This is a genomic window from Phaeobacter sp. CECT 5382, assembly GCF_001457775.1.
GTDB lineage: Bacteria > Pseudomonadota > Alphaproteobacteria > Rhodobacterales > Rhodobacteraceae > Pseudophaeobacter.
On record NZ_CYSG01000003.1, the window covers coordinates 283,453 to 339,534 of the forward strand.

The 56,082-nt window shown below is 58.7% G+C and carries 56 protein-coding genes, 1 tRNA gene and 1 riboswitch (2 of these 58 cut by a window edge); of the genes, 34 read left to right on the forward strand and 23 right to left on the reverse strand.

The window, feature by feature from the left end; all coding sequences use genetic code 11:
• Positions 1-27: the start of a thiamine ABC transporter substrate binding subunit gene (gene thiB, locus PH5382_RS05055; RefSeq protein ID WP_058333257.1), read on the reverse strand. The gene continues 951 nt to the left of window position 1, outside the view; the window shows 27 of its 978 coding nt (coding positions 1-27); it begins with the start codon at positions 25-27; its stop codon lies beyond the left edge, outside the window.
• A gap of 32 nt (positions 28-59) precedes the next feature.
• Positions 60-155, reverse strand: a riboswitch (TPP riboswitch).
• A 102-nt stretch (positions 156-257) separates the two neighbouring features.
• Here thiB and aroC point away from each other — a divergent pair.
• Genes aroC through PH5382_RS05070 form a run of 3 tightly spaced genes read left to right on the forward strand, consistent with a single transcriptional unit; the run spans position 258 to position 2,988 of the window.
• Entirely contained in the window at positions 258-1,364 is a 1,107-nt protein-coding gene (gene aroC / locus PH5382_RS05060) for a chorismate synthase (RefSeq protein WP_058333258.1), read from the forward strand.
• The gene (locus tag PH5382_RS05065; RefSeq protein WP_058333259.1) at positions 1,361-2,047 is read left to right on the forward strand and encodes an HD domain-containing protein; all 687 of its coding nucleotides are present in this window, start codon (positions 1,361-1,363) and stop codon (positions 2,045-2,047) included. Before aroC ends, PH5382_RS05065 begins: the two co-directional genes overlap by 4 nt.
• Positions 2,044-2,988, forward strand: a complete 945-nt coding sequence (locus PH5382_RS05070; RefSeq protein ID WP_058333260.1) for an AEC family transporter — start codon at positions 2,044-2,046, stop codon at positions 2,986-2,988. The genes PH5382_RS05065 and PH5382_RS05070 overlap by 4 nt, the downstream gene beginning before the upstream one ends.
• An 8-nt stretch (positions 2,989-2,996) precedes the next feature.
• Here PH5382_RS05070 and PH5382_RS05075 read toward each other — a convergent pair whose 3' ends face one another.
• Positions 2,997-4,508: a malonate--CoA ligase gene (locus PH5382_RS05075; protein WP_058333261.1), complete on the reverse strand. Its 1,512-nt coding sequence runs from the start codon at positions 4,506-4,508 to the stop codon at positions 2,997-2,999.
• A gap of 95 nt (positions 4,509-4,603) precedes the next feature.
• Between PH5382_RS05075 and PH5382_RS05080 the strand changes: the two genes are divergently transcribed.
• Positions 4,604-5,545 carry a DMT family transporter gene (locus PH5382_RS05080; RefSeq protein ID WP_058333262.1) on the forward strand — a complete coding sequence of 314 codons (942 nt, stop codon included), beginning with the start codon at positions 4,604-4,606 and terminating at the stop codon, positions 5,543-5,545.
• A gap of 67 nt (positions 5,546-5,612) precedes the next feature.
• Here the strand turns inward: PH5382_RS05080 and PH5382_RS19380 are convergent, their stop codons facing one another.
• Both PH5382_RS19380 and PH5382_RS05090 read right to left on the reverse strand, forming a co-directional pair.
• Positions 5,613-5,873 (reverse strand): hypothetical protein, encoded by a 261-nt coding sequence (locus PH5382_RS19380; RefSeq protein ID WP_197409997.1) that lies wholly within the window; start codon positions 5,871-5,873, stop codon positions 5,613-5,615.
• Between the two features lie 229 nt (positions 5,874-6,102).
• On the reverse strand, positions 6,103-6,540 hold the full coding sequence (locus PH5382_RS05090; RefSeq protein WP_058333264.1) for a MarR family winged helix-turn-helix transcriptional regulator: 438 nt from the start codon (positions 6,538-6,540) through the stop codon (positions 6,103-6,105).
• Positions 6,541-6,661: 121 nt separating this feature from the next.
• On the opposite strand from PH5382_RS05090, the gene PH5382_RS05095 reads away from it, so the two are divergent.
• A complete protein-coding gene (locus PH5382_RS05095; protein WP_058333344.1) occupies positions 6,662-7,090 on the forward strand; it encodes an organic hydroperoxide resistance protein in 429 nt (142 codons plus the stop codon).
• A gap of 76 nt (positions 7,091-7,166) precedes the next feature.
• Here the strand turns inward: PH5382_RS05095 and PH5382_RS05100 are convergent, their stop codons facing one another.
• Positions 7,167-8,033 (reverse strand): branched-chain amino acid aminotransferase, encoded by an 867-nt coding sequence (locus PH5382_RS05100; protein WP_058333265.1) that lies wholly within the window; start codon positions 8,031-8,033, stop codon positions 7,167-7,169.
• A gap of 173 nt (positions 8,034-8,206) precedes the next feature.
• Here PH5382_RS05100 and PH5382_RS05105 point away from each other — a divergent pair, with 173 nt between their 5' ends.
• The 7 genes from PH5382_RS05105 to dxs all read left to right on the forward strand — a co-directional run bounded on the left by PH5382_RS05105 (position 8,207) and on the right by dxs (position 14,237).
• Positions 8,207-8,743: a MarR family winged helix-turn-helix transcriptional regulator gene (locus tag PH5382_RS05105; RefSeq protein ID WP_058333266.1), complete on the forward strand. Its 537-nt coding sequence runs from the start codon at positions 8,207-8,209 to the stop codon at positions 8,741-8,743.
• On the forward strand, positions 8,740-9,441 hold the full coding sequence (locus PH5382_RS05110; protein ID WP_058333267.1) for a response regulator: 702 nt from the start codon (positions 8,740-8,742) through the stop codon (positions 9,439-9,441). Before PH5382_RS05105 ends, PH5382_RS05110 begins: the two co-directional genes overlap by 4 nt.
• Positions 9,442-9,565: 124 nt before the next feature.
• Entirely contained in the window at positions 9,566-10,054 is a 489-nt protein-coding gene (locus PH5382_RS05115; RefSeq protein ID WP_058333268.1) for a hypothetical protein, read from the forward strand.
• Positions 10,055-10,196: 142 nt separating this feature from the next.
• Positions 10,197-11,123 (forward strand): histone deacetylase family protein, encoded by a 927-nt coding sequence (locus tag PH5382_RS05120; RefSeq protein WP_058333269.1) that lies wholly within the window; start codon positions 10,197-10,199, stop codon positions 11,121-11,123.
• Positions 11,120-11,371 (forward strand): exodeoxyribonuclease VII small subunit, encoded by a 252-nt coding sequence (locus tag PH5382_RS05125; protein ID WP_058333270.1) that lies wholly within the window; start codon positions 11,120-11,122, stop codon positions 11,369-11,371. The genes PH5382_RS05120 and PH5382_RS05125 overlap by 4 nt, the downstream gene beginning before the upstream one ends.
• A 6-nt stretch (positions 11,372-11,377) precedes the next feature.
• A complete protein-coding gene (locus PH5382_RS05130; protein WP_058333271.1) occupies positions 11,378-12,241 on the forward strand; it encodes a polyprenyl synthetase family protein in 864 nt (287 codons plus the stop codon).
• A 67-nt stretch (positions 12,242-12,308) separates the two neighbouring features.
• The gene (gene dxs / locus PH5382_RS05135; protein WP_058333272.1) at positions 12,309-14,237 is read left to right on the forward strand and encodes a 1-deoxy-D-xylulose-5-phosphate synthase; all 1,929 of its coding nucleotides are present in this window, start codon (positions 12,309-12,311) and stop codon (positions 14,235-14,237) included.
• 429 nt (positions 14,238-14,666) lie between these two features.
• Here the strand turns inward: dxs and PH5382_RS05145 are convergent, their stop codons facing one another.
• Positions 14,667-15,545: an SDR family oxidoreductase gene (locus PH5382_RS05145; protein ID WP_058333274.1), complete on the reverse strand. Its 879-nt coding sequence runs from the start codon at positions 15,543-15,545 to the stop codon at positions 14,667-14,669.
• A gap of 73 nt (positions 15,546-15,618) precedes the next feature.
• Between PH5382_RS05145 and PH5382_RS05150 the strand changes: the two genes are divergently transcribed.
• Positions 15,619-16,254: a class I SAM-dependent DNA methyltransferase gene (locus PH5382_RS05150; RefSeq protein ID WP_058333275.1), complete on the forward strand. Its 636-nt coding sequence runs from the start codon at positions 15,619-15,621 to the stop codon at positions 16,252-16,254.
• Positions 16,255-16,515: 261 nt separating this feature from the next.
• On the opposite strand, the gene PH5382_RS05155 is transcribed toward PH5382_RS05150, so the two are convergent.
• From PH5382_RS05155 to PH5382_RS05170, 4 genes are read right to left on the reverse strand one after another with little or no spacing between them, the layout of a single operon-like run.
• Entirely contained in the window at positions 16,516-17,316 is an 801-nt protein-coding gene (locus PH5382_RS05155) for a carnitinyl-CoA dehydratase (RefSeq protein WP_058333276.1), read from the reverse strand.
• The gene (locus tag PH5382_RS05160) at positions 17,313-19,349 is read right to left on the reverse strand and encodes an acetate--CoA ligase family protein (RefSeq protein ID WP_058333277.1); all 2,037 of its coding nucleotides are present in this window, start codon (positions 19,347-19,349) and stop codon (positions 17,313-17,315) included. Before PH5382_RS05160 ends, PH5382_RS05155 begins: the two co-directional genes overlap by 4 nt.
• A gap of 6 nt (positions 19,350-19,355) precedes the next feature.
• Complete coding sequence (locus PH5382_RS05165; RefSeq protein ID WP_058333278.1) at positions 19,356-19,664, reverse strand: Rdx family protein; 309 nt, start codon at positions 19,662-19,664, stop codon at positions 19,356-19,358.
• A 4-nt stretch (positions 19,665-19,668) separates the two neighbouring features.
• On the reverse strand, positions 19,669-20,832 hold the full coding sequence (locus PH5382_RS05170; RefSeq protein ID WP_058333279.1) for an acyl-CoA dehydrogenase family protein: 1,164 nt from the start codon (positions 20,830-20,832) through the stop codon (positions 19,669-19,671).
• 78 nt (positions 20,833-20,910) lie between these two features.
• Here PH5382_RS05170 and PH5382_RS05175 point away from each other — a divergent pair, with 78 nt between their 5' ends.
• Positions 20,911-21,867: a GlxA family transcriptional regulator gene (locus PH5382_RS05175; protein ID WP_058333280.1), complete on the forward strand. Its 957-nt coding sequence runs from the start codon at positions 20,911-20,913 to the stop codon at positions 21,865-21,867.
• Between the two features lie 11 nt (positions 21,868-21,878).
• Here PH5382_RS05175 and PH5382_RS19695 read toward each other — a convergent pair whose 3' ends face one another.
• The 3 genes from PH5382_RS19695 to PH5382_RS05185 form a co-directional block, all read right to left on the reverse strand.
• Positions 21,879-22,139: a hypothetical protein gene (locus PH5382_RS19695; RefSeq protein ID WP_156414835.1), complete on the reverse strand. Its 261-nt coding sequence runs from the start codon at positions 22,137-22,139 to the stop codon at positions 21,879-21,881.
• A 115-nt stretch (positions 22,140-22,254) separates the two neighbouring features.
• Entirely contained in the window at positions 22,255-23,274 is a 1,020-nt protein-coding gene (locus tag PH5382_RS05180; RefSeq protein ID WP_082645564.1) for a sterol desaturase family protein, read from the reverse strand.
• Positions 23,275-23,398: 124 nt separating this feature from the next.
• A complete protein-coding gene (locus PH5382_RS05185) occupies positions 23,399-24,154 on the reverse strand; it encodes a class II aldolase and adducin N-terminal domain-containing protein (RefSeq protein WP_058333281.1) in 756 nt (251 codons plus the stop codon).
• Positions 24,155-24,270: 116 nt separating this feature from the next.
• Here PH5382_RS05185 and PH5382_RS05190 point away from each other — a divergent pair, with 116 nt between their 5' ends.
• Positions 24,271-25,179, forward strand: a complete 909-nt coding sequence (locus tag PH5382_RS05190; protein WP_058333282.1) for a LysR substrate-binding domain-containing protein — start codon at positions 24,271-24,273, stop codon at positions 25,177-25,179.
• Here the strand turns inward: PH5382_RS05190 and PH5382_RS05195 are convergent, their stop codons facing one another.
• The gene (locus PH5382_RS05195) at positions 25,180-25,599 is read right to left on the reverse strand and encodes a VOC family protein (protein ID WP_058333283.1); all 420 of its coding nucleotides are present in this window, start codon (positions 25,597-25,599) and stop codon (positions 25,180-25,182) included.
• A gap of 84 nt (positions 25,600-25,683) precedes the next feature.
• Between PH5382_RS05195 and ade the strand changes: the two genes are divergently transcribed.
• The 6 genes from ade (at position 25,684) to msrA (ending at position 31,694) form a co-directional block, all read left to right on the forward strand.
• Complete coding sequence (ade, locus tag PH5382_RS05200; RefSeq protein WP_058333284.1) at positions 25,684-27,498, forward strand: adenine deaminase; 1,815 nt, start codon at positions 25,684-25,686, stop codon at positions 27,496-27,498.
• Positions 27,495-28,997: an AMP nucleosidase gene (locus tag PH5382_RS05205; RefSeq protein ID WP_231751797.1), complete on the forward strand. Its 1,503-nt coding sequence runs from the start codon at positions 27,495-27,497 to the stop codon at positions 28,995-28,997. The genes ade and PH5382_RS05205 overlap by 4 nt, the downstream gene beginning before the upstream one ends.
• 142 nt (positions 28,998-29,139) lie before the next feature.
• On the forward strand, positions 29,140-29,433 hold the full coding sequence (locus PH5382_RS05210) for an HU family DNA-binding protein (RefSeq protein WP_058333285.1): 294 nt from the start codon (positions 29,140-29,142) through the stop codon (positions 29,431-29,433).
• 249 nt (positions 29,434-29,682) lie between these two features.
• Positions 29,683-30,591: a DMT family transporter gene (locus tag PH5382_RS05215; RefSeq protein WP_058333286.1), complete on the forward strand. Its 909-nt coding sequence runs from the start codon at positions 29,683-29,685 to the stop codon at positions 30,589-30,591.
• A gap of 141 nt (positions 30,592-30,732) precedes the next feature.
• Complete coding sequence (gene msrB, locus PH5382_RS05220) at positions 30,733-31,182, forward strand: peptide-methionine (R)-S-oxide reductase MsrB (RefSeq protein WP_058333287.1); 450 nt, start codon at positions 30,733-30,735, stop codon at positions 31,180-31,182.
• On the forward strand, positions 31,179-31,694 hold the full coding sequence (gene msrA, locus PH5382_RS05225; protein WP_058333288.1) for a peptide-methionine (S)-S-oxide reductase MsrA: 516 nt from the start codon (positions 31,179-31,181) through the stop codon (positions 31,692-31,694). Before msrB ends, msrA begins: the two co-directional genes overlap by 4 nt.
• 81 nt (positions 31,695-31,775) lie before the next feature.
• Here the strand turns inward: msrA and PH5382_RS05230 are convergent, their stop codons facing one another.
• The 7 genes from PH5382_RS05230 to PH5382_RS05260 all read right to left on the reverse strand — a co-directional run bounded on the left by PH5382_RS05230 (position 31,776) and on the right by PH5382_RS05260 (position 43,123).
• Positions 31,776-33,782, reverse strand: a complete 2,007-nt coding sequence (locus tag PH5382_RS05230; RefSeq protein WP_058333289.1) for a hydantoinase/oxoprolinase N-terminal domain-containing protein — start codon at positions 33,780-33,782, stop codon at positions 31,776-31,778.
• 68 nt (positions 33,783-33,850) lie between these two features.
• Positions 33,851-34,897, reverse strand: coding sequence for a tRNA epoxyqueuosine(34) reductase QueG (queG, locus tag PH5382_RS05235; protein WP_058333290.1), 1,047 nt, complete (start codon positions 34,895-34,897; stop codon positions 33,851-33,853).
• A 28-nt stretch (positions 34,898-34,925) separates the two neighbouring features.
• Positions 34,926-35,591: an FtsZ-binding protein FzlA gene (locus PH5382_RS05240; protein WP_058333291.1), complete on the reverse strand. Its 666-nt coding sequence runs from the start codon at positions 35,589-35,591 to the stop codon at positions 34,926-34,928.
• A 69-nt stretch (positions 35,592-35,660) separates the two neighbouring features.
• Entirely contained in the window at positions 35,661-36,422 is a 762-nt protein-coding gene (gene mtgA / locus PH5382_RS05245; protein ID WP_058333292.1) for a monofunctional biosynthetic peptidoglycan transglycosylase, read from the reverse strand.
• 221 nt (positions 36,423-36,643) lie between these two features.
• Positions 36,644-41,191 carry a glutamate synthase large subunit gene (gene gltB, locus PH5382_RS05250; protein ID WP_058333293.1) on the reverse strand — a complete coding sequence of 1,516 codons (4,548 nt, stop codon included), beginning with the start codon at positions 41,189-41,191 and terminating at the stop codon, positions 36,644-36,646.
• A complete protein-coding gene (locus PH5382_RS05255; RefSeq protein ID WP_058333347.1) occupies positions 41,188-41,625 on the reverse strand; it encodes a GFA family protein in 438 nt (145 codons plus the stop codon). The genes gltB and PH5382_RS05255 overlap by 4 nt, the downstream gene beginning before the upstream one ends.
• Positions 41,626-41,680: 55 nt before the next feature.
• Positions 41,681-43,123, reverse strand: a complete 1,443-nt coding sequence (locus tag PH5382_RS05260; RefSeq protein WP_058333294.1) for an NAD(P)-dependent oxidoreductase — start codon at positions 43,121-43,123, stop codon at positions 41,681-41,683.
• Positions 43,124-43,398: 275 nt separating this feature from the next.
• Here PH5382_RS05260 and PH5382_RS05265 point away from each other — a divergent pair, with 275 nt between their 5' ends.
• Entirely contained in the window at positions 43,399-44,205 is an 807-nt protein-coding gene (locus PH5382_RS05265; RefSeq protein WP_058333295.1) for an undecaprenyl-diphosphate phosphatase, read from the forward strand.
• A 148-nt stretch (positions 44,206-44,353) separates the two neighbouring features.
• On the opposite strand, the gene PH5382_RS05270 is transcribed toward PH5382_RS05265, so the two are convergent.
• A complete protein-coding gene (locus tag PH5382_RS05270; RefSeq protein WP_058333296.1) occupies positions 44,354-45,346 on the reverse strand; it encodes a complex I NDUFA9 subunit family protein in 993 nt (330 codons plus the stop codon).
• A 236-nt stretch (positions 45,347-45,582) separates the two neighbouring features.
• On the opposite strand from PH5382_RS05270, the gene PH5382_RS05275 reads away from it, so the two are divergent.
• From PH5382_RS05275 to PH5382_RS05315, 9 genes are all read left to right on the forward strand, one after another.
• A complete protein-coding gene (locus PH5382_RS05275; protein ID WP_058333297.1) occupies positions 45,583-46,014 on the forward strand; it encodes a globin domain-containing protein in 432 nt (143 codons plus the stop codon).
• A gap of 155 nt (positions 46,015-46,169) precedes the next feature.
• Positions 46,170-46,256: transfer RNA gene (locus PH5382_RS05280), tRNA-Leu, on the forward strand.
• A gap of 213 nt (positions 46,257-46,469) precedes the next feature.
• The gene (gene rfbF / locus PH5382_RS05285; protein WP_058333298.1) at positions 46,470-47,237 is read left to right on the forward strand and encodes a glucose-1-phosphate cytidylyltransferase; all 768 of its coding nucleotides are present in this window, start codon (positions 46,470-46,472) and stop codon (positions 47,235-47,237) included.
• Entirely contained in the window at positions 47,234-48,313 is a 1,080-nt protein-coding gene (rfbG, locus tag PH5382_RS05290) for a CDP-glucose 4,6-dehydratase (protein ID WP_058333299.1), read from the forward strand. The genes rfbF and rfbG overlap by 4 nt, the downstream gene beginning before the upstream one ends.
• Complete coding sequence (locus PH5382_RS05295; RefSeq protein ID WP_058333300.1) at positions 48,310-48,852, forward strand: dTDP-4-dehydrorhamnose 3,5-epimerase family protein; 543 nt, start codon at positions 48,310-48,312, stop codon at positions 48,850-48,852. Before rfbG ends, PH5382_RS05295 begins: the two co-directional genes overlap by 4 nt.
• Entirely contained in the window at positions 48,849-50,084 is a 1,236-nt protein-coding gene (locus PH5382_RS05300; protein ID WP_058333301.1) for a class I SAM-dependent methyltransferase, read from the forward strand. The genes PH5382_RS05295 and PH5382_RS05300 overlap by 4 nt, the downstream gene beginning before the upstream one ends.
• A complete protein-coding gene (locus tag PH5382_RS05305) occupies positions 50,081-50,929 on the forward strand; it encodes an NAD-dependent epimerase/dehydratase family protein (protein WP_058333302.1) in 849 nt (282 codons plus the stop codon). Before PH5382_RS05300 ends, PH5382_RS05305 begins: the two co-directional genes overlap by 4 nt.
• Positions 50,926-51,993 (forward strand): class I SAM-dependent methyltransferase, encoded by a 1,068-nt coding sequence (locus PH5382_RS05310; RefSeq protein ID WP_058333303.1) that lies wholly within the window; start codon positions 50,926-50,928, stop codon positions 51,991-51,993. Before PH5382_RS05305 ends, PH5382_RS05310 begins: the two co-directional genes overlap by 4 nt.
• Complete coding sequence (locus PH5382_RS05315) at positions 51,986-52,756, forward strand: cephalosporin hydroxylase family protein (RefSeq protein ID WP_058333304.1); 771 nt, start codon at positions 51,986-51,988, stop codon at positions 52,754-52,756. The genes PH5382_RS05310 and PH5382_RS05315 overlap by 8 nt, the downstream gene beginning before the upstream one ends.
• Here the strand turns inward: PH5382_RS05315 and PH5382_RS05320 are convergent, their stop codons facing one another.
• Positions 52,757-53,995 (reverse strand): glycosyltransferase family 2 protein, encoded by a 1,239-nt coding sequence (locus tag PH5382_RS05320; protein ID WP_058333305.1) that lies wholly within the window; start codon positions 53,993-53,995, stop codon positions 52,757-52,759.
• 327 nt (positions 53,996-54,322) lie between these two features.
• Between PH5382_RS05320 and PH5382_RS05325 the strand changes: the two genes are divergently transcribed.
• The 3 genes in view from PH5382_RS05325 to lptC are tightly spaced (at most 14 nt apart) and all read left to right on the forward strand, a layout consistent with a single transcriptional unit that may run on beyond the window.
• Positions 54,323-54,937 carry a ribonuclease D gene (locus PH5382_RS05325; RefSeq protein ID WP_058333306.1) on the forward strand — a complete coding sequence of 205 codons (615 nt, stop codon included), beginning with the start codon at positions 54,323-54,325 and terminating at the stop codon, positions 54,935-54,937.
• Positions 54,934-55,902: a KpsF/GutQ family sugar-phosphate isomerase gene (locus tag PH5382_RS05330; protein ID WP_058333307.1), complete on the forward strand. Its 969-nt coding sequence runs from the start codon at positions 54,934-54,936 to the stop codon at positions 55,900-55,902. Before PH5382_RS05325 ends, PH5382_RS05330 begins: the two co-directional genes overlap by 4 nt.
• Positions 55,903-55,916: 14 nt before the next feature.
• Positions 55,917-56,082 carry the start of an LPS export ABC transporter periplasmic protein LptC gene (gene lptC / locus PH5382_RS05335; protein ID WP_058333308.1) on the forward strand. 431 nt of this gene lie beyond the right edge of the window, so 166 of the gene's 597 nt are visible here — the first part of the coding sequence; its start codon is at positions 55,917-55,919; the stop codon falls past the right edge of the window.

The window sequence follows — 56,082 nt, forward strand, 5'->3', positions numbered from 1 at the left end:
TGCCGCTGCAAAAACAGAATACTTCATGGCATCCTCCTTTGCGGCATCGGGCAAGGGTGGACCACGTCCGTAACCTTCCCTCCGCCGGTTCTAGCCGGTTCAGGTTCTACGGGTTTACTCTCAGCCTGGTTTCCCACGCACCCCGAGGTGAGGCGCAACCTACGTGGCACCCCCTGCAAAGACAAGCGAAACCGCAATAGCTCTTGAGCCATGGCCGCAGCATCGCTAAGCACATCTCGCAAAGGAGATCCCAGCACATGTCGATGAACAGCTTTGGCCATCTTTTCCGTGTCACCACCTGGGGCGAAAGCCACGGACCCGCATTGGGTGCAACTGTGGATGGCTGCCCGCCGAATGTGCCGTTGGATCCCGCAATGCTGCAGCAATGGCTGGATCGCCGTCGCCCCGGCCAGAACAAGAACACCACCCAGCGCAATGAACCGGACGCGGTCAAGATCTTGTCCGGAGTGTTTGACGGCAAATCAACCGGCACGCCGATCCAGCTGATGATCGAAAACACCGACCAGCGCTCAAAGGACTACGGCGATATCGCTCAGACATTTCGCCCCGGTCACGCTGACATCACCTATTTCCAAAAATACGGCAATCGCGACTATCGTGGCGGCGGGCGGTCCTCTGCCCGGGAAACTGCCGCTCGCGTTGCCGCCGGGGGCGTTGCGCGCGAGGCGATCAAGGCGCTGGTGCCGGGGCTGGAGATCACCGGTTACATGACCCAGATGGGTGAAATGGAAATCGACCGCAGCCGTTTTGACTGGGACGCAATCAGCCAGAATGATTTCTGGATCCCCGATGCGGGCGCCGTGCAGGACTGGGAGGATTACCTGCAAGGCCTGCGCAAGGCGCATGATTCCGTCGGCGCCGTGGTTGAGGTTGTCGCGCGCGGTGTGCCCGCAGGCATTGGCGCGCCGGTCTACAGCAAGCTCGACACAGATCTGGCCGCCGCGATGATGTCGATCAACGCAGTCAAGGCAGTCGAGATTGGCGAAGGCATGAATGCCGCTCGCCTCAAGGGGTCGCAAAACGCCGATGAAATCTTCATGGGCAACGATGGCCAGCCAGTCTATTCCTCCAACCATGCCGGCGGCATTCTGGGGGGGATCTCTACCGGGCAAGACGTTGTTGTGCGCTTTGCGGTGAAACCAACCTCCTCGATCCTGACACCGCGCCAGTCGATCCGCAAAGATGGCACCGCCGCCGAAGTCATCACCAAGGGCCGCCATGACCCCTGCGTTGGCATCCGCGCCGTGCCTGTAGCCGAAGCCATGATGGCCTGTGTGATCCTGGATCATCTGCTGCTGCATCGTGGCCAGATTGGTGAAAACCAAGGCACCATCGGCGAATGAGCCTGAAACAGCTCCAGTCGCAACTACGCCGCGTCGCCAAAGAGCAGATGGCGCAGGATCCGGCCCATGACATCGCCCATCTGGACCGGGTCTGGGCCAATGCCCATCGGATCGCGCGCGCTGAAAACAAAAAGGCCCGGGGCCGGGTCGATTTACGGGTGTTGATGGCGGGGGCCTATCTGCATGATCTGGTGAACCTGCCAAAGGATCATCCCGACCGCGCCAAGGCGTCGACCTTCTCGGCAGACAAAGCCGCACCGATTCTGGCTGACCTGGGCTATGCGGCGGACGAGGTCGCAGCTGCCCAGCATGTGATTGCCGCCCATAGTTTTTCCGCCGGGATTACGCCGAAAAGCTTTGAGGCTGAAATCCTGCGCGACGCCGACCGGCTGGATGCCCTAGGGGCCGTGGGCATAGCGCGCACCTTTATGGTGGCCGGGGCGATAAACCGCCCTTTCTGTGACCCGGATGATCCCTTTGCCGCCAACCGCGCGCTGGATGATCAGCTCTGGTCGATCGACCACTGGCATCTGAAGCTGTTGAAACTGCCCGGTGATATGGCGACAGAAAAGGGCCGCAAGATTGCCCGCAAACGCGCCCGCCTGATGCTGAGCTATCTGCAGCAGTTGGCCAAGGAAATGGATACCGAGCTGCCGGACCACTGGGCTGATCTGTTGAAATGATCGCCATCCTTGCCATCACCTTTCCCATCTATGCCGCCATGGCGCTGGGATATCTGGTGGTCTGGAAAGGCTGGTTCAGCAGTGACGACATGCGCAGTTTTGGCCGCTATGTGCTGAATATCGCGCTGCCAGCACTAATTTTCTCCGCCGTGGCTGCACGCAGTCCGGCACAGGTGTTTCAGCCCGGATATGTTGCGGCCTATGCCATTGGCGGTCTGGCCACAGCAGCCCTGGCCTATCTGCTGTTTACCTGGCGTGGCACCGACCCGCAGCGGCGTGCGCTGGGAGTGATGGGGTCGACCTGCCCCAACAATGGCTTCATCGGCTATCCCATTATGCTCTTGGCCTTTCCCGACCTGGCGGGAGTCATTCTGGCGCTGAACCTGCTGGTTGAGAACCTGATCCTGATCCCGCTGTGCCTGTTGCTGGTCGAACTTGCAGGCGGGAATCCCGGCCAGCCAGTCCTGCCCCGACTGGGGCGTATCCTGCGGGATCTGGCCAAGATGCCAATGCTCATCGGTCTGGCGCTGGGGATGCTGGTGTCGATCCTTGGCCTGCCGCTGCCCGGCCCGTTCCTGCGCTTCGTCGATATGCTGGCGGCCTCGGCCGGGGCGGTCTCACTCTTGGTGATCGGTGGCTCACTGGTGGGACTGCCGCTACATGGCAACCGGTCTCTGGCGGCGCAGATCAGTGCCACCAAGCTGCTGCTACATCCTGCACTGGTGGCGCTGGCCGCAGCCGTCCTGTTGGCAACTGGCTTGATTGACCTCAGCCCTGCCTTGCACAGCGCCCTGGTCCTGTCGGCAGCGATGCCGATGTTTGGGATTTATACCGTGCTGGCGCAACGACAGGGTTTGGAGGGCGCGGCCAGTCTGGCCATGTTGATGGCCACCAGCTGCGCCTTTGTCAGCCTCACTGCTTTGCTGTGGCTTTTGACCTGATTACGGCTCTAATCTTGAGAAAATAGCCCTGCATAGGTTTCGCGCAGGGCCTTTTTCTGCACTTTGCCCATGGTATTACGTGCGAGTTCCGGCACCAGTTCGATGTGTTTGGGCTGTTTGAACTTCGCCAGCTGATCCGCAAGGGCCGCGCGAATATCCTCGGCCGAGATCGCAGCATCCGGCTGCGCCACAACCACCGCCACGACGGCCTCGCCAAAATCGGGATGCGGCACGCCGATCACCGCGCTTTCCAACACGCCGGGCAGATCATCAATCAGGCTTTCGACCTCTTTCGGGTAGACGTTGAAGCCGCCGGTGATCACCAAATCCTTTTGCCGCCCCACGATGGTGATATAGCCATCCGCATCCTTGCAGGCGAGATCCCCGGTGATGAACCAGCCATCGGCCTGCAACTCTTCGGCGGTTTTTTCCGGCATCTGCCAATAGCCCTGAAACACATTCGGCCCGCGCACCTCAAGCACGCCAGTTTCATGCGTCGCAACCTCGCGTCCCTGATCGATGATACGTGCCTCGACACCCGGCAGCGGAAAGCCGACAGTACCTGCGCGACGCTCGCCCTCATAGGGGTTGGAGGTGCTCATATTGGTTTCGGTCATACCGTAGCGTTCCAGAATGCGGTGCCCGGTGCGGGCCTGCCATTGTTCATGCGTGTCCACCAGCAAAGGGGCGGAGCCCGAGATGAACAGCCGCATATTGGCAGCGCGGTCCATCGTCAGGCGGGGATCCTGCAACAGGCGGGTGTAAAAGGTCGGAACCCCCATCAACGCCGTGGCCTGTGGCATTGCCTCCAGAATCTGGTCCGCGTTGAATCCGGACAGGAACACCACCCGCGCACCTGCAAACAGGGCAACATTGGTCGCCACAAACAGCCCGTGAGTGTGAAAAATCGGCAGAGCATGGATCAATACATCCGAGCTGGTGAACTGCCAGTAATCCCGGAGGGTTTTGGAATTTGAGGCAAGGTTTGCGTGGCTTAGCATCGCGCCCTTGGACCGACCTGTAGTGCCAGAGGTATAGAGGATCGCCGCCAGATCGTCCGGCCCGCGCGGCACCGGGGTAAACCCACCCCGACCCACAACCGAATCCGTCAGGCTGCCAGCTCCCTTGGCATCCAGTGTCACTACGCGCGCGGCACCCGCGATCTCTGTCATCTCGGACAGGCGGGCGGGATCACAGACCACCACGCGGGGGCTGGCGTCACCAAGGAAATAAGCTACCTCAGGCGTAGTGTAAGCGGTATTGAGCGGCAGAAAAACGCCCCCGGCCATCACAGTACCAAGATAAAGCTGAATCGCCTCGATGGTTTTCTCCACCTGCACAGCCACCCGATCTCCGGGCTGCACTCCCATGGCCACCAGCGCCGCCGCGTTACGCTCAGCACCTGCGAAGAGTTCTCCGAAGGTCACACTGGCACGCGCCGGGAAAGTCGCAAAATTACGGGTCTCATGCCCCTTCGAGGCCGCGTGCAGCTGCGAAATCAGATGGTTGGCATCATACATCAAAGGGCTCCTTTGGCTTTGGCGCAACTTGCGCCAGAGGCAGCTGGGAAATCAACCCATTGATCTTTTTGTCGCAGGGGCGCAGGGTCCGCCGCATGGTCAAATCCTTAACATCGCATCGACCCATGCTGGCGATCACCCTTAAAGTGGTGGCCATCGGCCTGTTCACCGGACTTTCCGCATTGATCAAGGAGGTCTCGGATGTGGTGCCAGCAGGTGAAGCTGTGTTCTTTCGCTCGTTTTTTGCCATTCCCGTGATCGTGGTCTGGTTGGCCAGTCGCGGCGAGCTGCGCCACGGATTGGTGACCAAAAAGCCGATGTTTCATGTCTGGCGCGGCCTAGTTGGCACCTCGGCGATGGCCATGACCTTTATGGGTTTGGCATTGCTGCCTCTGCCCGAGGTCACCGCGATTGGCTACGCGACACCGATCTTCACGCTGATTCTGGCGGCGGTCTTTTTGGGAGAACGCATTCGCTTGGTGCGTATCAGCGCCGTGGCCATTGGCCTGCTGGGGGTACTGATCATGATCTCCCCCCGTCTGGGCGGAGGTGCGGGCCTGACCGAGGGCGCCACGCTGGGCGTGCTTTTGGTCATTGGTGCCACCGTGGCGCGTGGCTTTGTGCAGATCCATATCCGGCGCATGGTTCAATCAGAGCATACTGCCGCCATCGTGTTTTATTTCTCGCTCACGGCCTCCGGACTGGCGCTTCTCACCCTGCCCTTCGGCTGGGTGATGCCGGATGGCAAAACACTGGCCCTGCTGATTGGCGCCGGGGTGGTTGGTGGTGTGGCACAGATTCTTGTGACCTCCTCCTACCGGTTCGCCCCGGCCTCGATGCTGGCGCCCTATGACTATGTTTCGATGCTGTTTGCGATTGTCATCGGCTACATCTGGTTCGCTGAATTGCCCACTCTGGTGATGCTTTCGGGGGCACTGCTGGTGATTTCTGGCAATATCTTGGTGGTCTGGCGCGAAAGCCGTCTGGGGTTGGAACGCGGCAAGGCAAAATCACTCACGGACCCCAAGGGCGGCTGATCCGACAGAGCAAAACCGACAGGTCGGGATAGAGCCCGTCAGTTTGCCCGATCTTGCCTCGGTGGAACTAGGCGGCGACCCTGTCGGGTGCAGGGGCGCAAAGCGAGAACACCACCACAACGGCGGCGCCGTTCACCCAGTAAAAATTCGGCATCCAAACCGGAAAGCCCCGAGATGGTGGTCCGTCAGCACGGTCAGCAGAAAGACTGCTACTCCCGTCATCACCAAATGATACAGCGCAGCCGGGTTGCTCTCGCCAAGGCTCAGCACGAAGGGCCTGGGCAAACGCTTCCTCTTCCACCTTCAGCGCGATGAGGTCGCCGCCCATGCGTGCATTGTCCGCCTCGGAGTCGATCTCTCGCAGAATCGCTTCCAGCCAGGCGCGACGATGAACGAAATAGACCCTGCCACATTCTGAGAGGCAGGCACATGCCCCCAAGGTGGCGCAAAGGACGTGCGAAAAAAGAGCGTTCCCTTGAAAGACAACTGGATCAGTTTGTCACTTGGCAGATCAAGCAGGGGTCCAGAAGCGCGGAAGATCAGAGCTGCCTTGGCAGTCACTTCGCCCGCTGGAGTCGATCCGCCAGTTCCTGAACCCTGTCGCGCAGCTCAATCAGATCTGCAACCTCATCCCCTGAGGCGGCAAGTATGCAACGCGATATCTCGGCTGCCTCACTCTCCAGCGCGCGCCCCTTGTCGGTAAGGGTGACCACTACGCTGCGCTCGTCCTTGGGATTGCGCCTGCGCTGAAGCAGCTCTGCAGTCTCCATACGTTTCAGCAAAGGTGTCAAAGTGTTGGATTCCAGATTCAGATCAGCACCGAGGTCCGACACCTTTTGCCCGTCGCGCTGCCAAAGCGCCACCAACACAAGGTACTGTGGATAGGTCAACCCGTGCTGCGCCAGCAAGGGACGGTACAACCGCCCCATGGCATTGTTTGCGGAATAAAGCGCAAAGCACAGGAGTTCATCAAGGGTAAGGGCACGATCCAGCATAGCTTCTCGATATATCGCGCGCGATTAAGTCGCAAGACCTTGCGCTCAGTCTGTCATTTGACTAATTATATCGCGTGCGATTTATTCGCCAGCGATGTTCATAACTTTTGAGGCCAAACCGATGTCGATTTCTCCTGTCTATACTGCCCGTGGAACCGCAACCGGAGGCCGCAATGGCCGCGCTGTGGTCGAAGAATCCGGTCTTGATCTGGTTCTGGCCACACCACCTGCCATGGGCGGGGATGGCAAGGGCAGCAACCCCGAACAGCTTTTTGCCGCAGGCTATGCAGCTTGCTACATCGGTGCCATGCAGTTCGCGACCACCCAGGATACAAGCCTCGCCAAGGTGCCTGCGGATGTCTCGGTAGAGGCAAGTGTCGGTATTGGCCCGCGCGCTGAAGGCGGGTTTGGTCTGGCTGTGACCCTCACCGTTAAAATGCCCGGGGTAGAAAAAGACGAGGCCGAGCGCATTGCCGAGGCTGGTCACAAGATCTGCCCCTACTCCAATGCCGTGCGTGGCAATGTTGCGGTCACAACCGAAGTGGTCTGAAACCAAGCCCAGAATTGCAAGAGCGCGGAAGAAGCCTTCCGCGCTCTTGCAATTTGAACCATGACAGGTTGAGCGATCAGCTGCGCACCAGCGCCTCATAGGCTTCGGCGATGTCGCGGGTCATCTGGCCCACTTCGAATTTGTAGGGGCCGATTTCACCAACCGGCGTCACTTCGGCGGCAGTACCTGTGAGCCAGCACTGCTCAAACCCGTCCATTTCCTCGGGCAGGATATGGCGTTCATGTACGGTGATGCCCTTGTCCTTGAGCATTCCGATCACGGTCTGGCGAGTGATCCCGTTGAGGAAGCAATCCGGCAACGGCGTGTGCACTTCTCCGTCTTTGACAAAGAAAATATTGGCGCCGGTCGCCTCGGCGACATAGCCGCGATAGTCCATGAACAGAGCGTCCGAACAGCCCTTGGCCTCGGCCTTGTGCTTGGAGATGGTGCAGATCATATAAAGACCCGCCGCCTTGGCGTGGACCGGGATTGTTTCCGGGCTGGGCCGTTTGTATTCGGCGATATCCAGTTTCGCGCCCTGCATCTTGGCATCGCCATAATAGGCGCCCCAACCCCAGACGGCGACGGCCATGCGCACCGGATTTTTGGCAGAAGCCACGCCCATGTCTTCACCGGAACCACGCCAGACCAAAGCCCGCACATAGGCGTCCTGCAGACCCGAGGCCTTCAGAGTTTCTTCCTTGGCAGCTTCGATCTCATCCACCGAATAGGGCATCGGCATATCCAGCGCCTCGGCGGAGGCGATCAAACGCTCGGAGTGGGCCCGGCTTTTAAAGATTTTACCGTTATAGGCGCGCTCGCCCTCGAACACCGAAGAGGCGTAATGCATCGCGTGGGTCAGGACATGCACTTTGGCATCCCGCCATTCGATCATTTCCCCATCCATCCAGATCAAACCGTCACGGTCATCATAGCCAGCCATGCCGCAGCCTCCTCAAAGCAGGTCGATATTTCCATAAGTTGCGCCCTAAATGACCGGAGCGGACATATTATTGCGCCAAAGCTGCGATTCGATACATCTTCGCTCTTGGAATGTCAACATGGCTGACATAAACTGACCCAAAGGGTATTGAGGTAAGCATAGGGGAGAGCGCCATGGCAGAGGGTGGCTCAAACGGGCGGTCAACAGGCCGGTCCAGCCAAGGGTTTGGCGGCGAAAGCCTGCTGTTTCTGACCGATGAACAGCTGCGTCAGGGGATCGAGGCAATGTTCTTTGCCTATCGCGGCTTCACCGCTGATCCCGACCGCATTCTGGCCGAAATGTCCTATGGGCGCGCCCATCACCGCGCCATTCACTTCATCAATCGGGCCCCTGGCACGACGGTGAACAACCTGCTCACCATCCTGGGGGTGACCAAACAGTCGCTCAACCGGGTGCTGCGCACGCTGATCAGCGATGGGCTGGTGGAAAGCCGCGTCGGTGTTTCCGACAAGCGCGAACGACACCTGCATCTGACCGAAAATGGCAAGGCGCTGGAAGCAAAGCTCTCTGATGCCCAGCGCGCCCGCATGCGTGCCGCCTACAAGGATGCCGGACCCGAAGCGGTGCAAGGGTTTAAAAAGGTTCTCGAGGCTATGATGGATGCAGATATGCGCCGGGCCTATGTCACTTTGCGGGAAACAGGATCATGAGCACTTTTGACTCTCATCTGCTGATCATTGACGATGACGAGCGTATTCGCGGATTGCTGAAAAAATTCCTGATGCGGGCCGGGTTTCTGGTCTCGGCGGCGCGCGATGCCGCTCATGCGCGCCGGGTGTTGGCCGGGCTCGATTTTGATCTCATCATCTGCGATGTGATGATGCCGGGCGAAGACGGGATCTCGCTGACCCGATCCCTGCGCGAAACCATGACCACACCAATCCTGCTGCTCACTGCCAAGGGGGAAACCGACGACCGAATTGTCGGGCTCGAGGCTGGGGCAGATGACTATCTGCCAAAACCTTTTGAGCCCAAGGAGCTGCTGCTCAGGGTCAATGCCATTTTGCGTCGGGTGCCCGACACAACAGCGCAGGACAGCGCCCCCAAGGTACTGCATCTTGGCCAGATCCGCTATGATATTGAGCGCGGTGAGATGTGGCAGGGTGACGATCTGGTGCGCCTGACTGGCACTGAAAGCCAGCTGATGAAGATCTTTTCTGCCTGTCCGGGCGAACCCGTGAGCCGCAGCAAGCTGGTCGAAGATCTGGGGCGCGATCGTGGCCAGGCCCAGGAACGCGCTGTGGATGTCCAAATCACCCGGCTGCGGCGCAAGATCGAACCAAACCCCAAACAACCGCAATATCTGCAAACCGTCCGTGGTGCCGGCTACATGTTGGCGCCTGACTAATTCTGGCGCCCGCCTCAAAAGATTGATGCGGGTTGAGGTTTTAAGGACCATTTTTTCCGAAATAGTCTAGGCTGCCTCCAATCACCCCCGAGGAAAATGGGGCGTTTCAATTGGAGGGATAGACATGAACATTTTTAAACTCGCCATGACTACCGCCTGCCTGTTGCCACTCTCAGTTCAAGCTCAGGAGCTGCAGTATTGGGGCGAAGCTGGCGGTTGGGATGTTATGATCGATCCCTCGCTTGGGAATGGCTGCCTGATTCAGACCACCAATAATGACGGCTCTGTGGTACGGATCGGCTTTGATCGCAATCAGGGCAACGCCTATGTCACCGCCTTCAACACCGCCTGGGAGGGCATCGAGGAAGGCGAGACCTATCCAATTGCCTTTGATCTTGACGGTCAGGAATATGATGGCGAGGCGACCGGTATCTACCTCAATGATGTGCCCGGCGCCGATATCGCCTTTTCCAACTCTGACTTCCTGTTCGATCTGGCGCAAAAATACACCATGACGCTTTACAACGAACACGGCGAAGTCATGGCGATAGATCTGCAGGGTTCCTATGTTGGGTTTGAGGCCACTGTCGCCTGTCAGGAAGAAATGGGCTGAGCCCGCTCTAATGGAGCTCAAACTCTTGTGATCTCAGAGTTGCATCTTGTGGCTCGACACTGTTGGACAATAAGCTTTGATGCAGTGATGCCACCAGTTTGGCAGCTCAAAATCTTCCAATTCACGTCCCGGGACATGCTGAATGACAACTGCCCTGATAACCCATGCCGACTGCCTGACCCATGAAACCCCTGAAGGTCACCCGGAACAGGTGGCCCGACTGCAGCATATCCTGCACGCGCTCGAACCACTGGAGCTAAAGCGGGTCACAGCCCCCATGGCCGCAGAAGATGACATCCTGCGCGTTCACCCCATCGATCATCTGCGCGCGCTGCGTTCGGCCCGCCCGCAGGAAGGCTATGCGCAGATTGATGGTGACACCTTCCTGTCGCCTGGATCCTTAGATGCCGCTTTCCGCGCCGCAGGTGCGGCAGTACGGGCTGTCGACATGGTGCTGAGCGGTGAAGTTCAGAACGCCTTTGCCGCCATTCGCCCGCCGGGTCATCACGCTGAGCGCGAGACGGCAATGGGGTTCTGCTTCTTTGGCAATGCAGCTCTTGCGGCCAAACATGCCCTGGATCACCACGGGCTGAAACGGGTCGCTGTGGTGGATTTTGATGTCCACCACGGCAACGGAACCCAGGATCTGCTGTGGGACGACGCCCGCGCCCTGTTTATCTCCAGCCAGCAAATGCCGCTCTGGCCCGGCTCGGGCCGGGCGGACGAAGACGGAGCACACGGACAGATCCTCAATATGCCGCTGCCACCGGAATCGGGTGGCGAACAGATGCGTGCCGCCTATGAAACACTGGCTTTCCCCCGCCTGCGCGCTTTCAAGCCCGAGCTGATCATCATCTCGGCCGGCTTTGACGCGCATCACGACGACCCGCTCGCCAGCCTCAACTGGAGTACGGCAGATTTTGCCTGGCTGACATCAGCGCTGTGTTCAATCGCCGATGAGATGTGTCAGGGCCGTATCGTCTCGACTTTGGAAGGCGGATATGATCTGAACGCGCTTGCGCAGGCCACGCGCGCGCATGTGGAAGAATTGATAAAGGCAGCGACATGACTGACACCCCCGCCCCCTCCGTAGAAGAGATGAGCTTTGAGCAGGCGATGCGCGAACTGGAAACCGTGGTTGGCCAGCTAGAGCGCGGTGATGTGGCCTTGGACGCCTCAATTGCGCTGTATGAACGCGGCGCCGCCCTGAAAAAACGCTGCGAAGATGAGCTGAAACGCGCCGAAGAAAAGGTCGCGGCCATCACGCTGGACGCCAGCGGCACCCCAACGGGCACCCAACCGCTGGACGCAGGCTGACCCCTCATGACCGCGAAATTCACAGCCGCACTGACCTCAGCGCAGCACAAAATCACCAGCCATGCCGAAACCCGCTTGGCAGGTCACGACTCTCTGCATGTAGCGATGCGCTACGCTATTGTCGGCGGTAAAATGTTGCGTGGTTTTTTGGTGCTGGAAAGCGCCCGCCTGCACGGTGTCAGCAAAGACGCTGCTCTGGAAGCGGCGCTGGCGATCGAATGTGTTCATGCCTACTCACTTGTGCATGACGATCTGCCCTGCATGGATGACGATGATCTGCGCCGTGGTCAGCCCACCCTGCACCGCAAATGGGACGAGGCCATGGCCGTGCTCGCAGGCGACAGCCTGCAGACCTTTGGCTTTGAACTGCTAGCCAACCCCGATATGGGGCCCAATGCGCTAATGCTGATCCAAGGGCTGGCGAAATCGGCAGGCAAAGATGGCATGGTATCCGGCCAAATGCTGGATATCGCAGCTGAAACCGCTGCCACCCCACTGACGCTGGATGAAATCACCCGGCTACAAGCCCGCAAGACCGGCTGCCTGATCGAATGGTCCGCCACAGCCGGCGCGGTGCTGGCCGGGGCTGATCCCGCCCCCCTGCGGCAATACGCAACCGCCCTTGGCCTTGCCTTTCAGATCGCTGACGACATCTTGGATATCGAAGGGGATGCCGAAAAGGTCGGAAAAGCCGTGCGCAAGGATGTGGATGCAGGCAAGGCCACCTTTGTTTCCTTGCTGGGTCTGCAGGCCGCCAAGCAACGTGCGCATGACCTTTGCGATGCAGCCTGTGCTGCTCTGGCTCCCTACGGCGCACGGGCGGAAAGCTTGAAGGAAGCCGCGCGCTTCGTTATTGCCCGCGAGAGCTAAACCGCTTTTGCGCCCTACCCGGCCCGGGGGATCCGAACGCCCCCAGGCAACCGTCCAAGGAGAAGCCATGTCAGATCGGCCTCATACCCCGCTGCTAGACCAGATCTCGCGCCCCGCGGACATGAAAGGGCTGTCTGATGCCCAACTGGTCCAGCTGGCGCATGAGCTGCGGCAAGAGACCATATCGGCGGTGTCCGAAACCGGCGGCCATCTGGGCGCAGGTCTGGGTGTGGTGGAACTGACCGTGGCCCTGCATGCGGTATTTGACACCCCGCGTGACAAACTGATCTGGGATGTGTCGCACCAAAGCTACCCCCACAAGATCCTAACCGAGCGCCGTGACCGGATCCGCACCCTGCGCACTAAGGGCGGTCTTTCCGGTTTCACCAAACGCTCCGAAAGCCCCTATGACCCCTTTGGCGCGGCCCATAGCTCCACCTCAATTTCGGCGGCCCTTGGCTTTTCCGTCGCCCGTGATCTGGGCGGCGTAGTCCCCGAAGGTCTGGGGGATGCGATTGCGGTGATCGGGGATGGCTCAATGTCGGCGGGCATGGCCTTTGAGGCGATGAACAACGCAGGCCATCTCGACAAGCGCATGTTCGTGATCCTCAACGACAACGAGATGTCGATTGCGCCACCCGTTGGCGCGCTGTCCTCCTATCTGTCGCGACTCTATGCCGAAGAGCCCTTTCAGGAACTGAAGGCCGTCGCCAAGGGGGCAGCCTCGCTGCTGCCGGAACCCTTCCGCGAAGGCGCGAAACGCGCCAAGGACATGATCAAGGGCATGGCCGTGGGCGGCACCCTGTTCGAAAGCCTGGGGTTTTCCTATATCGGGCCTATCGATGGGCATGATCTCGACCAGCTGCTACCGGTGCTGCGCACCGTCAAGGCCCGCGCCAGAGGGCCGATTCTGATCCACGTACTGACCAAAAAGGGCAAGGGCTACGCCCCCGCCGAGGCCGCACGTGACAAGGGTCACGCCACCGCAAAATTCGACGTGGTGACCGGAAAGCAGCAAAAAGCCCCCTCCAATGCGCCCTCCTATACCGGCGTCTTTGGGGACGAACTGGTCAAACTGGCCGCCAAGGACGACAAAATCTGCGCTGTCACTGCCGCCATGCCGGACGGAACCGGCCTCGCCCTGATGGCAGAACGCTACCCTTCGCGCTGTTTTGATGTGGGCATAGCCGAACAGCACGGGGTCACCTTTGCCGCCGCATTGGCTGCGGGCGGGATGAAGCCATTCTGCGCGATGTATTCGACATTCCTGCAGCGCGGCTATGATCAGGTGGTGCATGACGTCGCCATCCAGCGCCTGCCTGTGCGCTTTGCCATCGACCGCGCTGGTCTGGTCGGTGCCGATGGCGCGACGCATGCCGGATCATTCGACATCGGCTTTATGTCCAACCTGCCCGGCATGGTGGTAATGGCCGCCGCAGACGAGGCAGAGCTGGCCCATATGGTGACCACTGCTGCCGCCTACGATGACGGCCCAATCGCCTTTCGCTACCCCCGGGGTGAGGGCGAGGGCGTCGACATGCCCGAAACTCCGGAGGTTCTGGAAATCGGCAAAGGTCGGATCATTCAGGACGGTAAGCGTGTGGCGCTCCTGTCCTTTGGTACTCGTCTGGGCGAAGTCCGCAAGGCAGCGGAGGCACTGGCCGCCAAGGGTATCACACCCACCATCGCAGACGCTCGTTTCGCCAAACCGCTGGACCGCGAGCTGATCTTGCAACTGGTGGCCGACCACGAGGCGCTGATCACGATTGAGGAAGGTGCCGTGGGCGGCTTTGGCTCCCATGTGGCACAGCTTTTGTCGGATGAGGGCGTGTTTGATCGTGGCTTCAAATTCCGCTCAATGGTGCTGCCGGATACCTTCATCGACCAGGCCAGCCCTGCCGACATGTACGAGGTCGCCGCCATGAATGCCCCACAAATCGAAGCCAAAGTGCTGGAGGTTCTGGGGGTTGCACGGATCGGCGAGAAGCGGGCCTGATAATTCTCATTCAGCCCAGGGCAGTTTGGGCCTGCTGATAAAATACATAGACACGGTACCAGACGCAGACAAAGCCGACTTAGAATACCTTTTCAAGACAGCCCACACGTCTTGTTCAGAATTCGATACAGCCATGCTGACCGTTTTTGGTTCAATTTGAAAACCGGCTCTGCGATTTCATCCTCGCCCAACTGCATGACAGGAATTTCATCGCGCCGTGCTACGAAGACAATTAGCAGAGCTGCCCGATCAGAAATGAAGGCAAAGACCGACGGGGCCGTCGCTATGCCGATTTGAACATTGTATCCTAGGCTGTCCCAAATCTGCTCCATCTGGCCTGGGAAACGTTATTAAAGCTTTTTACGGATGCGCCCCAACAGTCTGAAATTCAAGAACACAAAGATAAGATCCAGCATTTAGCCCTGTCCGCTACAGCGCCGGAGGTTCCGCCGGCGGAACAAATCTCTCCATGTCCTCGGCCTTTAGCACTGCCCGCAACCCTTCACGATAGCTCGGGTAGAGCAGCTCTACACCCAACTCATCCTTGATACGATTGTTTCGGACGCGTTTGTTTTCACCGTAAAAACTACGCGCCATTGGGGTCATGCCTGCCTCATCAAAGGGCACCTCAGCCGGCACCGGCAGCCCTAGCAACTCAGCTGCATAGCCCAGCACGTCCTGAGGCGGGGCCGGATCATCGTCACACAGGTTGTAGATCGCCCTTGGGCTGGGTGTCTTTATCGAGGCCAGCAACGTTTGCGCAATATCATCCACATGAATGCGCGAAAACACCTGCCCCGGCTTGACAATACGCCGTGCCCGCCCTGCCATCAGCTTGGCAAAAGGGCCGCGCTCGGGGCCATAGATACCGGCCAGGCGAAAAATGTGCAGCGGCAGACCCGGTACCTGCTGCCACTGCGATTCGGCCATAGCGCGCCAATGGCCGCGTTCACTGGTTGGGGCAACGGTTGCGGTTTCATCCACCCATCCACCCTGCCGGTCACCATAGACCGCCGTAGTGGACAAATAGCCAACCCATTCGAGATCAGGCGCCGCTGCGATCTCTGCCGACAGGGCAGCCAGCACAGGATCCCCAGCTACATTTGGACCAATCGAGCTGAGGATATGGGTCACGCCCTTTAGCGGCAGTGGATTCCCTGGCCAAGTGATGATCTCAACTTCGGCTAAAGGTCTGTCTTCACGTGCGTCTCGCGTGGTTCCGATCACCCGCCAGCCCTGCGCCAGAAGCTGCTGCGCAAGCACCCGTGCGGTATAGCCAAATCCCAGACATAAAAGCGTTTTCTGCATCCCTTTTAAATGGGACGAAGCCCCGTGCGGCGCAAGCCTTGATTCGAATCTGGCGACGTTCTTTGATGGACAGATGGATAGCAAAGCACCTGACCTCGCCGCCGCTTACGATCTTGCCTCTTTATCAGGCACAAAGCGACTCTATGCCGAATGGGCAAAAACCTATGATCGCGGGTTTGCCGCTGAGGAAAAATACCTTCTGCCGCAGCGAACCGCGCAGGCCTTTGTTACGGTCGGCGGCAAGGGGCCGGTTCTGGACGCCGGGGCCGGTACCGGTCTATGCGCCGAAGAACTTATCCGGCTTGGCATCTGCGAGATCGATGCCACCGATATCAGTCCGGAGATGCTGGCACGAGCCCGGCAGAAAAACCTGTACCGCAGCACCATCGAGGCCGATCTTCTCGCTGGTATCCCGGTGCGGGATGGCAGCTATCGCGGCGTGATCTCTTCCGGCACTTTTACCCATGGCCACATCGGACCAGAAGCACTGGAAAATCTGCTACGTGCGGGTGCAAGTCGCGCGCAGTTTGCCTTGTCGATCAATGCAAAATTCTACCACAAGGCCGGGTTTGCAGAGGCCTTTGATCGAATGCTTGCACAGGGACAGATCACAGACCTGGCCCTGCCAAAGGTAGCTATCTACGGATCCGGCGCGACAGGCGAACATCAACACGATACCGCCCTGATCGCGCTGTTTAAAAAATCCTGAGGCCCCTATCGCTGTTGGGACCGCGTGTTCGGCCCTAGATAGGGTGCCGCGCAGAATGCCTGTGCACCGGCTGGTCCGTAAGGTGGTTCCTTAGCAGCTTTCCCCTGCGCCGCGCTTTGCGCGGCGCCAGGCCCAACTGTGTCGGATCCTCCCGCAGGGAGGTTCCAGAGCAGGCGGGAGCTCCCGCCCCTTTAGCTTGCATCACAGATGCAACCAAAAGCCTTGGGCCAGGCATCGCGCCGCCTTGGGCGACGCGATGCGTCAGCGCCCTTTCCAGACCGGATCGCGTTTTTCGGCAAAAGCGCGTGCGCCTTCAAGCTGGTCGTCGCTGGAATACAGCACATCCACAGAGCGCAACTGACGCTGGGTGATGTGGTTCATCGCATCCTGGAATTTGCTATCCTCTGCATCGCGCACCACCTCCTTAATCGCCGCGTAGACCAGCGGTGGCCCCGAGGCGAGCAGGCGCGCCAGCTCCCAGGCGCGGTCCATCAGCTGATCAGCTGGCACGATCTCGTTCACCAGCCCCCAGCGGTTGGCCTCGACCGCATCGAACCAACGCCCAGTCAACAGGAGCTCCATGGCGATGTGATAGGGGATGCGTTTGGGCAGTTTGATTGACGCCGCATCGGCCACGGTGCCTGAACGGATTTCCGGCAAAGCAAATGTTGCGTGATCCGCCGCCAGGATCATATCGGCAGAAATCGCCAATTCCAGCCCGCCACCGCAGGCGATACCGTTCACCGCAGCAATCACCGGCTTGTTCATGTCGCGCAGCTCTTGCAACCCACCAAAGCCGCCAACCCCATAGTCCCCGTCTACGGCATCACCATCAGCCGCCGCCTTGAGATCCCAGCCCGGGCAAAAGAATTTGTCGCCACCGCCCGTCAGGATTGCCACGCGCAGGTCTGGATCATCGCGAAAATCGCGAAACACCTCGCCCATGATCCGGCTGGTCGCCAGATCAATCGCATTGGCCTTGGGGCGGTCCAGTGTCACCTCGAGGATGGCACCCTCGCGCCGGGTTTTGACGGGTCCGTTTTCCGTATCGATACCGTTCATCTCATAAAATCCTTTCTCTGCATCAGGGCATCCGCTGCCACCGCATCATCTGGCGTACACAGGAGCGGGTTGATTTCAATTTCTTCCAGACCCTCGGCCTCGGCAATAACATAGTCCTGCACTGCTTTTACCGCTCGCAGGATTGCAGCCCTGTCAGCGCTAGGCTGGCCGCGATATCCGCTCAGCAGCGATGCCACCTTTAGGGTATCAAGTGCTGCCGAGAGTGCCGCATCACTGGCTGGCACCAGAACCGACGCGCTGTCGGCAAGAATTTCCGTCAGCGTTCCCCCTGCCGCCAGTGTCAAAACGAATCCATGGGCGGGATCCTTCACGACACCAATCAGCAGTTCAGCCACGCCACCAGTGACCATTTCTTCGACCAGAAACCGGCTGGCTGGCATCATGTTTGCCGCATCGCTGACGGCACCGCCAGATTGCAGGTTCAGCACCACAGCGCCGGCTTCGGTCTTATGGGCAACACCTTCGCCCTTGAGCACAACAGGATAACCAATGTCGGCGGCGGCGGCCCGCGCCGCGCCGGGCGTTTTTGCCTGAATGGATTTTGGCACCCGCAGCCCATAGTCAGACAGGCGCAGCTTGGCCTCTGCCTCTGGGATCATGCTGGGCGACACCACCGGGCTGGGCAACAACAATGGCTCAGCCAGATCCGGCAGCGGCTGGCTTGCCGCCGCACAGGCAGCCAGTGCTTCGCTGAGACCGCAGAAGGGCACAACGCCTGCTGCCATCAGCTGTTCTGCCACCGCTTCCGGCAACAGCTCTGGCAGGGTGGCGACCATAGCCACATTTGCCCCGGTGGCATTGCGCGACCCGATAGCTGCACCAATGGCACAGTCCCAGTCACTGGCAGAACACCGATCTGCACGCGGAAAATCCACGATCAGCAACGTCATCGCCAGATCAGGATCCATCATGGCCGAAAAAGCGCGGGTCATCGCGTCGGTATCGCGCCAGATATAGGTGTGGTAGTCCAGTGGATTTGCCAGGGCAACCATTGGCCCCAGTGCCGCCCGCAGAGCCGTTTTCTGTGTGTCATTCAATGCAGGAAAGACCACCGGCAGGTCATGGCCTGTATCCGCCGCAAGACTAGCCTCGCCCCCAGAACAGCTGATCGACGCGATGCGGTTTGACGGCAAGCGCCCCGTCACATGCAGCAGCTTCAGAGTCTCCAGAAATGCTGGCAGATCATTCAGACGCGGGATGCCAAGCCGTGCAAGCAAAGCCTCAGCTCCCGCGTCACCACCCGCAAGCGAGGCGGTATGAGAAATCGTTGCTGCCTGCGCTTCGGCGGATTTACCGACCTTGAGCGCAACAATGGATTTGCCCAGAGCACGCGCCCTGGCTGCCAGTGCCTCAAAAGCACGCAGATCGCCAAAGCCTTCGATATGCAGACCTAGGGCCGTGACGCGATCATCGTCCAGCAAGGCTTCGCCAATGGCAGCAATACCAGACTGCGCCTGATTGCCTGCCGCCACCACATAGGCGATGGGCAGGCCACGGGTCTGCATGGTCAGATTGATAGCGATGTTGGAGCTTTGGGTGACCAGGGCCACGCCCTTTTCCACCCGCTTGCCACCATGCTGATCCGGCCACAACAGGGCACCATCCAGATAGTTGATAAAGCCGTAGCAATTGGGCCCCAAGAAAGGCATATCGCCTGCGGCCTCCAGTAACTGCGCCTGAAGATCAGCGCCTTCGGCATCTTCTGCCTGGGCCTCAAGGAAGCCAGAGGCAAAGCAAACAGCGCCGCCTGCATCGCGTGCAGACAGAGCGCGCACCACTTCGATGGTGGCAAAACGATTGACGCCAACAAATGTCGCATCGGGGGCGTCCGGCAGACTTGCGACATCCTTGTAAACCTGTAGGCCTGCGAGTTCTTCAGCCTTTGGGTGGACCGGCCAGATCTGCCCGTCAAATCCCATCTTCTGGCATTGTTCAATCACCAGACGACACCAATCCCCACCGCCGACAACGGCAATGGTTTTGGGTCTAAACAGCCTGTTTAGAGACTTCATTTGTGTCTATTCACCACTTTTGACCCGGTCCAGATGGCCCAGATCCTGTTGCGGGTTGATCTGGTCACGTACGCGGGATTTCAGCTCTTTCACATCAGGAAAGCCTCCGTCGCGCTTGCGCTCCCAGATCAGTTCATCATCCACGGAGATCTCAAAGACCCCACCGACCTCCCCTGGCACCAAAGTGACCGCGCCGAGCATCCCCTGAAAGGTCGAGAGCAATTCCTGCGCCATCCAGGCCGCCCGCAACATCCAGTTACAGCCGATGCAATAGGTGATGGTCACTGTTGGTTTTTGGGGGGGCGTCGTGGTCATCTCATCAGGCTCCTAGCGCGCGTAGCATTTCGCGGCTGATGATATGACGTTGGATCTCGCTCGTCCCCTCCCAAATGCGTTCAACACGGGCATCGCGCCAAATACGTTCCAATGGCAGCTCATCCATCAGGCCCATGCCACCATGGATCTGGATCGCCTCATCCGCGACCATCGCCAGCATCTCGGTCGCTTTCAGCTTGGCCATAGACATGTCGCTCTCGGTCACGGTGCCCTGATCGAATTTCCAACCAGCCTCAAAAGTCAGCAGATTTGCCGCTTTCAGCTCCAGCGCCATATCGGCCAGCTTGAAAGAAACCCCCTGGAATTTGCCGATCTGCTGGCCGAATTGCTTGCGCTCGGCGGCATATTCGACCGAGTGTTGCAGAGCCCGGTCGGCGCGGCCCAGACAGGTCGCCGCCACCTGCAGCCGTGTGGCGCCCAGCCAAGTGTTGGCCACATCAAAGCCTTTGTCGACTTCGCCCAAGATGGCCGAGGACGGCAGGCGACAATCGTCGAATTCCAGCACCGCATTGGTGTAGCCACGATGGCTAACGTTGCCATAGCCGTCGCGCACCTCGAAACCCGGCGTGCCTTTGTCGACGAAAAAGGCGGTGATCTTTTTCTTTGGCCCGCGCGGGGTGTCTTCGACCCCGGTCGCCATGAAACAGATGGCAAAATCGGCGATATCGGCATGGCTGATGAAATGTTTGGTGCCGTTCAGGATCCAATCGTCACCGTCCTGACGGGCGGTGGCCTTCATGCCACGAAGATCCGAGCCCGCGTCTGGTTCTGTCATGGCCAGACAGTCCCATTTTTCGCCCTTCATGCAGGGAAAGAGGTATTTCTCTTTCTGCTCCTCCGTGCCCGCCAGCAGGATATTGGAGGGGCGCGCAACCCCGGTCCAGTGCAGCGCATAGTTGGCGCGGCCCAGCTCCTTTTCGTACATCAACCAGCTGAGAGTATCGAGCCCGGCACCGCCGACCTCTTCGGGCATGTTGGCCGCATAGAGTCCGGCCTCCATTGCCTTTTTCTGGACATCCCGAATGATGTCCATATCCAAATGACCGGTGCGTTCGATCTCCAGCTCGTGGGGATAGAGTTCTTTTTCCACAAAGGCGCGGGTGGTGTCGACGATCATCGCCTGTTCTTCTGTCATGCCAAACTGCATCGCGCGTGTCCTTCTCTTTGACTTGCCGTACAGTCTATCGTCGCGCTAGGTTCACTTCGTGCAGTTCAGGATTATTTCATGCAGAGTTGGGAGAAAGATCACGCCGCAGTGCAGCAGGTCGATCTGCTGCTCTTTGACGATTTTTCAGGCCATTGCCTGGCCAATACGGTGGAGCCAATGCGCGCCGCAAATACTTTGGCGAGGCGTTCGCTTTATGCTTGGCGCTTTGTGACCCTGGATGGGACCTCGGCTACATCTTCGGCCGGGATGGAAGTCAGCCCCGACGCCAGACTCGCCGATTGTCGTGGCGAGATGCTGATCGCGCTGCCCAGCTATCGCTATCGCCGTTTAGGCAGTCAGACCGTACTGCGCGGGCTGCGAGCTGCGGCAGAGCGCTATGCCACCCTGGCGGGGTTTGACGCAGGGGCCTGGTTGTTGGCTGCAGCCGGGCTGCTGGACGGGCGGCAGGCTACCATCCATTGGGAGGAACTGCCCGGCTTTGCCGAGGATTTCCCCCAGGTGGACGCCCAGCGCCTGCGCCATGTGCAGGATGGCAACCGCATCACCTGCTCTGGCGCGCTGGCGGCCTTTGACCTGATGATGGATCTGATTGGCCAGCGCCACGGCCCCGCCCTGCGGCTAGAGGTCGCCGCTCTGTTCATGAGCCCGGAAGTCACCGAAGCCCCGGTGCAGATAACCAGCCAGACACTGGCCCGCAGCCGATCGGTGGCCCGCGCCCTGTCGCTGATGCAGGAGCATATCGAAACCCCGCTGAGCATCCGCGAAATTGCCCGTCAGATAGGGCGCAGCCGCAAAGATTTGGAACAGCGGATGAAGGCTCAGCTGGGGGCAACACCCCAGGCGATCTATCGACGGCTACGGCTGATTCAGGCCAGAAAGCTTGTGTTAGAGACGGATCTAACCGTGGCAGAGGTCTCCCTGCGTGCAGGATATGAAGACCCCAGCGCCATGACCCGCGCCTATCGGCAGGAGTTTGGTGTCACCCCGCGCCAGATGCGGCGCAACAACCAGTAGACTTGCTCGCCTTAAGTATTCCCCACCGGCCTTGAAAGCAGAGTTTTTCTCCCCATATTCGCTGGGCTAAGGGCTGGTTTCAGGCTTCCCATCCAATTTCTTAGTTTTCTTTTCCATTTGCCGCCAACCAAACACGCAATAGCGTAGGGGCTCGTATGGAAAATGATCCGCTTGCCCTTTCCGTAGGAAAAGACAGTGGAAAATCCAGAACTCATTATTGCTTTGGTAAAGATGCTCGCTGCAGCATTCAAATTCGGCTCGGTTTGTTTCATGGCCTTCTTTTTGCGCGCAAAGTAGCAAAGGTCTGTCGCGTGAGCGGCAGACACGCGCCTGCCCGCCCCACGGCGGGCGCGTTCCGCTCCCGCCCGGGCAGACGCTTAGCGTAATCTACCCAAACATCCGCTTCTTGCGGGCGCGGGTTTCGGCGGTGGCCTCTGCGCTGCCGTCGTGGAAGGTGCCAAACCAGCGGTCCCAGGGCATTTCCTGATTGCCATAGTTACACTCGTAGTAGCGGTGGTGCAGCTGATGATAGAACGTGCCCAGCGCCAGCCAGCGTTTGTCCTTGATCAGCAAATCCTCGTATCCGGTGTGGGTCATCGCGGCACCCGGCCCCTGAAACACGATGTGAAAATACAGATGGATCGGGTGGCTCGCCACAACCCAATGGATGCATAGTGTGGTCAGGTAGACGAAGTGCTCTATCGGATGCATGGAGAACCCGGACCAGGGACCGATATTAACGTTGCGATGGTGCAGGGAGTGGACCCGCTTGTACAGAAACGGCTGATGCAGCAGCCGATGCACCCAGTAGAAATGAAAAGCCGACCACATCGGCAGAATCACCAGAAAGGCCAGAAACCACACCGGGTTTTTGGCAAAGGTAATCATCGGGGTGTAGCCATTGGCCATCAGCCACATGGTCACCACCTGAAACGCCGTCAGCTGCAGAACACCGGACCCCAGCGACCAGAACATATTGTCCTTTACCTGATCACTGAAATCCCACAACCTGTTGTTCCGCCCCTGTTCGCGGCGCTCGAACTTCAGCTTTTTGCCCTGGCCCCGGCGCATGTAGAAATACCAATGCAGCCCACCCGCCACGACAAAGATCATTAGGAAATTCACCAGCCAGACCTGCAAGATCCAGCCCGGTGCAAATGTCTGGGCCGTCTCAATTGCAGGATATAGAAACCACCACAGGATCAGCGCCAGCCCCAGCATCAGCACCCGCTCGCTGAGGGTCAGCCAGTTGCGCATGAACCAGCGCATCAAAAACGCCGGATTTGGCGGCCACTGAAAGATCGAGGGGTTCTGCAAGGGCAGCTCAGGATGGTAATTCCAATTCCGCCCCATATCCTGCATCTGCGGGTCCTGCATCTGCGGGGTGTCTTGTTCGGATGTGGTCATTGTGGCGACTCCTCAGGGTGGAGTGTGGGTTGCAACAGCCATGCCTTTCCCTGCCCGCAAGAAGACACCCGCGAGGGAAAAGGTAGTGCCGGAGTTTCAGGTCTGACAGGATCAGATCAGGGGATTAGCTTGCGTAGGTGGAGCCTTCGCTATCAAGGATCAGCTTGATCTCTCGCAGATGCGCCTCAGCTTGGGCGGGATAGTCTTCCAACTCGCGGGCGGTTTTCTCGGCGATCTCATCCGACAGGATCCGCAGCTTTTGGCCAGTCTGCAAAGCACGGATATAGGTCTCGGCGGCGCGCTCAAAATAGTACAGTCGGTTCAGCGTGTCCGCCGGATCAGAGCCGATCACCAGCACGCCGTGGTTGCCCATGATCATGACCTTTTGCTTTGGGTCCGTCAGCATCGCCGCACAGCGCGCACCTTCGTCTTCGAACGCCAGCCCACCATAGCCATCATCAATCACGTAGCGATTGAAAAAGGTCGCCGTGTTCTGATCAATTGGCGGCAGGGTGCTATCCGCCAGTGAGGCCAGCACCGTGGCGTGGATCGAATGCACATGCATCACGCAGCGCGCCTGTGGGCACAGCCGGTGAATAGAGCCATGCAGCCCCCATGCCGTGGGATCCGGTGCGCCCGGTTTGGCCATCGTCTCGGGATCGTTGGCATCCAGGAACAGCAGGTTCGAGGCGGTAATCCGGGCAAAATGCATCTGATTGGCGTTCATCAGGAACTGGCTGCCGTCCGCGTTCACCGCGAGGCTGAAATGGTTTGCTACACCTTCGTGCATATTGAGGCGTTCAACCCAGCGAAAGCTCGCGGCCAGGTCAACGCGGTCCTGCCAGTGATCGATATTGGGGCGCAGCTCGGTGACGCTCATCTCGGGGCTCCTGTAGCAATTGTCTTGTTGCCCAAAACCTGAGCCGCAAAGACCTGTTTGACCAGCGTATTATTTGCAGTCTTGCCATTAGCTGCACTTATGGCAAACTTATGCACATGAAAAACGCTCTCCCTCCCCTTGGCTGGTTGCGCACCTTCGAGGCCGCAGCCCGGCATCTGTCCTTTACCGGCGCGGCACGCGACCTCAATATGACGCAAAGCGCGGTCAGTCAGCAGATCAAGGGGCTGGAATCACATCTGGGCAAAACCCTGTTTCACCGTCGCCCCCGCGCGCTGGAGCTAACCCCGACAGGAACCACCTATCTACCAGTCGTGCGCGAGGCCTTTCGCACGCTGACCAATGGCACCCGAGCCATCTCCGGCCCGCAGAAAAACGTGGTGCAGGTGCAATCCAATATATCTTTTGCGGTGCAGTGGCTGTCGCCACGGCTGGGGCAGTTCTACGATGCACACCCAGATGTGTTACTGAACATCTCGACCGAGATCTGGGAGCCGCGCGGCATGGCCGAAGGGGCCGATGTGGAAATCCGCTTTTCGCTAGGGCTGGCCGACACGGTGCGCGGAGAGCTGTTGCGGCGCGATCACTATTATCCGGTCTGCGCGCCCGGGTATGAGGTCACTCTGGCAGACCTGCACCAGCATCGGCTGTTCGACTGCGCCAATCTGATGGCCAATTTTGCCGCTTGGGCCGAGGATCAGCGCCTGCCCTGGCCCAATCCGCCCGTCACCTATACCACCACCTATATGGCTTGCCTGCCCGCCGTGGCTGCCGGCGCCGGGGTCGGCATGGCGCATGACATCATGGCCGGGGACATGATCCGCCAAGGTAGACTGGTTGCCCCCTTTGAACACCGTGCGCCAGTGCCCGAGGCCTATTACCTGCTGCTGTCAGCCCAGGCCGAGCACAGCCCAAGTGCGCGCGCCTTTGCCGATTGGCTACGAAGCGAGATGGCACTGGAACCCAGCGGCGGCAAGGATTGGCCCGAAGGCTTTAAAGACGTCTGATCAAATCGGTCGGCTCGGCACCCAGGCATAGCCATTGTCACACAGGATATAGGCCTCGCGCAGACCATGGGGTTTATCCGTCGGTGCCTGCAGGATTGTATAGCCAGCAGCCGTCGCCCGTGCCTCAGCAAGATCTGGATCTGATTCATACAGTCGGATCTCCAGCCCACCCCCGCGCGGCGGCATCTCTGGCACGAGCCCCAGCAGCGGATTGGAGTGATAGGTGCCATCGCTGTGCAGCTGAAACAGCTGACTGCCATAGGAGATGATGGCAAAATCCTTGCTTGGTTGATGCGCTTTCAACTCGAAAACAGTCTCTAAAAAGGATATTTGCACCGTAACATCGCGCACCAGCAGGTTCAACCCGATGCCAGTCAGGGAGCGGCCAAACTCAGCCGCTTCTACCGTGTCATAATTCATCCTATTGCCTTCTCTATAGGTGTTTCTCGTGCAAGCGCAGATCGCAGGGCTTGCACTTGTCGCAGCAATCAGAACAATTGGCACATGACAGATAAAGCATTCCCCAGTTGGCCCGATATCGCCCCTCACCTGATCAATGTTGCAGCGGGTCGCGCGCCTGCTGACACTGTGATCCGACAGGGCAAATGGGTCAATGTCCACACCCGCGAAGTGCTTGATGGCCACGACATCGCCGTGGTGTCAGGGCGCATTGCCTATGTCGGCCCCGATGCCAGCTATTGCATCGGCCCCGACACAAAGGTGATCGAGGCCAAGGGACGCTTCATGATCCCCGGATTGTGCGACGCACATATGCATATCGAAAGCGGTATGCTGACACCGGCGGAATTTGCCCGCGCCGTGATCCCGCATGGCACCACATCGATGTTCACCGACCCGCATGAAATTGCCAATGTGCTGGGGCTTGAAGGCGTGCGTCTGATGCATGACGAAGCCCTGTTGCAGCCGGTCAATATCTTCACCCAGATGCCGTCTTGTGCACCCTCGGCGCCGGGGCTGGAAACCACCGGTTTTGAGATCACCGCCGAAGACGTCGCAGAGGCCATGTCCTGGCCCGGCATAATCGGGTTGGGGGAAATGATGAATTTCCCCGGTGTCGCCAATGCCGACCCAAAAATGCTGGCCGAGATCGCCGCCACCCAGCGTGCGGGCAAAACCGTCGGCGGGCACTATGCCTCACCGAATCTGGGGCGCGATTTTGCCGCTTATGTTGCCGGTGGGCCTGCCGATGATCACGAGGGCACCTGCGAGGCAGATGCCATTGCCCGGATGCGTCAGGGCATGCGCGCCATGGTGCGCCTGGGCTCGGCTTGGTACGATGTCGAGGCACAGATCACCGCCATCACCGAAAAGGGTCTGGACCCGCGCAACTTCATCCTCTGCACCGATGACTGCCATTCCGGCACCTTGGTGCATGACGGTCATATGAACCGGGTGGTACGCCATGCCATCGCCTGTGGTTGTGATCCGCTGATCGCCTTGCAGATGGCCACGATCAATACTGCCACCCATTTCGGATTGGAGCGCGACATCGGATCCATCACTCCGGGACGGCGCGCCGATGTGATCCTGACCTCTGACCTGCGTGAGTTGCCGATTGAGCTGGTGATGGCACGTGGCCAGGTCGTGGCAGAAGCAGGCTCTATCAAAGTGAATTGTCCACATCTTGACTGGCCAGACACCGCCCGAGGCACCGTGCATCTGGGCCATGCGCTGGCAGAAACCGATTTTGAGATCAAAGCCCCCGAAGGCGCCAACGCAGTCACCGCAAATGTCATCGGCATGGTGGAAAATCAGGCCCCGACCAAGGCACTTAAGGCAGAACTGCCCGTACACGACGGTCTCGTCGAGGCCACAATGGCCGCGGATGGCGAGACCTGCCAGATCGCTCTGGTAGAACGGCATCAGGCAACCGGCGGCGTCACCAATGCCTTTGTATCTGGCTTTGGCTATCAAGGCAAAATGGCGATGGCCTCTACCGTGGCACATGACAGCCACCACATGATTGTCGTCGGAACCGATCGCGCCCAGATGGCGATGGCCGCAAATCGCCTGGCTGAAGTCGGTGGCGGCGTCACCCTGTTTCGCGACGGCGAAGAACTGGCACTGGTCGAGCTGCCCATTGCAGGCCTGATGTCCGACAGCCCCGCCACCGAGGTCGCTGCCAAGGCGCAAAAACTGGGCGAAGCGATGGAGGCCTGCGGCTGTTCGCTGAACAATGCCTATATGCAGCATTCGCTGTTAGCTCTGGTGGTTATCCCAGAACTCAGGATTTCGGACCTTGGACTGGTGGACGTGCGCACATTTGAAATGATCCCGGTGATTGAGCCCTCAACATGACCAAAGCTTCCCCAGTGACCCCAGCTTCCTATGCGATCACCATCAAGCAGCCCGAAACCCCGGCACCTGAAAGCTTTACCGATGCCGCCGCCGCCGTGGCGCAGCTGGAAAAGCTATATGCGCAAGCGACGGATTTCTTATGTGACGAATTCATCCGTAGTATGGCCGAAGGGGCGGTGGCCGATCAACGCATTCGCGCCTATTACCCAGAGATCCGGTTCACCACCTCCAGCTTTGCGCAGGTGGATAGCCGCCTCAGCTTTGGCCATGTCTCGGCCCCCGGCACCTATGCCACCACGGTGACGCGCCCAGATCTGTTTCGCCACTATCTAATCCAGCAGATTGGCCTGCTGATCAAAAACCACGGCCAGCCGGTGACCATCGCCGCCTCCGAAACACCGGTCCCGGTACATTTTGCGGTCGCCTCGCGCCCTGATCTGTCGGTGCCGCAGGAAGGTGCCGGGGATTTCACCCTGCGCGACGTCTTTGACGTGCCTGATCTTGCGACCACCAATGACGATATCGTCAATGGCCCCTATCAATCTGAGGACGGCATTGGCCCCCTCGCCCTGTTCAGCGCTCAGCGCATCGACTACTCGCTGGCGCGGCTGACGCATTATACCGCCACTGACGCCGAGCATTTCCAAAACCACGTGCTCTTCACCAACTATCAATTCTACGTGGCCGAATTTGAGGCCTATGCCCGCGCGCAACTGGCCGATCCCAATTCTGGCTATGTCAGCTTTGTCAGCACCGGCAATCATGAGATCACCGATCCGAAGGCTGAAATTCCCGGCATTGCCAAACTGCCGCAGATGCCGACCTACCATCTGAAACGTGCCGACGGCAAAGGCATCACTCTGGTCAATATCGGTGTCGGGCCATCGAACGCCAAAACTGCCACCGATCATATTGCCGTTCTACGCCCGCATGCTTGGCTGATGGTTGGTCACTGTGCCGGTCTGCGCAACACGCAGGCGATGGGTGATTTTGTCCTTGCCCATGGCTACCTGCGCGAAGACCACGTGCTGGACGATGACCTGCCCATCTGGACCCCTATTCCGGCGCTGGCAGAAATCCAGATCGCGCTGGAACAAGCGGTGGCAGATGTGACCGAATTCGAAGGCTTTGACCTCAAACGGATCATGCGTACCGGAACAGTTGCCACCATCGACAACCGCAATTGGGAGCTGCGCGACCAGTCCGGCCCGGTGCAGCGGCTCAGCCAGTCCCGTGCCATCGCGCTGGATATGGAGAGCGCCACCATCGCCGCCAATGGCTATCGCTTTCGCGTTCCCTACGGCACTCTGCTTTGTGTTTCAGACAAACCCCTGCATGGCGAGTTGAAGCTGCCGGGCATGGCCTCGGATTTCTATCAAACGCAGGTTGCACGCCATTTGCAGATCGGCATAAAGGCGATGGAGCAACTCAGATCGATGCCCTTGGAACGCCTGCACAGCAGAAAATTGCGCTCCTTTGATGAAACTGCCTTCCTGTAAACAGAGTTTTCCACCGTTTTCTGCGAAAAATCGCTAGTTTATATGGTCTTTTGTAACACTACGCGTTGTGTTCCTACACAACATAACGATAATGTTGCCCGATGAGGCCCCACAGTTCGGGCAGTTTTAAGGAGATCTGAGAATGTCCAAACCGATGACCAAAACCCAGCTAGTTGCATCTCTGGCTGAGGAAATGGGCGAAGATAAGAAAACCGCAGGCGTTGCTCTGGATGCCGTTTGCGCCCTGATCACACGCGAAGTGTCGGGCGGTGGCGCCGTGACACTGCCAGGCGTTGGCAAAATCTATTGCCGCGAACGCCCCGAGCGTGAAGTGCGTAACCCCGCCACCGGCGAGAAGTTCATGAAAGAGGCTGACAAGGTTGTGAAAATGACCATTGCCAAGGCTCTGAAAGACAGCGTCAACGGCGAAGCCTGATCCCGGCGTAAAAACTGGATCGGCACAGAAGAGATTGGGTCGCCTCTGGCGGCCCTTTTTTTGTGCCTGTTTTGTGCCGGTGCTGCAGCGGGCCTACGTCTGGCTTGTATCCGTGCGCAGTGCGATACTACGCTTGAAAACCGGCTGGTCCAGACAACTCTCATTCCTGTGAGCTGCGTCGGTTTCGCATTTCCAGCACTTACTTGCTTTGATAAAGACTTTGCAGGACAGCACCAGGAGGCCGAGGCAATGGATATTCGCGCAATCGCAATGGGGCTGGCCTTCGCCTTCATGTGGTCCTCAGCCTTTACCTCTGCCCGGATCATTGTGATGGATGCCTCACCGCTGTTTTCTCTGGCGGTGCGTTTTCTGATCTCAGGCCTGATCGGCGTCGCCATCGCCCGCGCGCTAGGGCAAAGCTGGCATCTGACCCGCGACCAATGGCGCGCCACGATGATCTTCGGCCTCTGCCAGAATGCGTTGTACCTCGGCCTCAACTTTGTTGCCATGCAATGGGTCGAGGCCTCTCTGGCGGCTATCATTGCCGCCACGATGCCGCTCTGTGTCGCGCTGGCCTCCTGGGTCATCTTTGGCGACCGGCTGAAACCTCTGGGCGTTCTTGGCCTTCTGGCGGGCGTCGCCGGAGTTGCCCTGATCATGGGGACAAGAATCAGTGCCGGGGTCGATATTTTTGGCATCGTTCTATGCGTCATCGGAGTATTGGCACTAACTGTCGCCACTCTGGCCCTGCGCGGTGCGACCTCGGGCGGAAATTTCATGATGGTCGTCGGACTTCAGATGCTGATCGGTTCTGCAATCCTGTTTGTCGCCGCCCCCCTGACCGAAGAGATCTTTGTGAACCCCACCCTACGGTTGGGGCTGGCCTTCGCCTATACCACGCTTGTACCCGGACTTATGGCCACCTTTATCTGGGTGCTGCTACTCAACCGGATCGGCGCAATTCGCGCGGCAACCTTTCACTTCCTCAACCCGGTCTTTGGTGTCGCTGTGGCCTGGGTATTGTTGGGGGAAAAACTGGGACCACTGGATATCGTCGGCGTCGCGATTGTCACCTTTGGCATTCTGGCAGTGCAGCTTTCGCGCCAGACCAAACTTTCGACGGCTTCGGTTATTGATGATCCAAAACAGGCCTCCTAGTGAGAACCCGACAAAGCCCCAACTGCACACAGAGCCGCGAGAATGTTGAAATGCTCTTTGCATTTTCACCCCCAGCTCCCATCTTTGACCGACAACACACAGCGCGGCCCTGCGATATGGCCGCAACAGACGGAGGATCTCATGACCAAATATACCAAAGACCCGGCAGCCGTGGCCGCCCTCTCGGAAGAAGAGTTCTACGTCACCCAGAAATCCGGCACCGAACGGCCCGGCACTGGCGCGCTGCTCGCCAACACGGAGGTCGGCATCTACGTCGATATCGTCTCTGGTGAGCCGCTGTTTGCCTCTGGCGACAAATATGAATCCGGCTGCGGCTGGCCAAGCTTTACCAAGCCGATTGAGCCCACCTATATCAGCGAGCTCGAAGACCGGGCTCTGGGGATGATCCGTACCGAGGTCCGTTCGACCCATGGCGACAGCCATCTGGGACATGTTTTCCCCGATGGTCCGGTGGAACACGGAGGCCTGCGTTATTGCATCAATTCCGCCTCGCTGCGTTTTGTGCCACTGGCCGAAATGGAGGCCGAGGGCTACGCCGACTATATCAATCAAGTGGAGAACAGATCATGAGCACATCCGAGCGCGCCGTTCTGGCGGGGGGCTGTTTCTGGGGCATGCAGGATCTGATCCGCAAGCGCAAAGGGATTTTGCAAACCCGCGTCGGCTATACTGGTGGCGATGTGGCCAATGCCACCTACAAAAACCACGGCACCCATGCCGAAGGGATCGAAATCCTGTTTGATCCCACCCAGACCTCCTATCGGGAACTATTGGAATTCTTCTTTCAGATCCACGACCCCTCCACCGAAAACCGTCAGGGCAATGACCTGGGCATGAGCTATCGCTCGGCGATCTACTACGTGGACGACGCACAAAAAGCCTGCGCGCTGGAGACTATTGCCGATGTCGAAGCCTGCGGTCTTTGGCCCGGCAAGGTGGTGACCGAAGTGGAGCCCGTCGGTGATTTCTGGGAGGCCGAGCCCGAGCATCAAGACTACTTGGAACGGCGCCCTGATGGGTACACCTGTCACTTTGCGCGACCCGACTGGGTACTGCCCAAACGCAGCGCGGCGGCCGAATAACCTGTATTAGAGCCACTAGCGTTTCACAAATTGATAAAGGCCCGTTCCCCTCTGGAGCGGGCCTAACTCTTTCACCAGACCTCAATCCTTGGCGACACGCGGGCGACCACTGGCCTCGACCGTCAATGTTGCCTCAACAAAGACCTCGCGCGCCTCGACTAATGCCGTTCGGATGTCGCGGCTGACATGGACGTGGATATCTTCGGCACCTGCCGCCTCGGCATCAGCACATGCCTCGGCTGTCAGGACCTGCTCCAGCAGTGACAGGGCCTCATCCGACGCGGAAAAATCCTGTGGGCCTGCCTCCAGATGCACCCGGAACTTGCCCTCGGCCGGGGCGGTGACGCTGCCGCTGCGCCGCATGGTGACACGGCCTACAACTGCACCGATTGCATTGGCCACACCTGCATGTTCCGGCAACAGCATCCGACATTTCAACCGCTCCCCCACGGCTGGATAATAGCTGGCAGCAGAGGCCCCCAGCCCCACCACATCGATATTCATCGCAACCTCCAGCGACAGGATCCCGCGATGCGAGGCAAGCCCTTGCTGCGTCAGAACATGCCGCGCCAGCTGCGCAGGTGGGATGGCGAAATCAGTATCCTCTTCGGCAAATGCAGACTCTAATAAGGTCAATGCTGTCTGTTCTGTTAACTGGTCGACGATCATCTTCGCCAGTGTTTCTGCATCAGCAGCCAAACTATCGCCGCTACCGACCCGGCGACGGGCCAGCAGGGTCAGCGCCTTGTGCGCCGCAGCCCCGTCCCAGGCCGCGACCCCTCCCAGCACATGGCTGGCATCCGACGGGGTCACGCCAGCGACCTGCACCAGCCCACGATCCACCAGACGATTCAGCGCACCCTGTTCCATGCGTGTGCGCAGCACGGCGCCCAAAGAATGCACCTCAGTGCCGATGCGCCCCAATAGAGCATGTTCACGCTCTCCCAGACCGGCTGCAGGCATACCAATCACCGCGCGGACAAATTTGCCATCGTGCTCGCCGACAACAGGCGCGCTCAGCTGTTTGTCCAAGGCGGCATGCACCACCTCTGGGGCCTCGGCAGCAATCAGCGAGATAGGCACCACCCGGCGCGGCCCCAGCTCCAGCCCGCCCTGCAGACCGGAGGTCACCATATGGACCTGACTGTCCCCCCCCAGCCCCGTGGTGCGCATCGCCACGGCTCCACCCATGGTGCGAAATCCGCCAACCCGCGCGCCAGCCGGATCAATCGCCGGTTTGCCATCGCGGATCAGAGCCACATCAGTGGTGGTACCGCCGATATCACTGACCAACGCGTTCTCGACCCCGGTCATCCAGTGCGCGCCCACGATCGAAGCTGCGGGCCCGCTCAGAATGGTTTCTATCGGCCGCGCGCGGGCCTGTTCAGCCGACATCAACGCGCCATCACCGCGCACCACCATCATCGGAGCCGTCACACCCAGATCGACCAGCGTGTCCTGTGCCCGGCCAATCAGGCGATCAATCATACCAATGAGACGCGCATTCAGCACTGCCGTCACTGCCCGTTTTGGACCATTCAGCTTGGCTGACAATTGATGTGAACAGGTCACTGGCGCCTGGGTCATCTCGCCGATAATGCGGGCGGCCTCCAGCTCATGTGCCGGGTTGCGGGTGGCAAAAACCGAAGCCACGGCAAATCCGGACACGCCCCCGGCATGAGTTTGCAAAAAGCTGCGCAAGGCATCAACATCCAGTGGCGTTGCCTCACCCCCAGCATGATTGTGTCCACCTGCCAGCACCAGTGACGGGTCGCCCTTTAGCGCCTCCTTCAGCCCGTGCCGATCCAGATCGCCTTCACTGAAGCCAATGTAGACCAGCGCGACACGCCCGCCTTGACCTTCGACCAGTGCGTTGGTGGCAAGCGTGGTGGACAGGGCCGCCATCGACACCTCAGCAGCAGTACAGCCCGATTGTTCCAGTACGGCGCGAATGGCACCGCCGACACCAATGGCCAGATCAGCCCGCGTCGTCAGCGATTTGGCCGTCGCGATAACGTCTTTTTCATCGCGGATCAGCACCGCATCCGTATAGGTTCCGCCCGTATCAACACCCAGCAACAGCGCCATATTATTGTCTCCAGTCTGTTCGCCGGACCGGTCTAACGCCTATTTGAGACACGTCCATCCTGTTTGCGTCACGAAAGCTGTTGAACCGCCCAATCTGCGGCATCCGCAACCGTCGGATCCGGATCCGCCTGCAATCCCTGCGCCACTGCACGCAACTCCGGCAGGTTTGAATTGCCAATCGCATAAAGCACGTTGCGCACGAACCGATCCCGGCCAATCCGCTTGATCGGCGAGCCTGCGAAGAACGCACGAAACCCGGCGTCATCCAGAACCGCCAGTTCCGCCAGTTTTGGCGCCTGCAATTCTGCCCGCGCCGCATAGCGCAGATCACTGGCCGCCACGGCAAATTTGTTCCAGGGGCAAGCCGCAAGACAATCGTCACACCCATAGATCCGGTTGCCCATTTTGCTGCGCAAGTCCGGCGCAATCGGGCCTTTGTGTTCAATCGTGAGGTAAGAAATGCAACGCCGCGCATCCATCTGGTAGGGCGCGGTAAAGGCATCGGTCGGACAGGAGGTCAGACAAGAGGTACAAGATCCGCAACGATCCGGCTCAGGCCTGTCGACCGGCAGCTCCAACGTTGTGAAAACAGAGCCTAAAAAGGCCCAATTTCCCCAATCCCGACTAACCAAATTGGTGTGTTTACCCTGCCAGCCCAGCCCAGCCGCCTGTCCCAAGGGCTTTTCCGGCACCGGGGCTGTGTCGACAAAGACCTTCACCTGCGCGGCCTCGTCGAGTTTTTTGGCCTCGTCAATCAGCCAGCGCGCCAGACGCTTCAGGCGCTTCTTGACCAGATCATGATAGTCCTTGTTGCGCGCATAGACCGAGATCGCGCCACGGTCTGCACAGCCCACCACCGCCATCGGATCTTCGTCAGGGGTATAGCTTTCGGCCAGCATGATCACCGATCGCGCTTCGGGCCACAGTACATGCGGCGCTCCGCGCCAATGACTGCGGTCAGCCATCCAGCCCATTTGCCCATGATAGCCCGCGTCCAGAAACTGCTGCAACCGGTCGGGTACTTGTGGTACATCTTCGGGGCGGCAGATCTTGCAGGCAACAAAGCCCTCGGCCAGGGCCTGACTGACCAGCCTGTCTTTCAGATCTGCACTCATCCTGGGCCTCTTTTCCGCAGTTCAGGGATCAGAAATCAAGGTCTGCGTAATGCGGCGGCGGCCGGAATCCCGAGATCTGGTCGGCCAGAATGGACCGGAACGCCGGCCGCGACTTGATCTTGGCATACCAGTCCTTGACCGCTGCCGACCGGTTCCAATCCACATCCGAGATATAGTCGAGCGACGACAGATGTGCGGCGGCGGCAAAATCCGCAAGACTCATCTGATCGCCAGCCAACCAGCGACGGTGGTCCAGCAGCCAGGCCATATAATCGAGGTGATATTTGATCGCCTTGGCCCCAGCCTTGACGTTCTTGCTGTCCGGGTACCCTTCGCCGGTGACCTTTTTGTTGACCCGCTCATACAGCAGTTTCGAGGTCACTTCAGAATGGAACTTGTCATCAAACCAGCTGATGATGCGACGCACTTCAAAGCGACCATCAGGGTCGCTGGGCATCAGCGATGGCGTGGGGCGCGTTTCTTCGAGATATTCGCAGATTGCCGCGCTTTCTGACATCATCTTGCCATCCAGTCGAATGACCGGAACCTTGGCCGCAGGGTTGCGACGCAGAAAATCAGGATCCGCTTCCCAATAGCGTTCTTCGACCAGCTCGACTTCGATCTTCTTTTCCGCCAGCGAAAGGCGGACCTTGCGGCAAAAAGGGGAGAGCGGGACATGATAGAGACGTGCCATAGGCCTAGTTCAAACTCCAAATCAAGCAGCGGGGATCCCGTTCAGCAATGCCCTGTGCGCCAGAAAACTTCAATCCTCGAAACACCTCGACCGCCCATCTGCGCGGATGGTAGCCGCCCCATCCTGAATACGGCGCGCGCGGCGGCTCACGGATTTCGACGGGCGCGATGCCGAACGCGCTTTGGGGTTGGGTAAAACGGCGGCAATCAAAGCCGCCTGTTGGGCACTCAACTCGTCCGGACCGACGCCAAAGTAGTGCCGTGCCGCAGCCTCGACACCAAAGACGCCTTCGTCCATTTCGGCCACGTTTAGGTATACCTCTAAAATGCGCCGCTTGCTCCAGACTGCTTCGACCAGCGGAGTAATCAGAGTTTCCAGCGCCTTTCGGCCCCAGCTCCGCCCCTGCCACAGGAAAACATTCTTCACCACTTGCTGCGACAGCGTAGATCCCCCGCGCTTGCCGCCTTCGGCCAATGCGGCGCGAATGGCCTGGACGTCAATTCCCCAGTGTTGGCAGAAGCGAGCATCTTCGGCCGCAACCACAGATCGCATCATCACTGGCGCGATATCTTCGATGGGCACCCATTCACGGTCAACCTCGCCGAGACGACGCGTCTCACTCCAGATGGTATGCGTGGTGGGCGGGTTCACCACCGAAAACAGCAGCACCAGCAGTGTCCCCACGACGGAAAACGCCAGTACAGCGCGCAACAGCCACCGCCGCAGCCACCGCAATGGCAGAACAAGTCGTTGCCAGACCCAGGACCAGATCCTAGGCCAAAACCCTGTTGCCGTTTTCTGCTTTTTTGTTTTCTTCACTGCCTTTGCCATGCCCCTCTATAGGACAGTCGGCCCCGTAGAACCAACTGCGAAACGCGACTGTGCTGCTGCTTCGGAGCCCTCATCGTCTGCCACACAAGCAAGAGTGCGAAATGAGATCTCTCAAAGCTTGCTGCTTTGGTGAGACAGAAGCGAAAATTCGCGACCTGAAACAAAAAAGCCCCGCAAGCGACTAGCTTGCGGGACAATTTTTTAACAGCCTGCGGTGGCGCCTATTCGGCAGGCACTGCTGTCTTTTCCAGGCTCAGTGGATGCGCCAGCTTGTCCAACATCTCGATGGGACAGACCTGCAGGAAGTTGCCCTTTTCCAGATCCCAGTGCTGCAGGATCTCAGCTGCTTTGCGGCTGCCGGTTTCCTCCAAATGACGCTCTACCAGGGCTTTCAATTCAGCTTCCCAGTGATCAACAGTCACCGGACAGGTCACTAGGCTTTCCATGTTCATCATGGTTTCAGCCTGACCTTCAGGATCATACAGATAGGCCATACCACCGGTCATACCGGCACCAAAGTTGGCCCCGATTGTCCCCAAGATAACCGCCACACCACCGGTCATGTATTCACACCCACAGGCACCACAGCCCTCGATCACCACCTTGGCACCAGAGTTGCGCACGCCAAAGCGTTCACCAGCGCGACCCGCCGCAAAGAGATAACCATCGGTTGCGCCATAAAGCACGGTATTGCCCACAATGGTGTTGTCGCTTGCCTTCAGCGGCGAAGACATTGGTGGGCGCACCACCACGGTGCCGCCCGACAGACCCTTACCGACATAGTCATTGGCATCGCCTGACACTTCCAGCTTAAGCCCCGGTGCCGCAAAGGCCCCAAGCGACTGCCCGGCAGAGCCCTGCAGCTTGACCGTCAGGTGGTCCGGCTGCAACGCGTTGCGCATGCCAAAGTTACGCACGATATGGCTCGAGGTGCGGGTGCCCACGGTGCGATGGGTGTTTTGTACCGCATAAGACAGCTGCATCTTTTCACCGTCCTGCAGGAAACGCGCTGCATCGCGCACGATTTCCGCATCCAGCGTATCGGGCACCGCATTGCGGTCCTTGTCGCGGTTGTAGACAATGTCTGCCGCGCCATCGACGGTGATCAGCAGCGGATTGAGATCGAGATCATCCAGATGTGCCGAGCCACGCGAAACCTGCGCCAGAAGATCCGCACGGCCAATCACCTCATCCAGCGAGCGAGCCCCGATAAAGGCGAGGATTTCACGTACTTCCTGCGCATAGAAAGTGATCAGATTCACCACCTTATCCGCAGAGCCGGTGAACTTGCCACGCAGGGCTTCATCCTGGGTACAGACCCCGACGGGGCAAGTGTTGGACTGACACTGGCGCACCATGATGCAACCCATAGCGATCAGCGCGGCGGTGCCGATACCGTATTCCTCGGCGCCGAGCATCGCGGCCATGACGATATCACGGCCAGTACGCAGCCCACCATCGGTGCGCAGGGTGACGCGTTCGCGCAGGTTGTTCATCGCCAGAACCTGATGTGCTTCGGTGAGGCCCATCTCCCACGGCAGACCGGCATATTTGATCGAGGTCGCAGGGGAGGCCCCGGTGCCGCCATTGTGGCCCGAGATCAGAATCACATCCGCCTTGGCCTTGGCCACACCGGCGGCAATGGTACCGACACCGGATGCGGCAACCAGCTTAACCGTCACTTTGCAGCGCGGGTTGATCTGTTTCAGATCATAGATCAGCTGCGCCAGATCCTCGATCGAATAGATATCGTGGTGCGGCGGCGGTGAAATCAGCGTCACACCTTTGGTCGAATGACGCAGACGCGCAATCAGATCCGTGACCTTCATCCCTGGCAGCTGGCCGCCCTCGCCAGGCTTGGCGCCCTGGGCCACCTTGATCTCCAGCTCTTCGCACTGGTTCAGGTATTCGGCGGTGACACCGAAACGCCCAGAGGCCACCTGCTTGATCTTGGCCGATGGGTTGTCACCATTGGGTTCCGGCACAAAATGCGCCGGATCTTCGCCACCCTCGCCCGAATCCGACTTGGCACCGATGCGGTTCATCGCCACGTTCAGGGTTTTGTGGGCCTCAGGACTCAGCGCGCCAAGGGACATGCCCGGCGTGACAAAGCGCTTGCGGATCGAAGTAATGCTTTCCACCTCTTCAATCGGCACGGATTTGCCCAGTGGCTTAATGTCGAGCAGATCGCGCAGATGGATTGGCGGGTTGCTCTGCATCTTGGCGGAATACTGCTTCCACATCTCGAACGAGGCGCGATTGCAGGCCATCTGCAGCATATGCATCGAGCTGGCTTCCCAGGCGTGCGTCTCTCCAGAGGCGCGTGCCTTGTAGAAGCCACCGATGGGCAGAACGTTCTGGCCCTCTTTCCAGCCTTTGGCATGGATTTCTTCGGCCTTGACCTGAATACCGCTGACACCAATGCCGGAGATCCGGCTGGTCATGCCAGGGAAGAATTCGGCACACATGGCGCGTGAAAGACCTACGGCCTCAAAATTCAGACCGCCGCGATAGGAGGACACGACCGAGATGCCCATCTTGGCCATGATCTTAAGCAGTCCCTGATCGATAGCTTCACGGTAGCGCGCCACGTTTTCAGTCAGGCTACCGTCCAGCAAGCCGCGTTCAACGCGATCAGCCAGCGAATCTTCGGCCAGATAAGCGTTCACCACCGTGGCACCACAACCGATCAAAACGGCGAAGTAATGCGGATCGACACATTCAGCCGCACGCACATTGATAGAACAGAAGGTCCGCAGCCCCTTGCGGGTCAGATGCGAATGCACGGCAGATGTCGCCAGGATCATGGGCATGGCGACACGTGTTGCATCTGAGAACTGATCAGTCAGCACCAGATGGCCGGCACCTGAGCGCACGGCCTCTTCGGCCTCGGCGCGAATACGTTCCAGCGCCAGGCTCAGCGATCCCTCACTGGGGTCAAAGGAGCAGTCGATCTCGGCCAGCGGAGCGTTGAACTGATCCACCAGCTTGTCCCACTGAGCATTGCCGACAAAAGGACTTTCCAGCACGACGATCTCGGTCTGGGAGCTGTCTTCGTCCAGCACGTTCTTGAGGTTGCCAAACCGCGTCTTCAGCGACATCACCCGGAATTCACGCAGGCTATCGATTGGCGGGTTGGTCACCTGGCTGAAGTTCTGGCGGAAGAAATGGCTCAGCGGGCGATACTGTTTTGACAGCACGGCCGATGGCGTATCATCGCCCATCGAGGCAAGACTTTCCTTGCCGTCCTCGGCCATCGGCGACAGGATCTGTTCCAGCTCTTCGATGGTATAGCCAGCGGCCACCTGACGGCGGCGCAGTTCGTCACCGGTAAACATCGGTGTCTCAGTGACAGTGGCGAGGGTTTCGTCCACGTCGTTGATCTTGCCGACCCAGTCGCCAAAGGGAAGTGCGGCAGCCAGTTTATCCTTGATCTGGGTGTCGTGATACAGCTTGCCCTTTTTCATATCGACAGCCAGCATCTGACCGGGGCCAAGCGCGCCTTTTTCCACCACGGAGGCCTCATCGATCGGCACCATGCCTGCTTCGGAGCCAGCAATCACCAGACCGTCGCCGGTGACGACATAGCGCATCGGGCGCAGACCGTTGCGGTCCAGACCGGCGCAAACCCAGCGACCATCGGTCATCGCCAGGGCAGCAGGGCCATCCCAAGGCTCCATCACCGAGTTGCAGTAAGAATACATGTCACGCCAGGCCTGTGGCAGCTCAACCGCCTGCTTGGACCAGCTTTCTGGCACCAGCATGGTTTTCGCCATCGGCGCAGAACGGCCCGCGCGCACCAGAACCTCAAACACCGAATCCAGTGCCGCCGAATCCGAAGACCCGCCCGCGATGATCGGTTTGATGTCTTCGGCGTAGTCGCCAAAGGTGCCGCTCGCCATGCGGATCTCATGGCTTTTCATCCAGTTCATGTTGCCGCGCAGGGTGTTGATTTCACCGTTATGCGCCAGCATGCGGAACGGCTGTGCCAGCCACCACTGCGGGAAGGTATTGGTAGAATAACGCTGGTGATAAATCGCAAAGGCGCTCTCGAAACGCTCATCCATCAGGTCGGGATAGAAAACCGCAACCTGCTCGGCCAGCATCATGCCCTTGTAAATGATCGAACGGCAGCTGAGCGAGGCCAGGTAAAGCTCACCAATGCCAGCAGCGGCTGCGGCTTTTTCAATCCGGCGACGGATCACATATAGCTCGCGCTCGAATGTTTCCTCATCCACACCTTTGGAGTTGGAGATCAGGATCTGCTCGATCTCTGGACGGGTCGCGTTGGCTTTTTCACCCAGGCAGGTCACATCGACAGGCACATGGCGCCAGCCATAGATGTAATAGCCCATGCGCAGCACTTCGGTCTCGACGATGGTCCGGCAGGTTTCCTGGGCGCCAAAATCGGTCCGTGGCAGAAAGACCTGGCCAACAGCGATCAGCTGATCCTTGCGCGGCTCGTGACCGGTGCGCTTGATCTGGTCATAGAAAAACGGAACCGGGATCTGCACATGGATACCAGCGCCATCGCCCGTCTTGCCATCGGCATCCACCGCACCACGGTGCCAGATAGCCTTGAGCGCGTCGATGCCGGCTTCAACGACCTTGCGGCTGCTTTTGCCGTCGACCGAAACCACAAGGCCAACCCCACAGGAAGAATGCTCTTCTTCCTCGGTATAAAGGCCGTTTTCGGCCATCCACTTGCGTTTGGCTTCTTCTGCGCGGACCCAGTCTGCATCGTATGTGACAGCATCAAAATCGGTCATTGGTTGTCTCCTTCTGCCGAGGGTCTGAAGGCCGCCATAACCTCCGCTTCGGTCATCTGCCGTTGCGGTCCGGTAAAGGCGTAGCCCTCGGGCTTTTTGTCGATATAAAGTTCCAGGCCGAGAGAGCTCTCGCCTGCATTGTCAAAGAGGCCAGCTGCCATTTGGGTCTGGCCGTGCATTTCTCCGGGCGCTGTGATGCGATACCAAAGCGCAGAGCCGCAGTCGGCGCAAAAAGCGCGCTCTGCCCAGTCGGATGAGACATAGGTCTTCACCGGACCCAGAGCAGCATAGCCAGAAGCCGCCGGGATCGTCATCAACATCGAGCTGGTCCAGCGGCGGCACATGTCGCAATGACATACCCCAATAGACTTGCGCGCAGGCTTCATAGCAACGCTGACGGCGCCACACATGCAGTGTCCCTGTAGCTCTGTCATTGGCTCAACTGTTGGCTCGGACATTGGCCTGGCTTCCTTTGGCGGTAGCGGTTGCTTACTCGGCGGCGACGGATGCCGCAGCTGCGTTGAAACGGGCCACGATGGCATCGGCGCAGTCGCGACCATCCTTGATGGCCCAAACCACCAGCGAAGCGCCGCGGACAATGTCACCCACGGCGTAAACGCCATCCAGATCAGTTTCACCCGTGGTGAACTTGGCCTTGATGGTGCCCCAGCGGGTGACTGGCAGATCGGGCTGGCCCCAAAGAGTCGGCAAGTCTTCCGGCTCAAAGCCCAGCGCCTTGATCACCAGATCGGCCTCTTCCACGTAGTCGGCCCCCTCGATCACTTCGGGGGCTTGCCGACCGGTAGCATCGGGCTGACCTAGGCGCATCTTTTGCACCATGACGCCATTCACTGAACCATCCGCATCAGTGAAACCTTTCGGTGCGGACAGCCATTCAAACACCACGCCTTCTTCTTCGGCGTTTTGTGTTTCACGCTGCGAGCCGGGCATGTTTGCCTTGTCGCGACGATAGAGACATTTAACCGAGGTGGCACCTTCGCGGATTGATGTGCGCAGGCAGTCCATTGCCGTGTCACCGCCGCCGATCACCACGACCCGCTTGCCTTCGGCATTCAGCTCGCCGCTGTCGAATTCCGGAACCGTGTCGCCAAAGCTGCGCTTGTTGGAGACGGTGAGAAAGTCGATCGCCTTGACGATACCCTTGGCACCGCTGCCGGGCATTTCCAGATCGCGGGATTTGTAGACGCCTGTGGCGATGACCACCGCATCATGTTTGGCGCGCAGCTCGTCAAACGAGATGTCTTCACCGATATTGCAGTTCTGAACAAAGGTGACACCGCCATCCGCCAACAGCTGGTTACGGCGCATCACGACGTCTTTTTCCAGCTTGAAGCCGGGAATGCCGTAAGTGAGCAGACCACCGGCGCGGTCGTAACGATCATAGACCGTGACCTGGATACCGGCGCGGCGCAGCATATCTGCGGCCGCAAGACCACCAGGGCCGGCACCGATGATACCAACGCTTTCGCCGCGCTCATGCAGCGGAGAAGCCGGTTTCACCCAGCCTTTGTCCCAAGCGGTATCGGTAATATATTTTTCCACCGCCCCAATAGTCACGGTGCCATGACCAGACTGTTCGATCACGCAATTGCCTTCGCACAGGCGATCCTGCGGGCAGATACGGCCACAGATCTCAGGGAAGGTATTGGTGGCCTGGCTTGTCTCATAGGCTTCTTCCAGACGGCCTGTCGCGGTCAGACGCAACCAGTCGGGGATGTTGTTTTGCAGCGGGCAATGCGACTGGCAATAGGGCACACCACACTGGCTGCAACGGCTGGCCTGTTCAGCCGCTTTGGCGGCAGCAAATTCGGCATAGATTTCGTCAAAATCTTCACGACGCGTATCAGCGTTGCGCTTTTCGGGCATATCGCGATCGATCTTCACGAATTTGAGCATCGGTTGCTTGGCCATGGGCGAACTCCCTATTGTGGCTGGCTGCGACAGGTCCGGATTGGAGCGCTGCAGATTTATGTCAACTGTACTGACCTAAACAGGTCGTAGTTTCCTTCTGATACTGCTTTCAGCGGGAATGTACAGAATTTTTAGGACCGAATCGGACCAAAGATGCGGTCTTTCCAATTTCCCCCCAGGTTTTATACAGAAGCTCAACATATTGATCCTCAATATCCCCGCGCGCCTCGATATCCACACCTCGGGGCGGCGATCCTTTTCAGGACAATCATATTATGCCGCTCCTTCAACTCATCCTTGTTGCACTGATCCAGGGAATCACCGAATTTCTGCCTGTCTCGTCTTCTGGCCACCTGATTCTATTGCCTGGTCTGACCGGTTACACTGATCAGGGTCAGGTTATTGATGTGGCCGTCCACGTCGGAACGCTCGCCGCTGTGGTGATCTATTTCTGGCGCGATGTGCGCATGGGCCTGTCAGGCCTGACCTGCCTTGCCTGCGGGCGCGCCAATACCGAAGGCGCACGGCTGGCACTGGGGCTGGTGGTCGCCACCATCCCCACAGTTCTTTTTGGCGCCTTCCTGCACTTCACCGGCTTCAGCGATGCGCTGCGATCTACTGCGGTGATCGGCTGGACGATGTTGATCTTTGGACTTGTGCTTTATGTCGCCGACCAAAAGGGAGCCGAAGAGAAAGTGTCCGCCGATTGGGGTCTGCGCGATGCGCTGATCATGGGGCTTTGGCAGATGATTGCGCTGATTCCCGGCACCTCGAGATCAGGCATCACCATCACCGGCGCGCGGCAGCTGGGCTACAAGCGTGAGGACGGCGCCCGGATCGCCATGCTGATGTCGATTCCCACCATCATCGCCTCGGGTGTCCTACTGGGCACCGAAGTCGCGCTGGAGGCAGACATGGCGTTGCTGCGCGACGCTGGTATTGCCGCTCTGCTGGCTATGCTGTCGGCGCTGGCAGCTCTGAGCCTGATGATGCGCTTGCTGCGCTCCATCAGCTTTACCCCCTATGTGATTTACCGAGTCATCCTCGGGCTTATCCTGCTGGGGTTTGCTTACGGCAGCTAGGCAAATCACACCATAGACTTAACGAAAGAGATAGACTTAACGAAAGAGGGGCGCGGGATGTCTCCCACGCCCCTAAATGCATAACTAGAAAGCTAGCCTGGAACACTCAACCCCAGACGGCCCGCTCCCCAAAACCCGCAGTTACAGATCAGGCATCGCCCTTGAGGTTGCGCGCCGAAGCGGTCATCTCGTCATATTGGCCCGAAGGACGGAATTTCCAAAGATAGCTTGGCAAGATCGGCCCCAGGAACTCTGGAGTGATGCCGAGATCGGCAAAACCACGCGCCCCTTCGGACACCACATTGTCACTGCCAAGACTCTTAAGCTGATCACGTGTCAGCACCTTGTTTTCGATCAGCTGCAGACTGATTGCCTGCATCATGTCAAACCCGAAAGCAGTCAGCCAGGCTGCAAAACCTGGCAGCGACAGCACCAGCCGACGGCGGTGGATAACGCCCAGCATCTCCTGCATCAGCGCAGCAAAGCTTTTCACCTCGGGGCCACCCAGCTCGTAGATGCCGGGGCTCGCTTCGCCAAGGATCCCCTTGACTGCGGCCCGCGCCACATCGTCCACATAGACCGGCTGGAACAGTGTCTTGCCCTTGGCGATCGGCAGCACGGGCGACAGGCGCGCCATTCCGGCAAAACGATTAAAGAACTGATCTTCGGTGCCAAAAATGACCGAAGGGCGCAGAATCACCGCATTCGGAAAATAGCCCTGTACCGCCTCTTCGCCTTTGGCCTTTGTCTGGGCATATGCGCTGGCATCTTCGGAGGCATCCGCGCCCAGCGCCGATACATGCACCATCTGCGCAATACCCTGTTTATGAGCAAACCGGGCAATGCGAGCAGCGCCCTCAACCTGGACCGACGCAAAGGTATTCTTGCCATGCTCGTTCAGAACGCCAACGCAGTTGACCACCGCATCCGCCCCATGCATCGCCGCCGCAACTGACGCATCATCACGGATATTGCACAGAACCGGCTCCACCTGGCCGGGCACACCGTAAGGCTTCACATGCATGGCTTCATTGGGCCTGCGCACGGCAACCCGAACCCGCCAGCCTTCTTTTGCCATGCGGCGCGCGATGTAGCGGCCGACAAAACCAGACCCGCCATAGATCGTGACCAGTTTGGACATCTTTTGGCTCCTGCAAATAGCTTTCCTCCCGATCTACCGTTCCCGCGCCTTTCAAACAAGGCGCAAAACGTGGGGCATTCGGCTCAAAGATCGCGAAATCTGCAGATAGCACCGCCAGATCGCAGGGAAATCGGCTCCGCTTAACCCGGCATTCAGGTTTCACACAGAATGTTCAGGCAAAATTATTGTAACGTTCGCCAAGACAGTGCCTCTTAAAAAGGCGAGGATTGATTTTTATGGCATCCAATCACAGCAAATCCCTCATCCTGCAAAGCTTCGAAAGCGACAGGATGGATCTTGAAGCTTTCATACCCGTTTTTTATCGGATGCTCTTTGCTACCCATCCCGATCTGCGCGCCCTGTTTCCCAAGGATACCGCCCGGCTTGAGGAAAAGATGCTGGCGGCTCTGACCCACATCGCCGAGGCGGTAGAAGATACCGGTCGGCTGAACGCAATCTTGAACAAGTTGGGCGAAACCCATCGTAAAATGCAGGTTTCGGACGCACACTTCGACGGGTTCATAAAAAGCTTCACTGGCGCCCTAGCACATACGCTCGGCCCGGAATGGAACGACGAAATGCAGCAGGCCTGGTCGGATTTTCTGGTATATGTGGCAATGAAGATGAATTTCCTCTCATCCCAACGACATAAGGAAACGCAACCCTAGCCCCCCTCCTGAAATCTCTACAGGCAGCTCCATAGCAGCTTTGCCCAGCCAAAAAATTCCAGATCCTTTCAGGCAACAGACGTGTTTTTGCAAAAATGTCAAAAATCCATTTGACGCCCCCGACATGCCCGCTTATACGCCCCTTCACGACACCTGCCCAGGTGGCGGAATTGGTAGACGCGCTAGCTTCAGGTGCTAGTATTGGCAACGATGTGGAGGTTCGAGTCCTCTCCTGGGCACCAAGTCTTTCTTCCACTCATCACTGAACACGACAGCTGATCACAGCGGGGTGGAGACAGCACCTTCCCAGAGCCACCCAGGTCTCCAGTCACCTCCTTCTCCACATTGCACATCCGACCGGATATACAGCAGGCGAAAGCTTGCTTCAACGAATTGTGTTTTTCCGTGTGCGCCTGATATACCCCAGTTGCAAAAGCATTTTGGGGGAAGCCGCAATGAAGGCTGTAATTCTGGCGGGCGGGCTTGGGACGCGTATTAGCGAAGAATCCCATCTAAGGCCGAAACCGATGATTGAAATCGGTGGCCGTCCGATCATTTGGCACATCATGAAACAGTATGACACCCACGGGATCACCGATTTCGTCATCTGCTGTGGCTACAAGGGCTATATGATCAAGGAGTATTTTGCGAATTACTTCCTGCATATGTCCGACGTCACCATCGATCTGGCAAACAACGGCATGGAAGTGCACTCCCAGCGCGCCGAAAAGTGGAAAATCACCCTGGTGAATACAGGCGAGACGACCCAGACAGGTGGCCGCCTAAAACGGGTTGCCGATCACCTCGACGGCCCTTTTTGCCTGACCTATGGCGACGGGGTGAGCGACGTCAATATTCGCGCCGCCATCGACTATCACAAAGCCCAGGGGCGTGAGGCTACTGTCACCGCCATCCAGCCCGCCGGCCGCTTTGGCGCACTGATGATCGACGAAAACCGTGTCACCTCCTTTCAGGAAAAACCCCAAGGCGATGGCCGCTGGATCAATGGCGGCTTCTTTGTCTGCGAATCCTCAGTGCTGGACCGTCTTGAAGATGACCTTACGGTTTTTGAAAAAGCGCCTCTCGAAGGTCTGGCCGCTGACAATCAACTCTCGGTCTGGAAGCACGAAGGTTTCTGGCAGGCGATGGACACCCTGCGCGACAAAAACGCGCTCGAAGATCTTTGGGCCAGCGGCAAAGCCCCCTGGAAAACCTGGGGATGAGCGATCTCCAAGCAGGAAACGATTTCTGGGCAGGCAAAAGGGTTCTGATCACCGGCCATACCGGGTTCAAGGGCTCTTGGCTCTCCTTCTGGCTCGACGAGATGGGAGCCGATGTGTTTGGCATGGCACTGGCTCCGGAAGGTCAGCCAAATCTGTTTGATCAGCTGGGTCATGAGTCTGAAATCGACCATATGCTGGGCGATATCCGCGACAGTGATCTTGTCGCCCAGCGCGTGACACAGGTTCAGCCCGATATCGTGTTTCATCTGGCCGCGCAGCCGCTGGTTCTGGCCTCCTACGAAGACCCGATGCAAACTTGGCAGACCAATGTCATGGGGTCTTTGCATGTGATGCAGGCCTGCCGCGCCCTGTCCAAAACCTGCTCCAAAACCTGCGCCCTTGTCATGGTCACCACCGACAAGGTCTATGAAAATCAGGAAGATGGCCGCGCCTACAAAGAAGACGCCTCCCTTGGCGGCTATGACCCCTATAGCGCCAGCAAGGCCGCGATGGAGATCGCGATTTCCAGCTGGCGACGCTCGTTTATGCAGGACGGCCCTGTACGCATGGCATCTGCCCGCGCGGGCAATGTCATCGGCGGTGGCGACTGGGCCGAAAACCGCATCACCCCCGACATCGTGCGGGCGCTGATTGCCGGACAAGAAATCTCGGTGCGCAATCCCGGTGCCGTGCGCCCCTGGCAACATGTGCTGGAACCGCTCTGGGGCTATATCACCCTGGCGGAACGTCTGTGGACCAGCGATGACGCGCGCTATCAATCCAGCTTTAACCTGGGCCCCGACATGGCCGATGTGCGCCCGGTGCAGGATCTCGTCAAGGCCGCTTTGGGGCACTGGTCCGGCACCTGGCATGAGACCCCGGATGCAGCAGCCCCGCATGAAGCTGGCCTGCTGAGCCTCGACAACAGCCGCGCCGCCGAGGTGCTGGGAGTGACGCCGCGTTGGGGTTTTGATCAGACGGTGGGAAAAACCATCTCCTGGTATCACGCTGTCCAGACAGGCGGCGATGCACCCGAAATCACCCGCACCCAAATAAGGGAGTTCATGGCGCCATGAAATTCATCCCCCTTGCCTTGACCGGTGCCTATGAGGTGCAGCTGGAACCCCGCCGAGACGCGCGCGGACTGTTTGCCCGCACCTATTGCGCCGCGGAATTTGCCCAGCACGGGCTCAATACCAGCTGGCCGCAGATGAACATGTCGGTCTCTCTGGGGGCTGGCACTGTGCGCGGGCTGCATTTCCAACGCGAACCGGCAGCCGAGATCAAACTGGTGCGCTGCCTGCGTGGACGTGCCCTGGATGTGATCGTTGATCTGCGCACGGGTTCCAGAACCTATGGCCAGCATCTGGCGCTGGAGCTTTGTGCCGAGACGCGCAATGCAATCTATATCCCCAAGGGCTTTGCCCACGGGTTTCAAACGCTAGAAGAAGAGGTCGAGCTGCAATACCTGCATTCGACCCCCTATGCGCCCGGACATGAGGGCGGCATCAGCCCCACGGATCCGGACCTCGCTATTGCCTGGCCGCTGGCCATTCACCAAATGTCAGAGCGGGACATGGCTTTGCCGCCGCAATCGGAGGTCACCCCCCTATGAGCCAGCTTTGCCGCCACTGCGCCACGCCGCTGAATATGCAATTTCTGGACTTGGGCTTTGCGCCGCCCTCCAATGCCTATCTGGAGCCTGCGGATCTCAGCCGTCCCGAGATGACATTCCCGCTGCGCCTGCAGGTCTGCGGCAAATGCCGCCTGGTACAGACCGAAGATTTTGCGCAAGCCGACGCGCTGTTCACCAAGGACTACGCCTATTTCTCCTCGACCTCGAAGGGCTGGCTGGACCATGCGGCGCGCTATGCCGATATGATCACCGAACGGCTCAGCCTCACCGCTGACAGCCATGTGATCGAGGTCGCCTCCAACGATGGCTACCTGCTGAAGAATTTTGTCGCCAAGGGCATTCCCTGCCTTGGCGTTGAGCCCACTCAAAGCACCGCCGAAGCAGCCGAAGCTATCGGCGTGCCAGTGCTACAGGAGTTCTTTGGCGCCGAGATTGCCGAAACCCTGCCCAAGGCGGATCTGATTGCGGGCAACAACGTCTATGCCCATGTGCCCGATATCAATGATTTCACCCAAGGGCTGCGCAATGCGCTGAAACCCGAGGGTGTCATCACGTTGGAATTCCCACACTTGATGCAACTGGTTGAATTCAGCCAGTTCGACACGGTTTATCACGAACACTTCTCGTATCTCTCGCTGATCGCCGTTGAACATATTTTTGCCGCCGCCGGGCTGCGTGTCTTTGACGTCGAGCGTCTGCCGACCCATGGCGGCAGCCTGCGCATCTATGGCTGCCATAAGGTCGCAAGCCATTCCGAGGCTCCGGCAGTTGCGACCCTTCGAGCTGACGAGGCAGAGCGCGGCATGAATGACGACAGCTATTATCTCGCCTTTCAACAGCAGGCCGACCGGGTCAAAAACGACTTTGTGCAATTCTTGCTCACGGCCCATGCCGAGGGCAAGACAGTGGCCGGTTATGGCGCCGCCGCCAAGGGCAACACATTGATGAACTATGCCGGGGTGCGTACAGATTTGGTGCCCTTCATCTGTGACGCCGCGCCCTCAAAGATCGGCAAGCTGATGCCCGGCAGCCATATTCCGATCAGCCCCCCTGCCCGACTGCGCGAAGACCGCCCCGATTTTCTGGTGATCTTTCCCTGGAACATCGCCGCTGAGGTGAAATCGCAATGTCAGGATCTGGCCGATCTTGGCACCCGGTTTGTCACCGCCGTGCCGGAATTAGTCGTGACAGAACTGGTAGCATCGGAATGAAGCGGGTTCTGCTCACCGGGGCCACCGGATTTGTCGGCCTGCCAACTGCGCGCGCCCTGCTGGACGCCGGTTGCGAGGTCATCTGCACCCTGCGCCCGGGAACCCTGGACAAGCTCGAAGGGATCGCGGTCGAAACACTGGAATGCGACGATATCTTTGCGCAGTCTGCGGATTGGTGGGCCAAGGCTTGTCAGGGCGTGGATACCGTCATCCATCTGGCCTGGTATGCCGAACCCGGCAAATATCTGCCCTCGGAAAAGAACCTCGACTGTCTGGCAGGCACGCTGGCGCTGGCCAAAGGCGCTGCACAGGCCGGGGTCAGGCGCTTTGTCGGCGTCGGCACATGCTTTGAATACGATCTGAGCGACGGGCATCTGTCGGTAGACAACACCGCCATTGCCCCCCTCACCCCCTATGCGGCGGCCAAGGCAGCGACCAATACCATGCTGCAGAGCTGGTTCCGGCAGCAGGGCATATCATATCTGTGGGCGCGGCTGTTCTACCTATATGGCGCACGCGAAGACGCACGCCGACTAGTGCCCTATCTGCACGCGCAGATGCAGGCCGGACAGCCTGCGGATCTGACCAGCGGCACCGCTGTGCGCGACTACATGGATGTGGATGACGCCGCAAAACTGCTGGTGCAGGAGGCACTTGGTGACAGGGTAGGTGCCACGAACATTTGCAGTGGTCAGGGCGTGACCATCCGAGAGCTTGCCGAACAGATCGCCGATCAATACGACCGCCGCGACCTGCTGAATTTCGGCGCCCGCCCGGACAATCTGACAGACCCGCCCATCGTGGTCGGGTTGCGTGACCAGCCTGCGCAAAGAGGTGCAAGATGACTGACAGTAATAATCAGCGTGTTCTCTATGCGCAGGATGGCTTCCCGGTTTTTCAAAACCGTATGTATGACAGCGCCGAGGCGGCCATCAATTGCCCCAAAGGACAAATCCAGTTGGTCGAGGATCTCTCCACCGGGTTGGTGCACAATGCCGCCTTTGATCCAGCGCTGGTCGACTATGATGCCGCCTATCAGAACGAACAGGCCAACAGCGCGCCCTTTCGGGCTCACCTCGACTGGGTGGCCGATCTGATCACCCAAAACATGGGGCTGGATAACCTGATCGAAGTCGGCTGCGGCAAAGGCACTTTTCTGGAGATGCTGGCTGATCGCGGTGCTGAGATCACCGGGTTTGACCCCACCTATGAAGGCGACAATCCAAAGATCGAGCGACACTATTTTGGTCCCGATCTTGGCCTTTCTGGTAAAGGGCTAATCCTGCGGCACGTGCTGGAACACATTCCGTCGCCCTATGATTTTCTGTGCCAGCTGCGCGATGCCAACAAAGGCAAAGGCCTGGTCTATATCGAAGTTCCCTGCTTTGACTGGATTTGTGAAAATCACGCCTGGTTCGATATTTTCTACGAACACGTGAACTATTTCCGCCTGTCGGACTTTCAAAAGATGTTTGGCAATGTGGTTGCCAGCGGTCGCTGCTTTGGCGGGCAATACCTCTATATCATCGGTGATCTGTCCACGCTGCAGACACCAGAATATGACCCACAAGATCCGGCACCGTTTCCAAATGACTTCACCGCTTCGCTGGCGCGGGACGCGCAAAACAGCAATGCCGGGGACATCGTCTGGGGCGGCGCCTCAAAAGGCGTCATCTACGCCCTGCTGCGGGAACGCGCCGGCTCTCCTGTGCAGGCGGTGATTGATATCAACCCACAAAAGCAGGGGCGCTATCTTGCGGCAACTGGCCTTTGCGTCAGCGCGCCCAACAGGGTGCTGCCGACGCTGCAAACATCGGCTCGGATTCTGGTGATGAATCCGAACTACCTAGAGGAAATACGACAGATGTCGAACAACGCATTTACATATTTGGGGGTCGGACATGACTGAATTCAAAGCCGAAATCAAACAGCGGGTTTCCGAAATGATGGAAAACAAACCGCTCAACGACGCGGCACTGACCTTCCTGCAGGCCTCAACCGGGCCCAAGTATTCCTATAACTTTCACTGGATGGATCGCCCCATCATCCAGTACCCGCAGGATATGGTCGCGATGCAGGAGCTGATCTGGGAGATCAAGCCGGACCTGATCATCGAGACTGGCATTGCCCATGGTGGCTCGCTCATCCTCAGCGCGTCGATGCTGGCCATGCTGGACATGTGCGAGGCTATTGAAAGCGGCCAAACTATGGATCCGTCCAAATCAAAGCGCAAAGTTCTGGGTGTCGATATCGATATTCGCGCCCATAACAAGGAGGCCATCGAAGCGCATCCGATGGCGTCGCGGATCGAAATGATCCAGGGCTCCAGCATTGATGCCGATATCATCGCCCAGGTGCAGGACTTCGCCAAAGGCTATGAGCGCGTGCTCGTCTGCCTGGATTCCAACCACACCCATGATCACGTCCGCCAGGAGCTGGAACACTATGCGCCGCTTACCTCTGTCGGCAGCTACTGCGTCGTCTTTGACACTCTGATCGAAGACATGCCCGCAGACGAATACCCTGATCGCAGCTGGGGCCCCGGCGATAATCCCAAAACAGCCGTCTGGGATTATCTGAAAACCCACCCCGAGTTTGAGATCGACAAGAGCATCGCCGGCAAACTGCTGGTCACGGTTGCCCATGACGGGTTCCTGAAACGTCTCAGCTGATCACAGCTGCCGTTCAAACGATTTGGAGCGCTGCTTGGTATTCTGCCAGGCAGCGCTTTTTTTGGTCGTCCCATCCAGAACACCGGCGAAATCATCCCTGAGCAGCGCATCAACAATGCGCACGACGCTGAGAATGGTATTCTCCCCATCCTGCTCCGCCGACACCCGAAAGCTGTGAAGCTGCATCCACAACCGATTCAGCCGCTCTGACGGGCTGCGTTTTGGTTGATCCTTCATCTTCAGGGCCGCCTCAAAGGCGTCGTCATGCCCCATGCGCCTTGCATACTCACCAAGAATTTCCTGCAGCTTGCCCCTTAGTTCCGGGTTCTTGCGCGCAGAGCTGAGAACATAGTGATTCCAGGCCTGATGATCGGTCTGACAGGTCTCCAGCCCATGTTTTTTGAGAATCGTTTCCAGCGTCGCGTAAAAGGCCATGGGCACGGATCCGGCGTGGGCCATCACATCTGCCTCGGGGTCGGTCCGGTTTTCGGCGCTAAAGGAATCTTTTGTTTCCGCACTGCCCTTGCCCTTCTGGCTGGCGGCATATCCCCCACCCGTGCTGGCCGGGCTATAGCCACTGACCGTGAAGAAATGCCCGACATGCAGAAAATCCCCGCCCTTTAGCAAAGCACGGTAGGAGATATTGAAATCAGGAATGGACCCATCAAAGATCAGGTCGGGCCGCAGCGCGATTTTTTCCAGATAGGCCCGCGACATGCAGCCGTGATACAGATCCGGCATCGGCGTCAGCTTTGCCAGATGACACTGCAACAGGTTCTCTCTGTTGTCGCTGGGCTGGTAGCGTTGCGTTGATCCGAACACATCATCACGGGTGATACGAAAACCACCCGTCTTGTTCTTGCCCTGTGCCACCGGCCAACCATAGGTCACGCGGGGCCAGCTGATGCCATCTGGGCGGTGCTTTTCCAGCAATTGACGCAGATATTTGAACTGCCCCGGGACAATGCCATCGTCATCGCCAAAGTAGATCAGATAGTCGCCGCTGGAGGCTAGAAAGGCCGTGTTGAAATTCTCGCGCATCGAAAAGCGCCCGCCGGTGTTGACATAGGTGATCCGCGGATCCGTCAGGCTGGCGATATATTCTTGGGTGCCATCGGTGCTGGCATTGTCACTGATGACGATTTCAATATCAGGATCATCAATCTCCAAAGCCGTCTGCACTGAGTATTTGAGAAACTGCAGACGCTCACGCGTGGGGATGACAATGCTAATCTTCATGTGGATTTCTCGCGTAAAAATTCTGCCATCTGCCTACAGCAAGCCCCCGCATCGGTAAAGCATCGGCCAAGCCTGAACAAACCTGGACAAACCCGACCCGTTCCGCAGTCTCTACCCTAACGGGGCATGCAAAAGTTGTTCGCTCTTTAACGGATGCGCTATACCCTCGCCAACTGCTGCTTGGCGCAGTCAACAGCCATATCAACAGCCCGAGGGGAGGTTGAGTTCACCCAGCATTCGCCCTATCTCAGGACCAACGGCACCAGCCTGGATGGTTGGAGCAGGAACAGACCCAGGCGGGATCGCCACAATCAAAGGAATTCAGACTTGGCCAACCATCTCTATCAGGGCGACCTGCCTGACGATCTGAAACTGGGCCCCGTGGTGGCAATTGATTGCGAAACCATGGGTCTGAACCCGCATCGCGACCGGCTTTGTGTCATTCAACTGTCAGACGGCGACGGCAATGCCCATATCGTTCAGGTCGCCAAAGGCCAGACCGAAGCACCCAACCTGTGTGCCATGCTCGAAGATCCTGAAACACTGAAACTGTTTCACTTTGGCCGCTTTGACATTGCCGCCATGTACAACGCCTTTGGCGCGCTGACAGCCCCGGTTTATTGCACCAAAATCGCCAGCCGCCTGGTGCGCACCTATACGGATCGTCACGGGCTGAAGAACCTGACGCAGGAACTCATCGGTGTTGATATCTCTAAACAGCAACAGATGAGCGACTGGGGCGCCAAGATCCTCACCGATGCACAACTCGACTATGCGGCGTCGGACGTTCTGTATCTGCATCGCCTGCGCGAAGCCTTGAACAAACGTCTGGACCGTGAGGGTCGCACCGAAATGGCCCAGGCCTGTTTTGACTTTCTGCCAATGCGTGCCAAACTGGATCTCGCAGGCTGGCCCGAAACAGATATCTTTGCGCACTCATGACAGATACTGAACAATTCCTCGCCACAGCGCGACAGGTCGCGCTGGATGAAGCAAAAGCGCTTGAGGCGCTGGCCGAAAGTTTTGACGCCCGCTTTGCCGACGCTGCACGGCTGATCATGGCTGCCACCGGGCGGATCATCATCAGCGGCATCGGCAAATCCGGCCATATCGGCCACAAGATCGCCGCCACCCTGGCCAGCACCGGCACCCCTGCCTATTTTGTACACCCGGCCGAGGCCAGCCATGGCGATCTTGGCATGTTGTCCAAAGGCGATGTCGTACTGGCGATCTCCAACTCTGGCGAGGCACCGGAACTGGCAAACTTGCTGGCCTTTACCCGTCGCTTTGACATTCCGCTGATTGGTTTGTCGAGCAAGCCGGAAAGCACCCTTATGACTCAGGCGGATGTGCAGCTGCAAATTCCCGCCATGGGAGAGGCCTGTGGTTTTGGCATCGTGCCCTCGAACTCGACCACTCTGACCTTGGCCATGGGCGATGCCCTGGCTATTGCGATCATGAAATACCGCGATTTTCGTCCTGAAAATTTCCGCGATTTTCACCCCGGCGGCAAACTTGGCGCCCAGCTCAGCCGCGTCAGCGATCTGATGCATGGTGGCGATGCACTGCCGTTGGTTGGCAAAGACACCCCCATGTCGGACGCGCTGATCGAGATCAGCCAAAAAGGCTTTGGCGTTTCTGGAGTGACCGATAGCGACGGCAGCCTGCTGGGTATCATTACCGACGGCGATCTGCGCCGCCACATGGAGGGGCTGCTGCAAAACACCGCCGCCGCCGTGATGACCAAGGATCCGACAACCATCGCACCAGACGCGCTGGCGGAAGAGGCTGTCGCGATCATGAATCAGCGCAAGATCACTTGCCTGTTTGTCGTCGATCCCGCCAAGGGCCATCGCGCCGAAGGGCTGCTGCACATCCACGACTGCCTGCGCGCAGGCCTCGGATAGGCAGGGGCAGCGGGATGGATCAGTATTCACGCATGGTGAGCTACCTCAAGGTGCTGTTGCCACTGGCAGCCCTGATGTTGCTGTCCACCCTGTTCCTGATCTCCCGCGGGGCCGATACCGAAGCGGTCATTCCCTTTGCTGATCGCGAAATCGAAGAGCGCATGCGCGGGCAACAAGTGA

Bases quoted from the DNA above. Each gene is read 5' to 3' on its own strand.
- PH5382_RS05210 (WP_058333285.1), top strand. From the start codon at position 29,140: ATGTCCAAACCGATGACCAAAACCCAGCTAGTTGCATCTCTGGCTGAG.
- PH5382_RS05170 (WP_058333279.1), bottom strand. From the start codon at position 20,832: ATGCAGTTTGGCATGACAGAAGAACAGGCGATGATCGTCGACACCACC.
- PH5382_RS05180 (WP_082645564.1), bottom strand. From the start codon at position 23,274: ATGACCACATCCGAACAAGACACCCCGCAGATGCAGGACCCGCAGATG.
- PH5382_RS05115 (WP_058333268.1), top strand. From the start codon at position 9,566: ATGAACATTTTTAAACTCGCCATGACTACCGCCTGCCTGTTGCCACTC.
- PH5382_RS05230 (WP_058333289.1), bottom strand. From the start codon at position 33,782: ATGGCGCTGTTGCTGGGTGTTGATACGGGCGGAACCTATACGGATGCG.
- PH5382_RS05110 (WP_058333267.1), top strand. From the start codon at position 8,740: ATGAGCACTTTTGACTCTCATCTGCTGATCATTGACGATGACGAGCGT.
- PH5382_RS05310 (WP_058333303.1), top strand. From the start codon at position 50,926: ATGACTGACAGTAATAATCAGCGTGTTCTCTATGCGCAGGATGGCTTC.
- rfbG (WP_058333299.1), top strand. From the start codon at position 47,234: ATGAGCGATCTCCAAGCAGGAAACGATTTCTGGGCAGGCAAAAGGGTT.
- PH5382_RS05205 (WP_231751797.1), top strand. From the start codon at position 27,495: ATGACCAAAGCTTCCCCAGTGACCCCAGCTTCCTATGCGATCACCATC.
- PH5382_RS05260 (WP_058333294.1), bottom strand. From the start codon at position 43,123: ATGGCCAAGCAACCGATGCTCAAATTCGTGAAGATCGATCGCGATATG.
- PH5382_RS05195 (WP_058333283.1), bottom strand. From the start codon at position 25,599: ATGAATTATGACACGGTAGAAGCGGCTGAGTTTGGCCGCTCCCTGACT.
- PH5382_RS19695 (WP_156414835.1), bottom strand. From the start codon at position 22,139: ATGAAACAAACCGAGCCGAATTTGAATGCTGCAGCGAGCATCTTTACC.
- queG (WP_058333290.1), bottom strand. From the start codon at position 34,897: ATGAGTGCAGATCTGAAAGACAGGCTGGTCAGTCAGGCCCTGGCCGAG.
- PH5382_RS05320 (WP_058333305.1), bottom strand. From the start codon at position 53,995: ATGAAGATTAGCATTGTCATCCCCACGCGTGAGCGTCTGCAGTTTCTC.
- PH5382_RS05270 (WP_058333296.1), bottom strand. From the start codon at position 45,346: ATGTCCAAACTGGTCACGATCTATGGCGGGTCTGGTTTTGTCGGCCGC.
- PH5382_RS05065 (WP_058333259.1), top strand. From the start codon at position 1,361: ATGAGCCTGAAACAGCTCCAGTCGCAACTACGCCGCGTCGCCAAAGAG.
- PH5382_RS05190 (WP_058333282.1), top strand. From the start codon at position 24,271: ATGAAAAACGCTCTCCCTCCCCTTGGCTGGTTGCGCACCTTCGAGGCC.
- PH5382_RS05080 (WP_058333262.1), top strand. From the start codon at position 4,604: ATGGTCAAATCCTTAACATCGCATCGACCCATGCTGGCGATCACCCTT.
- PH5382_RS05125 (WP_058333270.1), top strand. From the start codon at position 11,120: ATGACTGACACCCCCGCCCCCTCCGTAGAAGAGATGAGCTTTGAGCAG.
- PH5382_RS05185 (WP_058333281.1), bottom strand. From the start codon at position 24,154: ATGAGCGTCACCGAGCTGCGCCCCAATATCGATCACTGGCAGGACCGC.
- PH5382_RS05070 (WP_058333260.1), top strand. From the start codon at position 2,044: ATGATCGCCATCCTTGCCATCACCTTTCCCATCTATGCCGCCATGGCG.
- PH5382_RS19380 (WP_197409997.1), bottom strand. From the start codon at position 5,873: ATGGGCGGCGACCTCATCGCGCTGAAGGTGGAAGAGGAAGCGTTTGCC.
- PH5382_RS05305 (WP_058333302.1), top strand. From the start codon at position 50,081: ATGAAGCGGGTTCTGCTCACCGGGGCCACCGGATTTGTCGGCCTGCCA.
- PH5382_RS05100 (WP_058333265.1), bottom strand. From the start codon at position 8,033: ATGGCTGGCTATGATGACCGTGACGGTTTGATCTGGATGGATGGGGAA.
- PH5382_RS05105 (WP_058333266.1), top strand. From the start codon at position 8,207: ATGGCAGAGGGTGGCTCAAACGGGCGGTCAACAGGCCGGTCCAGCCAA.
- PH5382_RS05330 (WP_058333307.1), top strand. From the start codon at position 54,934: ATGACAGATACTGAACAATTCCTCGCCACAGCGCGACAGGTCGCGCTG.
- msrA (WP_058333288.1), top strand. From the start codon at position 31,179: ATGAGCACATCCGAGCGCGCCGTTCTGGCGGGGGGCTGTTTCTGGGGC.
- PH5382_RS05215 (WP_058333286.1), top strand. From the start codon at position 29,683: ATGGATATTCGCGCAATCGCAATGGGGCTGGCCTTCGCCTTCATGTGG.
- PH5382_RS05315 (WP_058333304.1), top strand. From the start codon at position 51,986: ATGACTGAATTCAAAGCCGAAATCAAACAGCGGGTTTCCGAAATGATG.
- PH5382_RS05300 (WP_058333301.1), top strand. From the start codon at position 48,849: ATGAGCCAGCTTTGCCGCCACTGCGCCACGCCGCTGAATATGCAATTT.
- PH5382_RS05145 (WP_058333274.1), bottom strand. From the start codon at position 15,545: ATGCAGAAAACGCTTTTATGTCTGGGATTTGGCTATACCGCACGGGTG.
- PH5382_RS05255 (WP_058333347.1), bottom strand. From the start codon at position 41,625: ATGACAGAGCTACAGGGACACTGCATGTGTGGCGCCGTCAGCGTTGCT.
- mtgA (WP_058333292.1), bottom strand. From the start codon at position 36,422: ATGGCAAAGGCAGTGAAGAAAACAAAAAAGCAGAAAACGGCAACAGGG.
- PH5382_RS05165 (WP_058333278.1), bottom strand. From the start codon at position 19,664: ATGACCACGACGCCCCCCCAAAAACCAACAGTGACCATCACCTATTGC.
- PH5382_RS05095 (WP_058333344.1), top strand. From the start codon at position 6,662: ATGTCGATTTCTCCTGTCTATACTGCCCGTGGAACCGCAACCGGAGGC.
- msrB (WP_058333287.1), top strand. From the start codon at position 30,733: ATGACCAAATATACCAAAGACCCGGCAGCCGTGGCCGCCCTCTCGGAA.
- PH5382_RS05160 (WP_058333277.1), bottom strand. From the start codon at position 19,349: ATGAAGTCTCTAAACAGGCTGTTTAGACCCAAAACCATTGCCGTTGTC.
- PH5382_RS05075 (WP_058333261.1), bottom strand. From the start codon at position 4,508: ATGTATGATGCCAACCATCTGATTTCGCAGCTGCACGCGGCCTCGAAG.
- rfbF (WP_058333298.1), top strand. From the start codon at position 46,470: ATGAAGGCTGTAATTCTGGCGGGCGGGCTTGGGACGCGTATTAGCGAA.
- PH5382_RS05130 (WP_058333271.1), top strand. From the start codon at position 11,378: ATGACCGCGAAATTCACAGCCGCACTGACCTCAGCGCAGCACAAAATC.
- PH5382_RS05150 (WP_058333275.1), top strand. From the start codon at position 15,619: ATGGATAGCAAAGCACCTGACCTCGCCGCCGCTTACGATCTTGCCTCT.
- dxs (WP_058333272.1), top strand. From the start codon at position 12,309: ATGTCAGATCGGCCTCATACCCCGCTGCTAGACCAGATCTCGCGCCCC.
- PH5382_RS05090 (WP_058333264.1), bottom strand. From the start codon at position 6,540: ATGCTGGATCGTGCCCTTACCCTTGATGAACTCCTGTGCTTTGCGCTT.
- PH5382_RS05120 (WP_058333269.1), top strand. From the start codon at position 10,197: ATGACAACTGCCCTGATAACCCATGCCGACTGCCTGACCCATGAAACC.
- gltB (WP_058333293.1), bottom strand. From the start codon at position 41,191: ATGACCGATTTTGATGCTGTCACATACGATGCAGACTGGGTCCGCGCA.
- PH5382_RS05295 (WP_058333300.1), top strand. From the start codon at position 48,310: ATGAAATTCATCCCCCTTGCCTTGACCGGTGCCTATGAGGTGCAGCTG.
- ade (WP_058333284.1), top strand. From the start codon at position 25,684: ATGACAGATAAAGCATTCCCCAGTTGGCCCGATATCGCCCCTCACCTG.
- PH5382_RS05240 (WP_058333291.1), bottom strand. From the start codon at position 35,591: ATGGCACGTCTCTATCATGTCCCGCTCTCCCCTTTTTGCCGCAAGGTC.
- PH5382_RS05265 (WP_058333295.1), top strand. From the start codon at position 43,399: ATGCCGCTCCTTCAACTCATCCTTGTTGCACTGATCCAGGGAATCACC.
- aroC (WP_058333258.1), top strand. From the start codon at position 258: ATGTCGATGAACAGCTTTGGCCATCTTTTCCGTGTCACCACCTGGGGC.
- PH5382_RS05175 (WP_058333280.1), top strand. From the start codon at position 20,911: ATGCAGAGTTGGGAGAAAGATCACGCCGCAGTGCAGCAGGTCGATCTG.
- PH5382_RS05155 (WP_058333276.1), bottom strand. From the start codon at position 17,316: ATGAACGGTATCGATACGGAAAACGGACCCGTCAAAACCCGGCGCGAG.
- PH5382_RS05275 (WP_058333297.1), top strand. From the start codon at position 45,583: ATGGCATCCAATCACAGCAAATCCCTCATCCTGCAAAGCTTCGAAAGC.